Source organism: Streptomyces sp. NPDC041129 (assembly GCF_055592265.1).
On sequence record NZ_JBVIYV010000007.1, the window covers coordinates 281980 to 339650 of the forward strand.

The 57671-nt window shown below is 70.8% G+C and carries 50 protein-coding genes (2 of these 50 only partly in view); 28 read left to right on the forward strand and 22 right to left on the reverse strand.

The features are described from left to right. The 3 genes from ACZ6B1_RS23625 to ACZ6B1_RS23635 form a co-directional block, all read left to right on the forward strand. On the forward strand, positions 1–718 hold the final stretch of the coding sequence (locus ACZ6B1_RS23625; RefSeq protein ID WP_468781336.1) for an alkaline phosphatase PhoX. The gene continues 734 nt to the left of window position 1, outside the view; the window shows 718 of its 1452 coding nt (coding positions 735–1452); the start codon falls outside the window, past its left edge; it ends in the stop codon at positions 716–718. A gap of 74 nt (positions 719–792) precedes the next feature. After that, a complete protein-coding gene (locus ACZ6B1_RS23630; RefSeq protein WP_468781338.1) occupies positions 793–1431 on the forward strand; it encodes a 2'-5' RNA ligase family protein in 639 nt (212 codons plus the stop codon). Between the two features lie 65 nt (positions 1432–1496). Beyond that, positions 1497–2108 carry a TetR/AcrR family transcriptional regulator gene (locus ACZ6B1_RS23635; RefSeq protein ID WP_468781340.1) on the forward strand — a complete coding sequence of 204 codons (612 nt, stop codon included), beginning with the start codon at positions 1497–1499 and terminating at the stop codon, positions 2106–2108. Between the two features lie 19 nt (positions 2109–2127). Here the strand turns inward: ACZ6B1_RS23635 and ACZ6B1_RS23640 are convergent, their stop codons facing one another. From ACZ6B1_RS23640 to ACZ6B1_RS23670, 7 genes are all read right to left on the reverse strand, one after another. After that, complete coding sequence (locus ACZ6B1_RS23640) at positions 2128–3339, reverse strand: TerD family protein (RefSeq protein ID WP_468781567.1); 1212 nt, start codon at positions 3337–3339, stop codon at positions 2128–2130. 83 nt (positions 3340–3422) lie between these two features. Next, a complete protein-coding gene (locus ACZ6B1_RS23645; RefSeq protein WP_468781342.1) occupies positions 3423–4412 on the reverse strand; it encodes a zinc-dependent alcohol dehydrogenase family protein in 990 nt (329 codons plus the stop codon). Next, the gene (locus ACZ6B1_RS23650) at positions 4409–5254 is read right to left on the reverse strand and encodes a carbohydrate ABC transporter permease (RefSeq protein ID WP_468781344.1); all 846 of its coding nucleotides are present in this window, start codon (positions 5252–5254) and stop codon (positions 4409–4411) included. The genes ACZ6B1_RS23645 and ACZ6B1_RS23650 overlap by 4 nt, the downstream gene beginning before the upstream one ends. Further along, on the reverse strand, positions 5251–6189 hold the full coding sequence (locus ACZ6B1_RS23655; protein ID WP_468781346.1) for a carbohydrate ABC transporter permease: 939 nt from the start codon (positions 6187–6189) through the stop codon (positions 5251–5253). Before ACZ6B1_RS23655 ends, ACZ6B1_RS23650 begins: the two co-directional genes overlap by 4 nt. Next, positions 6186–7556: an ABC transporter substrate-binding protein gene (locus ACZ6B1_RS23660; protein WP_468781348.1), complete on the reverse strand. Its 1371-nt coding sequence runs from the start codon at positions 7554–7556 to the stop codon at positions 6186–6188. The genes ACZ6B1_RS23655 and ACZ6B1_RS23660 overlap by 4 nt, the downstream gene beginning before the upstream one ends. Positions 7557–7662: 106 nt before the next feature. Next, on the reverse strand, positions 7663–8433 hold the full coding sequence (locus ACZ6B1_RS23665; protein ID WP_468781568.1) for a DeoR/GlpR family DNA-binding transcription regulator: 771 nt from the start codon (positions 8431–8433) through the stop codon (positions 7663–7665). A 269-nt stretch (positions 8434–8702) separates the two neighbouring features. Further along, the gene (locus tag ACZ6B1_RS23670; protein WP_468781350.1) at positions 8703–9512 is read right to left on the reverse strand and encodes an NAD-dependent epimerase/dehydratase family protein; all 810 of its coding nucleotides are present in this window, start codon (positions 9510–9512) and stop codon (positions 8703–8705) included. Between the two features lie 252 nt (positions 9513–9764). On the opposite strand from ACZ6B1_RS23670, the gene ACZ6B1_RS23675 reads away from it, so the two are divergent. Continuing rightward, a complete protein-coding gene (locus ACZ6B1_RS23675; protein ID WP_468781352.1) occupies positions 9765–10706 on the forward strand; it encodes a 5-dehydro-4-deoxyglucarate dehydratase in 942 nt (313 codons plus the stop codon). Then, a complete protein-coding gene (locus ACZ6B1_RS23680) occupies positions 10703–11866 on the forward strand; it encodes a hypothetical protein (protein WP_468781354.1) in 1164 nt (387 codons plus the stop codon). The genes ACZ6B1_RS23675 and ACZ6B1_RS23680 overlap by 4 nt, the downstream gene beginning before the upstream one ends. Here ACZ6B1_RS23680 and ACZ6B1_RS23685 read toward each other — a convergent pair. Beyond that, positions 11803–13035, reverse strand: coding sequence for an MFS transporter (locus ACZ6B1_RS23685; protein ID WP_468781356.1), 1233 nt, complete (start codon positions 13033–13035; stop codon positions 11803–11805). The genes ACZ6B1_RS23680 and ACZ6B1_RS23685 overlap by 64 nt on opposite strands. A gap of 335 nt (positions 13036–13370) precedes the next feature. Between ACZ6B1_RS23685 and ACZ6B1_RS23690 the strand changes: the two genes are divergently transcribed. The 17 genes from ACZ6B1_RS23690 to ACZ6B1_RS23770 all read left to right on the forward strand — a co-directional run bounded on the left by ACZ6B1_RS23690 (position 13371) and on the right by ACZ6B1_RS23770 (position 36255). Next, entirely contained in the window at positions 13371–13952 is a 582-nt protein-coding gene (locus tag ACZ6B1_RS23690; RefSeq protein ID WP_468781358.1) for a TIGR03086 family metal-binding protein, read from the forward strand. Positions 13953–14236: 284 nt separating this feature from the next. Continuing rightward, complete coding sequence (locus tag ACZ6B1_RS23695; RefSeq protein WP_468781360.1) at positions 14237–14896, forward strand: MBL fold metallo-hydrolase; 660 nt, start codon at positions 14237–14239, stop codon at positions 14894–14896. Between the two features lie 130 nt (positions 14897–15026). After that, positions 15027–15683, forward strand: coding sequence for a GntR family transcriptional regulator (locus tag ACZ6B1_RS23700; protein ID WP_468781362.1), 657 nt, complete (start codon positions 15027–15029; stop codon positions 15681–15683). Beyond that, positions 15680–16591: a dihydrodipicolinate synthase family protein gene (locus tag ACZ6B1_RS23705; RefSeq protein WP_468781363.1), complete on the forward strand. Its 912-nt coding sequence runs from the start codon at positions 15680–15682 to the stop codon at positions 16589–16591. The genes ACZ6B1_RS23700 and ACZ6B1_RS23705 overlap by 4 nt, the downstream gene beginning before the upstream one ends. Further along, positions 16579–18321 carry an L-arabinonate dehydratase gene (gene araD / locus ACZ6B1_RS23710; RefSeq protein ID WP_468781365.1) on the forward strand — a complete coding sequence of 581 codons (1743 nt, stop codon included), beginning with the start codon at positions 16579–16581 and terminating at the stop codon, positions 18319–18321. Before ACZ6B1_RS23705 ends, araD begins: the two co-directional genes overlap by 13 nt. A gap of 102 nt (positions 18322–18423) precedes the next feature. Next, positions 18424–19359, forward strand: a complete 936-nt coding sequence (locus tag ACZ6B1_RS23715; protein WP_468781367.1) for a carbohydrate ABC transporter permease — start codon at positions 18424–18426, stop codon at positions 19357–19359. Then, complete coding sequence (locus tag ACZ6B1_RS23720) at positions 19356–20240, forward strand: carbohydrate ABC transporter permease (protein ID WP_468781368.1); 885 nt, start codon at positions 19356–19358, stop codon at positions 20238–20240. The genes ACZ6B1_RS23715 and ACZ6B1_RS23720 overlap by 4 nt, the downstream gene beginning before the upstream one ends. After that, a complete protein-coding gene (locus tag ACZ6B1_RS23725) occupies positions 20237–21376 on the forward strand; it encodes a Gfo/Idh/MocA family protein (protein ID WP_468781370.1) in 1140 nt (379 codons plus the stop codon). The genes ACZ6B1_RS23720 and ACZ6B1_RS23725 overlap by 4 nt, the downstream gene beginning before the upstream one ends. Beyond that, positions 21376–22218 carry a DUF6807 domain-containing protein gene (locus ACZ6B1_RS23730; RefSeq protein ID WP_468781372.1) on the forward strand — a complete coding sequence of 281 codons (843 nt, stop codon included), beginning with the start codon at positions 21376–21378 and terminating at the stop codon, positions 22216–22218. The genes ACZ6B1_RS23725 and ACZ6B1_RS23730 overlap by 1 nt, the downstream gene beginning before the upstream one ends. Then, positions 22215–23747, forward strand: a complete 1533-nt coding sequence (locus ACZ6B1_RS23735) for a glycoside hydrolase family 43 protein (protein ID WP_468781374.1) — start codon at positions 22215–22217, stop codon at positions 23745–23747. Before ACZ6B1_RS23730 ends, ACZ6B1_RS23735 begins: the two co-directional genes overlap by 4 nt. Before the next feature lie 48 nt (positions 23748–23795). Continuing rightward, positions 23796–25133, forward strand: a complete 1338-nt coding sequence (locus tag ACZ6B1_RS23740) for an ABC transporter substrate-binding protein (RefSeq protein ID WP_468781376.1) — start codon at positions 23796–23798, stop codon at positions 25131–25133. Positions 25134–25351: 218 nt separating this feature from the next. Further along, on the forward strand, positions 25352–26668 hold the full coding sequence (locus tag ACZ6B1_RS23745) for a pectate lyase family protein (protein ID WP_468781378.1): 1317 nt from the start codon (positions 25352–25354) through the stop codon (positions 26666–26668). Between the two features lie 117 nt (positions 26669–26785). After that, entirely contained in the window at positions 26786–27907 is a 1122-nt protein-coding gene (locus ACZ6B1_RS23750) for a pectinesterase family protein (protein ID WP_468781380.1), read from the forward strand. A 114-nt stretch (positions 27908–28021) separates the two neighbouring features. Continuing rightward, positions 28022–28819, forward strand: coding sequence for an HAD family acid phosphatase (locus ACZ6B1_RS23755; protein ID WP_468781382.1), 798 nt, complete (start codon positions 28022–28024; stop codon positions 28817–28819). A gap of 186 nt (positions 28820–29005) precedes the next feature. Next, the gene (locus ACZ6B1_RS23760; RefSeq protein ID WP_468781384.1) at positions 29006–29359 is read left to right on the forward strand and encodes an effector-associated constant component EACC1; all 354 of its coding nucleotides are present in this window, start codon (positions 29006–29008) and stop codon (positions 29357–29359) included. After that, on the forward strand, positions 29356–34572 hold the full coding sequence (locus tag ACZ6B1_RS23765) for a caspase, EACC1-associated type (protein ID WP_468781386.1): 5217 nt from the start codon (positions 29356–29358) through the stop codon (positions 34570–34572). Before ACZ6B1_RS23760 ends, ACZ6B1_RS23765 begins: the two co-directional genes overlap by 4 nt. A gap of 231 nt (positions 34573–34803) precedes the next feature. After that, the gene (locus tag ACZ6B1_RS23770) at positions 34804–36255 is read left to right on the forward strand and encodes an NCS2 family permease (RefSeq protein WP_468781387.1); all 1452 of its coding nucleotides are present in this window, start codon (positions 34804–34806) and stop codon (positions 36253–36255) included. A gap of 42 nt (positions 36256–36297) precedes the next feature. On the opposite strand, the gene ACZ6B1_RS23775 is transcribed toward ACZ6B1_RS23770, so the two are convergent. Both ACZ6B1_RS23775 and ACZ6B1_RS23780 read right to left on the reverse strand, forming a co-directional pair. Further along, positions 36298–37752, reverse strand: a complete 1455-nt coding sequence (locus ACZ6B1_RS23775; protein ID WP_468781389.1) for a peptidoglycan D,D-transpeptidase FtsI family protein — start codon at positions 37750–37752, stop codon at positions 36298–36300. Between the two features lie 98 nt (positions 37753–37850). Beyond that, complete coding sequence (locus tag ACZ6B1_RS23780; protein ID WP_468781391.1) at positions 37851–38621, reverse strand: IclR family transcriptional regulator; 771 nt, start codon at positions 38619–38621, stop codon at positions 37851–37853. Between the two features lie 130 nt (positions 38622–38751). On the opposite strand from ACZ6B1_RS23780, the gene ACZ6B1_RS23785 reads away from it, so the two are divergent. The 4 genes from ACZ6B1_RS23785 to ACZ6B1_RS23800 all read left to right on the forward strand — a co-directional run bounded on the left by ACZ6B1_RS23785 (position 38752) and on the right by ACZ6B1_RS23800 (position 43808). Beyond that, positions 38752–40281 carry an aldehyde dehydrogenase (NADP(+)) gene (locus ACZ6B1_RS23785; protein ID WP_468781393.1) on the forward strand — a complete coding sequence of 510 codons (1530 nt, stop codon included), beginning with the start codon at positions 38752–38754 and terminating at the stop codon, positions 40279–40281. A 45-nt stretch (positions 40282–40326) separates the two neighbouring features. After that, positions 40327–40935 (forward strand): DUF1349 domain-containing protein, encoded by a 609-nt coding sequence (locus ACZ6B1_RS23790; RefSeq protein ID WP_468781394.1) that lies wholly within the window; start codon positions 40327–40329, stop codon positions 40933–40935. Positions 40936–40994: 59 nt separating this feature from the next. After that, positions 40995–41498, forward strand: a complete 504-nt coding sequence (locus ACZ6B1_RS23795; protein ID WP_468781396.1) for a GNAT family N-acetyltransferase — start codon at positions 40995–40997, stop codon at positions 41496–41498. Positions 41499–42596: 1098 nt separating this feature from the next. Further along, positions 42597–43808 carry a helix-turn-helix transcriptional regulator gene (locus ACZ6B1_RS23800; protein ID WP_468781398.1) on the forward strand — a complete coding sequence of 404 codons (1212 nt, stop codon included), beginning with the start codon at positions 42597–42599 and terminating at the stop codon, positions 43806–43808. 591 nt (positions 43809–44399) lie between these two features. Here ACZ6B1_RS23800 and ACZ6B1_RS23805 read toward each other — a convergent pair. From ACZ6B1_RS23805 to ACZ6B1_RS23835, 7 genes are all read right to left on the reverse strand, one after another. Beyond that, entirely contained in the window at positions 44400–44945 is a 546-nt protein-coding gene (locus ACZ6B1_RS23805; protein ID WP_468781400.1) for a transfer protein spdA, read from the reverse strand. Between the two features lie 97 nt (positions 44946–45042). After that, positions 45043–45300: a hypothetical protein gene (locus ACZ6B1_RS23810; protein ID WP_468781402.1), complete on the reverse strand. Its 258-nt coding sequence runs from the start codon at positions 45298–45300 to the stop codon at positions 45043–45045. 16 nt (positions 45301–45316) lie between these two features. After that, entirely contained in the window at positions 45317–45796 is a 480-nt protein-coding gene (locus tag ACZ6B1_RS23815; protein WP_393845549.1) for a phage terminase small subunit P27 family, read from the reverse strand. 550 nt (positions 45797–46346) lie between these two features. After that, complete coding sequence (locus ACZ6B1_RS23820; protein WP_468781405.1) at positions 46347–46667, reverse strand: hypothetical protein; 321 nt, start codon at positions 46665–46667, stop codon at positions 46347–46349. Between the two features lie 666 nt (positions 46668–47333). After that, the gene (locus ACZ6B1_RS23825) at positions 47334–47816 is read right to left on the reverse strand and encodes a hypothetical protein (RefSeq protein ID WP_468781406.1); all 483 of its coding nucleotides are present in this window, start codon (positions 47814–47816) and stop codon (positions 47334–47336) included. Further along, positions 47816–48100: a hypothetical protein gene (locus ACZ6B1_RS23830; protein ID WP_468781408.1), complete on the reverse strand. Its 285-nt coding sequence runs from the start codon at positions 48098–48100 to the stop codon at positions 47816–47818. Before ACZ6B1_RS23830 ends, ACZ6B1_RS23825 begins: the two co-directional genes overlap by 1 nt. A gap of 2162 nt (positions 48101–50262) precedes the next feature. After that, positions 50263–51954: a recombinase family protein gene (locus ACZ6B1_RS23835; RefSeq protein WP_468781410.1), complete on the reverse strand. Its 1692-nt coding sequence runs from the start codon at positions 51952–51954 to the stop codon at positions 50263–50265. A 117-nt stretch (positions 51955–52071) separates the two neighbouring features. Between ACZ6B1_RS23835 and ACZ6B1_RS23840 the strand changes: the two genes are divergently transcribed. Both ACZ6B1_RS23840 and ACZ6B1_RS23845 read left to right on the forward strand, forming a co-directional pair. Next, the gene (locus tag ACZ6B1_RS23840) at positions 52072–52779 is read left to right on the forward strand and encodes a DsbA family oxidoreductase (RefSeq protein WP_468781412.1); all 708 of its coding nucleotides are present in this window, start codon (positions 52072–52074) and stop codon (positions 52777–52779) included. Positions 52780–52876: 97 nt separating this feature from the next. After that, entirely contained in the window at positions 52877–53938 is a 1062-nt protein-coding gene (locus tag ACZ6B1_RS23845; protein WP_468781414.1) for an aminotransferase class V-fold PLP-dependent enzyme, read from the forward strand. Between the two features lie 155 nt (positions 53939–54093). Here the strand turns inward: ACZ6B1_RS23845 and thpD are convergent, their stop codons facing one another. The 5 genes from thpD to ACZ6B1_RS23870 form a co-directional block, all read right to left on the reverse strand. Continuing rightward, positions 54094–54981 (reverse strand): ectoine hydroxylase, encoded by an 888-nt coding sequence (gene thpD, locus ACZ6B1_RS23850; RefSeq protein WP_468781416.1) that lies wholly within the window; start codon positions 54979–54981, stop codon positions 54094–54096. 5 nt (positions 54982–54986) lie between these two features. Beyond that, a complete protein-coding gene (locus ACZ6B1_RS23855) occupies positions 54987–55391 on the reverse strand; it encodes an ectoine synthase (RefSeq protein ID WP_468781418.1) in 405 nt (134 codons plus the stop codon). A 66-nt stretch (positions 55392–55457) separates the two neighbouring features. Further along, on the reverse strand, positions 55458–56729 hold the full coding sequence (ectB, locus tag ACZ6B1_RS23860) for a diaminobutyrate--2-oxoglutarate transaminase (RefSeq protein WP_468781420.1): 1272 nt from the start codon (positions 56727–56729) through the stop codon (positions 55458–55460). Positions 56730–56742: 13 nt separating this feature from the next. Further along, a complete protein-coding gene (gene ectA, locus ACZ6B1_RS23865; RefSeq protein ID WP_468781422.1) occupies positions 56743–57261 on the reverse strand; it encodes a diaminobutyrate acetyltransferase in 519 nt (172 codons plus the stop codon). 311 nt (positions 57262–57572) lie between these two features. Then, positions 57573–57671, reverse strand: partial view of a pyridoxal-phosphate-dependent aminotransferase family protein gene (locus ACZ6B1_RS23870; protein WP_468781423.1) — the 3' end only. It continues 1002 nt past the right edge of the window; only the last 99 of its 1101 coding nucleotides appear in the window; its start codon lies beyond the right edge, outside the window — the gene reads right to left on this strand; its stop codon occupies positions 57573–57575.

Consider the following 57671-nt stretch of genomic DNA (forward strand, 5'->3'; position numbering starts at 1 on the left):
CTCCGGCCCCAACGGCCTGCTCTACCGCTGGACCCCGCCGGAGGGCTTCCGCCACGGCCGGGGCAAGCTGCGCACCCTCGCCGACGACGCCGGTGTCCTGCAGGCCTTCAAGTGCTTCGACTCCGGCGGCAAGTTCGTCGACGACCTCTCCCGCGCCACGAGGACCGGCACGGTCTACGGCGTCGACTGGGTCACCGTCCCGGACCGCGACGCCAAGCAGGTCTCCACCCGCAAGCAGTTCGGCGAAGGCCAGATCACCCGCGCCCGCAAGCTCGAGGGCATGTGGTGGGGCGACGGCGGCGTCTACATCGTCTCCTCCTACGCCCGTGCGGAGAGCCCGGTCCAGCACGACGGCCAGGTCTGGTTCTACGACCCCAAGCGCCGCACCCTGACGCTGAAGGTCCTCATCGGCGTCAACCCGGACCCGTCCGTCGACGGCAACTTCGACGGCCCGGACAACATCACCGTCTCCCCGTACGGCGGCCTGGTCATCGCCGAGGACGGCGAGGGCGTGCAGCACCTGTTCGGCACGACGGAGAGCGGCCGCACCTACCCCATCGCCCGCAACGAGCTGAACCTCGGCACCGCCGAGGAGCCCGAGTACAGCGAGTTCACCGGCGTCACCTTCTCACCCGACGGCAGGACCCTGTACGCCAACATCCAGACGCCCGGCATCATGCTCGCCGTCACGGGCCCGTGGAAGCGGCAGCAGCGCTGAACCGGCCGGCCGCCTCCGGCCGAGCGGTGTCCTGAGGGGCGGCGGCCGGCGGCGGGCGGGGCCATGATGGAGGCGTGCCCCGCCCTCCGACGCCCGGTCCGGCCGCCGTCCCCGGGTGTCTCGCGTCGGCGCCCACGCCCCGGACCGCCGTCGCCTGGCTGCCCCCGGGCTCGCTGTGGCCGGCCGTCCAGCGGATCCGGGCCGAGCACGACCCGCAGATCCGCCGGTGGCCGCCCCATGTGAACCTGCTCTTCGGCTTCGTACCGGAGGAGGACTTCCCGGCGGCACTCCCGCTGCTGGCCGCCGCGGCCGCGGACCGCGAGCCCTTCGACATCCGGCTCGACGGCGTCCACTTCTTCCACCACCGCGCCTTCGCCACCGTGTGGCTCGACCCCGCGGCGGCCGGCCTCACCCCCTGGACGCGGCTGCGGGACGCGCTGGCGGAGCCCTTCCCGACTTGCGTGGACCGCTTTCCGCGCTTCACCCCGCACCTCTCGCTCGGCCGCACCCGTGCCCCGGGTGAGCTGGCGGCCGAGTGCGCCGCCCGGCTCGGTGTGCTGCACGCGCGCGTGGCCGGGATCTGTGTGCTGTCCCGCCGCGGTGACGGCCCCATGCGCATCCGCGCCACGATCGCCCTGGGCACCGGCGCGATCCGCCGCCGCCCCGGCCCGGACCCGGCCGGCGCCGGGTACGAGCCGCCGGACCACCGCTGACCGCCCGACGGGAGACGCTCCCGGTACTGTTCGGGAACGGCTTACGGTTCGCGAGGAGTTCCTGGATGACGCAGGCCAGACCCATGCGCGCGGACGCCCGGCGCAACTACGAGCGGCTGCTGCGGGTGGCGGCGGAGGTCTTCGCCGAGCACGGGGAGAACGCCTCGCTCGACGACATCGCCAAGCGTGCCGGAGTCGGTTCCGGCACGCTGTACCGGCACTTCCCCAACCGCCGGGCGCTGCTGGAGGCCGCCTACACCGACCGGATGGCGGCGCTCGCCGCCCGTGCCGACGAGCTGGCGGAGGACCTGCCGCCGGGAGCGGCGCTGGTCGAGTGGCTGAACGAGCTGTGCGCCGGGACGATCCGGGTGCGCGGACTGAAGGCGCTGCTGGGCTCGGCCGTGCTGGAGGCCGGGGCGGCGCCGGTCCCGGTCTGCTGCACCCCGGTCCGGGACGCGGCGGCGCGGCTGGTGGCGGCGGCCCGGGCCGAGGGCACCCTGCGGGCCGACGTCGAGCCGGTCGAACTGCTGCGCCTCGCGCACGGCGTGGCGACGGCCTCCGAGTTCGCGGACGGGCGGGGCGGGCAGATCCGCCGGTATCTGTCCCTGCTGATGGAAGGGCTCCACGGGCGGCGGGACCGGCCGGCCGGTGGGCGCCCCGCGCGGGGGCGCCCCTGACCGCCGTGGCGGGCGGCGCCTACAGCGCCCGGGCTCCCGGGTCGACCATGTTCCGCACCGTGCGCGCCTTCACGAAGTCACCCATCGCCGTCATCTCCCACTCGCCGGAGTACTGCCGGATGAGCTTGGCCATCATCACGCCGGTCTGCGGCTCGGCGCTGGTCAGGTCGAAGCGGACCAGCTCCTCGCCCGAGGCCGCGTCCACCAGACGGCAGTAGGCCTTGGCGACCTCGGTGAACTTCTGGCCGGAGAAGGAGTTGACCGTGAAGACCAGGCCGGTGACCTCCTGCGGGATCCTGCCGAGGTCGACGACGATCACCTCGTCGTCGCCGCCGCCCTCGCCGGTGAGGTTGTCACCGGAGTGCTTGATCGCGCCGTTCAGGATAGACAGCTTGCCGAAGTAGCAGCTGTCGACCGGGTTGCGCTGCGGGCCGTAGGCGATCACCGAGGCGTCCAGGTCGATGTCCTTGCCGCGGTACGCGGGCTCCCAGCCCAGGCCCATCTGGACCAGGGAGAGCAGCGGGCGGCCGCCCTTGACCAGGGACACGGTCTGGTTCTTCTGGAGGCTGACCCGGCCCTTGTCCAGGTTGATCTTCCCGCTGCCGGGCGCCGGAGCCGCGGGGGCGGCGGGTGCCGGCGGCGGGGCGGTGGGGGCCTGTGCGGCGGGGGCCGGCGGGGCGGCCGGCGGCTGCGGCGGGGCCACGGGTGCCGCGACCGGCGGTGCGGCGGCCGCGGCGGCGGGCTCCTCCACCGTCACGCCGAAGTCCGTGGCGATGCCGGCCAGCCCGTTGGCGTACCCCTGGCCGACGGCGCGGGCCTTCCACTGGCCGTTGCGGCGGTAGATCTCCATGACCACCAGCGCCGTCTCGGAGCCGAGGCGCGGGGGCGTGAAGGTGGCCAGGACGGAGCCGGCGGCGTCCCGGACGGTGGCCGTCGGCTCGATGCCCTGGAAGGTCTGGCCCGCCGCGTCGGGGCTGGCGGTGACCACGATCTTCTCGATCTCCGGCGGCACGGCGGCGGTGTCGACCTCGATCGCGTCGGGCGCGGCACCGCCACCGGACCGGTACGTCACACCGGGGCCGCCGGGCTGGTTGTAGAAGATGAAGTCGTCGTCGGAGCGCACCTTGCCGTCGGCGGTGAGCAGCAGGCCCGATACGTCGAGCCGCACCGGGGCGGCGACGTCCACCGTCACGCGGGCGGCGGAGAGAGGGATGTTCGAGCCGGGGGTCATAGCTGTCATGCCGGGTGAACGAACGGCACCGTTTTACCGTTCCCTTACCGACGGCCGGACCCCCGTTCGGCCCAGGGCACCGCTCAGGGCACCACGACGATCTTCCGGCCGACGCCCGCCGCGAACTGCTCCAGCGCCTCGGGGTAGCGCTCCAGCGGGATCCGGTCGCTGATGAAGACCTCCGGGTCCAGCACACCGTTCGCGAACAGCTCCGCCGCCCGCTCGAAGCTGTGCAGCACCGCCATGGAGCCGGTGATGGTGATCTCCTGGTTGTAGATCCGGTACGGGTCGATGGTCACCCGGGACGCGTAGTCCGCCACCCCGAACTGCAGGAACGTGCCGGCCTTCGCCACCCGGTCCAGACCGTCCTGGATGGCCGCCGCGTTGCCGGTCGCGTCGACCACCACGTCCCAGCCCCGCGGCCGGTCCAGCTCGTCCGCGTTCGCGGCCGACGCCGACACACCGAGGCGCCGGGCCGTCTCCAGCCGGGCCGGGTTGACGTCGACGACGTCCACGCTCGCCGCGCCGGTGCGCTTGGCCAGCTCCAGCATCATCAGGCCCATCGTCCCGGATCCGTAGATCAGCACATGGGCGCCGAGGCGCGAGTTGAGCACGTCGTAGCCGCGCACCGCGCAGGACAGCGGCTCCACCAGGGCCGCGTCCTCGGTGCGCACGTGCTCGGGCAGCCGCACGCAGTTCGCCACCGGGGCCACCGCGTACCGCGCGGCGCCGCCGGCCGTGGTCACGCCGATCGCGGCCCACCGCTCGCACAGGTTGTTGTGTCCGGTGCGGCACTGGCGGCACTCGTAGCAGTACAGGGACGGGTCCACGGCCACCCGGTCGCCGACCGCGACCTCCGTGACCTGGGTGCCGACGCCGACCACCTCGCCCGCGAACTCGTGGCCGGGCACGATGGGCAGCTTGGGCGCGAACTCACCCTGCAGGATGTGCAGATCCGTGCCGCACAGGCCGCACGCGGCCACTTCCACGACGACCTCGCGGGGCCCCGGCGTGGGGTCGGGCACCTCGGTGACGACGGCGCGGCCCACGGACTCGATGACGGCGGCCTTCATTTCACGGCTCCCAACGACAGGCCCTGGACCAGCTTGTCCTGGGCGGCGAACCCCGCGGCGAGCACCGGCAGGGAGATGACGAGCGACGCGGCGCACACCTTGGCCAGGAACAGGCCCTGGCTGGTGATGAAGCCGGTCAGGAAGACGGGGGCGGTCTCGGCGACCACGCCCGTCAGGACCCGGGCGAAAAGCAGTTCGTTCCAGCTGAAGATGAAGCAGATCAGCGCGGTCGCCGCGATGCCGGGGAGCGCGATCGGGGCCACCACGCGCGCGAGGACGGTGGGCAGCCGGGCTCCGTCCACGCGGGCCGCCTCGATCACCGCCACCGGCACCTCGGCGAGGAAGGACTGCATCATCCACACCGCGATCGGCAGGTTCGTGGAGGTGTAGAGGACGACCAGCAGCCAGATGTTGTCGAGCAGCCCGGCGTTCTTCGCGAACAGGTAGACCGGAAGCAGGCCCGCCACGGCCGGCAGCATCTTCGTGGACAGGAAGAAGAACAGGACGTCCGTCCACTTGCGCACCGGCCGGATCGACAGGGCGTACGCCGCCGGCAGGGCGAGCAGCAGCACGCAGACGGTCGAGACCACCGAGGCCACCGTGGAGTTGACCAGCGCGGGCCAGGGACTCGCCCCGCCACCGGTGCCGAAGAACTCGCGGTAGCCGTCCAGGGTGAGGGAGGCGGCGACGGAGGGCGGGTTGGTCGCCGCGTCCGCCTCGGAGTGGAAGGACGTCAGGGCCATCCAGGCGATGGGCAGGAAGAACACGATGCCGGCCAGCCAGGCCACCAGGCCCAGACCGGTTCCCGTGCGCACCCTGCGCTTGACGGCGGTGGCGCTCATGGGCGGGACACCTCCTCGCGGAACAGGGACGACACCACGCGCAGGGCGAAGGTCGCGATGACGATGGAGCCGATGACCACCAGGACGCCGGCGGCCGAGGCGAGGCCGTTCTCGTGGGCCTGGTAGAAGCTCTGGTAGACGGTGTAGGGCAGGTTGGCGGAGCCGAGGCCGCCGGAGGTGATCGTGAACACCGCGTCGAAGTTCTGGACGATGTAGATCGACCCGAGCAGGGCCCCGAGTTCCAGATAGCGGCGCAGGTGGGGCAGGGTCAGATGGCGGAAGATCTGCCAGTCGCTCGCGCCGTCGACCCGCGCGGCCTCGATCTGCTGCTGGTCCCGGCCCTGCAGTCCGGCCAGCAGGATCAGCATCATGAACGGCGTCCACTGCCACACCAGCGATGCCTCGACCGCGAGCAGCGGGGTGTTCGAGATCCAGTCCGGCTGTGGGCCGCCCACATAGTGCAACAACCCATTGAGCAACCCGTATTCAGGGTTGTAGAGCACATGCTTCCAGAGCAGGGCCGCCGCCACGGGCACCACCAGGAAGGGCGCGATGAGCAGGGTGCGCACGACGCCCCGGCCGCGGAAGCGCCGGTCCAGCAGCAGGGCCAGGGCCAGGCCGAGGACCAGGCTGGCCAGCACCACCGCCACCGTGAGCAGCAGGGTCGTCCACACCGAGTGGCGCAGGTCCGCGTCGGTCAGCACCTGGCGGTAGTTGTCGAGGCCGGTGAAGTGGCGGGCCCTGGGGTAGAGGGCGTTCCAGTCGAAGAAGGAGATCACCAGCGTGGCCACGAACGGCAGCTGGGTCACCACGATCATGAAGACGAGGGCCGGCAGCAGCGGGGCCCGGGTGGCCCAGGCGCGCAGCCGGGCCGGGGGGCGGCGCGCCGCCCGTGCGGGTGTGGTCGCGATCGGTGCCGTGGTCGTCGCTGTCATCGTCCCTCGTACTCCTCGGAGATCTTCTCGGCGAGCGCCTGTGACTTCCGCAGGGCCGAGTCGACGGACTGGCGTCCGGCGATGGCCGCGCTGATCTCCTGGGAGACCTTGGTGCCGAGGTCGGTGAACTCGGGGATGCCGACGAACTGGATGCCGGGCGCGGGCCGCGGCTGTACGCCGGGGTCGTTCGGGCGGACCCCCTCGATGGCCCTCCGGGTCATCTCCTGGAAGGCGGCGGCCCACTTGCGGTAGTCGGCGTTCGTGTAGGTCGACGCCCGCTTGCCCGCGGGGACGTTCGGCCAGCCGCTGGTCTCGCCGACCAGCCGCTCGTAGCCCTTGCTGGACGCCCAGGACACGAACTTCCAGGCCTTGTCGGGGTTGCGGGAGGCCTTCTGGATGCCCCAGGCCCAGGTGTAGAGCCAGCCGGAGGAGCCGGTCCGCTCGACGGGGGCGGGAGCGTAGCCGAGCTTTCCCCTGACCGGGGACTTGGCCGCCTCCAGCAGGCCGGCGGCGCTCGTGGCGTCGTACCACATGGCGACCTTGCCCTGGGTCATGCCGTTCAGGCACTCGGCGAAGCCGGACTGGGCGGCGCCGGACTCGCCGTGCTCACGCACCAGATCGACATAGAACTTTGTCGCCTTCTCGAACTCCGGGGAGTCCAGCCGTGCCTTCCAGCCCTTGTCGAACCAGGTGCCGCCGAAGGTGTTCACCACGGTGGTGAGCGGCGCCATCAGCTCGCCCCAGCCGGGCAGTCCGCGCAGGCAGATCCCCTTCATGCCGGGCCGGGCGCCGTCCGTCCTCGCGGCGAGGTCGGCCACCTGGTGCCAGGTGGGGTGGGCGGGCATGGTCAGGCCCTTCGCCGCGAACACGTCCTTGCGGTACATCAGGAAGGACGACTCGCCGTAGAAGGGCTGTCCGTAAAGCTTGCCGTCGTCCGCCGTCAGGGACTGGCGCATCGGCTTCAGCACGTCCTGCTCGTCGTAGGAGGTGTCCTCGGCGACGTAGCCGTCCATGTCGTGCAGCCAGCCGTTGCGGGCGTAGATCGGTATCTCGTAGTTGGACAGGGTGGCCACGTCGTACTGGCCGGCCTGGTTGGCGAAGTCCTGGCTGATCTTGTCGCGGACGTCGTTCTCGGGCAGGACCGTGAAGTTGACCCTGATGCCGGTCTCCTTGGTGAAGTGGGCGGCGGTCAGCTTCTGCAGCTCGGTCATCTGGGGGTTGTTGACCATCAGCACGTTGATGGAGTCGCCGCCGGAACCGGTCCCGCCCGCACCGGCCCAGCAGCCGGAGAGCAGCGGGGCGAGCAGCGTCCCCGCGGCGGCCATGGCGAGCGTGGCTCGCGGCCTCCGTCGGCTCGGGATGCGCATGGATCGCTCCTGGAGATATGGGGAGATAAGGGGTGTTCGAGGGCGCGTGAGTGCCCGTGGGGAAGGTGATGCGGAGTTGCGGGCCCGGATCTCCGGGCCCGGCCGTTCAGACCCGGATGACCTGCGGGCCCAGCAGGGAGTAGCGGTGGGCCTCGGTGGCCGGCAGCAACGTGCTCGTCACGATCGCCTCCAGTGCGCCGATCTCGGCGAACCGGCAGAAGCTGACCGCTCCGAACTTGGTGTGCACGCCCGCGAAGACGGTGCGCCGTGCGGCGCGGACGGCCTGGGTCTTCACCTCGCTGACCGCGGGATCGGGGGTGGTGAGCCCGTGGTCGCGGGAGATGCCGTTGGCCCCGATGTAGGCCAGGTCGATCACGAAGCCGGCCAGCATCCGGGTGGCCCAGTGGTCGACGGTCGCCAGCGTGCCGGCCCGGACCCGCCCGCCGAGGAGCAGGACCGACACGTTGTCGGCCTCGGCCAGGGCGCCCGCGACCGGCAGGGACGCGGTGACCACGGTCAGCGGCCGGCCTGTCGGCAGGGACTCGGCGATGAGCTGCGGGGTGAAGCCCTCGTCCACGAAGACCGTCTCCGCGTCGCCGAGCAGTTCCGCCGCGGCGGCCGCGATCCGGCGCTTCTCGGGGACGTGGCTGGTGGCGCGGACGGCGAGCGTCGTCTCGAAACCGGCGCTCTCGACCGGATAGGCGCCACCGTGCGTCCTGCGGACCAGGCCGTGGTCCTCCAGGGCGCGCAGGTCGCGCCGGACGGTCTCCTTGGCCACGCCCAGTTCGGCGGCGAGCGCGGTGACGTCGACCGAGCCGGTGCTGCGCGCGGCCCGCACGATCTCGCGCCGGCGTTCCTCCGCCGTCCTGGCGCTCATGTCGTCACCCACTTCCCCGCCGAGCTGCCCGTTCGGGCCCATGGGGGAAGTTCTACAGCGGGTGTGCGGCGCTGACCAGGTCTGTTCCGGGCCCGATCCTGCCCGGCTGTGCCCGTTCGGGGTGTGCCGTGCCCGTCGCGGACCTGCGGGGCCGTCCCGCGCGAGGTGGGATCGGGCGGCCCGGATGCCCGGACGCGGCGGCGGGCGGGCCCGTTCGGTGCCCGCCCGCCGTCGTGGGCGACCGTTTCCGGCCTCGGGGGCCGGTCGCGTCAGTACGGCCAGATCGGCGGGTCGTTCACGAAGTGGCCGCCGAGGTGGCTGTGCGCGGGGTTCGCCGGGTCGAGTTCGCCCTGCTCCGCGATCAGCTTCTCCGCGTACGGCTCGGAGTCGTCCTGGGGGTCGTAGCCCAGCGCCCGCGCGGTCGTGAGGTCCCACCACAGGCGGGTGTTGGCCGAGGAGCCGTGGACCACGGTGTGGCCGACCCCCTCCGCGGTCAGGGCCGCGTGGAAGAGGCGGGCGCCGTCCCGCGGGCTCATCCACACCGAGAGCATGCGCACACTGGTCGGCTCCGGGAAGCAGGAGCCGATGCGCACGGAGACGGTCTGCAGGCCGTGCTTGTCCCAGTAGAGCTGGGCGAGGTCCTCGCCGAAGGACTTGGACAGGCCGTAGAAGGTGTCCGGGCGGCGCGGGGTGTGGACGGGGATCAGCGTCTCGCCCGGGCGCGGGGCCGGGGTGAAGCCGACGGCGTGGTTGGAGGAGGCGAAGACGATCCGGGGCACACCTTCGAGGCGGGCGGCCTCGTACAGGTTGTAGGTGCCCTCGATGTTCGACCTCAGGATCTTCTCGAACGGCGCCTCCAGGGAGATGCCCGCGAGATGGATGACCGCGTCCACGCCCCGCACCGCCTCGCGCAGCGCGTCCGGGTCGGTGAGATCCGCGGTGACGGCGTCCGGTTCGCCCTCGACGGGCCGCACGTCGAACAGGCGCAGCGTGTAGCCGTAGTCCGGCAGCAGGGACCGCATCAGGGTGCCGAGCCCGCCGGCGGCGCCGGTGAGCAGAACGGTGCGGGGAGCGGGCATCCTCGGTCTCCTTGATCGCCTCTGACGAGGGGTGAACGGCCGTGCGCGCGGACATCATTCATATGGACGTCATTCACATGCGTGGACACGCTAGAAAGCGGTGGCGGATCCAGTCAAGTGTGCCGTGGAGTGGGTAAATCCGGTGTCGTGTTGCGGGTTCGCACGCTTGACCCGGGCCGAAAGGGGCCCGTAGCGTGCAGGTGTTCAGAAATATAGACGTCGATCAGAAGTATGCACCGACAGGGAGCGCTCGTGACGCCAGCCCCTCTCGCCGCCCGGCTCCGCGATCCGAGCGGGCCGCTGTTCTTCCCCGTCACGGCCTACGGCCCCGACGGCTCCGTCGACCTCGACGTCTACCGCGCCCATGTGCGGGAGGGCGTCGCGGCCGGTGCCGCCGCCGTCTTCGCCTGCTGCGGCACCGGGGAGTTCCACGCGCTGCTGCCCGAGGAGTTCGAGGCCTGCGTCCGGGCGGCCGTCGAGGCGGCCGGAGGCCGGGTGCCCGTCGTCGCCGGGGCCGGTTACGGCACCGCGCTCGCCGTCCGCTACGCGCGCACCGCCGAGGAGGCGGGCGCCGACGGGCTGCTCGCGATGCCCCCGTACCTCGTCCTCGCCGGCCAGGAGGGCCTGCTGCGGCACTACCGGGAGATCGCCGCCGCCACCGCCCTGCCGGTCATCGTCTACCAGCGCGACAACGCGGTCTTCACCCCGCCGACCGTCGTCGGGCTCGCCCGCACCGAGGGCGTCATCGGCCTCAAGGACGGTCTCGGCGACCTGGACCTGATGCAGCGGATCATCAGCGCGGTGCGCACGGAGGCCCCCGGCGGCTTCCTCTACTTCAACGGCCTGCCGACCGCCGAGCAGACCCAGCTCGCCTACCGCGCACTCGGCGTCACCCTGTACTCCTCGGCCGTCTTCTGCTTCGCCCCGGAGATCGCCCTCGCCTTCCACCGGGCGCTGCGCTCGGGCGACGAGGCCACCGTGCGGCGTCTCCTGGACGGGTTCTACCGCCCGTTCGTGGAGCTGCGCGCCGAGGGCCGCGGCTACGCGGTCTCGCTCGTCAAGGCCGGCGTGCGGCTGCGCGGCCTGGACGTGGGCGAGGTCCGCCCGCCGCTGCACGAGCCGGGCGAGGACCACGTCAAGCGGCTCGCCCGGCTGATCGAGCGCGGACACGCGCTCCTGGAGGGGGAGGCGTGAAGGCGTCGGCGTTCCTGTACCCCTGGGACGTGGCCGGGGACCCGCGGGCCCCCGCGCGGATCGCCTCGCTCGGCGCGGAGCAGGTCACCCTGGCCTCCGCCTACCACTCCACCCGCGCCCTGACCCCCCGCCACCCCCGCCACCGCATCGTGACGGCGGAGCACGCGGCCGTCCTCTACCCGCCGGGCGAGCGCTGGGCGGGCCGCGCACTGCACCCGTACCCCGCCGGACGCTGGGCCCCCGGCGACTCCTACGGCGAGGCCGCCGGGGCGCTCGCGGCGGCGGGCCTCGAGGTGCACACCTGGGTCGTCCTCGCCCACAACTCCCGTCTGGGCGCCGAACATCCGGACACCTCGGTGGTCAACGCCTACGGCGACCGCTACCCGTGGGCGCCCTGCATCGCGCAGCCCGCCACGCGCGCGTACCTGGTCGACCTGGCCGCCGAGGCCGCCGTCCGCCCCGGCGCGCACGGTACCGAGCTGGAGTCCCTCGGTTGGTACGGCCTGCAGCACCTGCACGCGCACGACAAGACCGCCGGGGTCGGCCTCGGGGACGCCGGGCAGTACCTGATGTCGCTGTGCTTCTGCCCGCCCTGCCGCGCCGGGTACGGCGAGCAGGGGCTTGACCCCGGCCGGCTGGCGGCCGGCGTACGCGCCGCGCTGGAACCGCTGTGGCGGGGCACCGCGGACGACGGGGGCTGGCCGTCGGTCGGGAAACTCCTCGGGGAGGACACGGCGGCCGCCACGCGCGCGTGGCGCGACACCGTCGCGCGCAGCCTCCAGGAGGAGGCCGTCGCCGCCGTACGGGCCGCGGCGCCCGAGGGCTTCCAGGTGCTGCTGCACGCCGACCCGGTGCCGTACCACTGCGGTGCCAACGCCGGAGTCGACCCCGGCCACGTCCTCGAGGTCGCGGACGGGGTGGTGGTCCCGTGCACGGGCGGTACCGGACTGCTGGCGCCCTTCGCCGGGCGGGCGGGCGGAGGGACGGTCCTGGCGGCCAACTTCACGGTGGTCACCGGGATGGGCGGCAGCCCGGGCACCCTGGCGGAGGACGCGGCCAGGGCCCGTGCCGAGGGCGCGACGGAGCTGCGGCTGTATCACGCCGGGTTGGCGTCGGACGACGACCTGTCCGCGGTGCGGGAGGTGCTCTCGGGGCGGTGAGCCAGGGCGGCCGCCGTCGCGAGCAGCGCGGCCCCGTAGAGCGGCAGCAGCAGCCCCGGGCCGGTCAGTTCGACCAGGCCGGCCCCGAGGGCGAGTCCCAGCACGTTCGGCGTGAGGACCAGCGTGCCGGCGGTGGCCGTCACACGGCCGAGCAGCGGGCCGGGCGTCACCCGCTGGACCGCGGTGAACGCGGCCACCAGCACGCAGGGCAGGCCCAGACCGCTCGCCGCGCCGGCCGTCAGGACCACCGGGTCCGACGGCACGGCCCGCGCGGCGACCGCGATCCCGGTCAGCGCGATCCCCGCCGCCGCGAACCGGCGCGCGCCCAGCCGGCGCAGCGCGGGCCCCGAGACCAGCCCGGCCGCCACCGAGCCGCCGCCCTGGAACGCGTACAGCACACCCGCGTACGCGGGGGAGTGGCCGAGCCGGTCGACGACGGCGTACACCGTGGAGCCCGCGAGTGCGGCCAGCAGCATGGCCGTACCGCCCGCCGCGACCAGGGGGCGCAGCACGGGGTGGCCCCACAGGTGCCGGACGCCCCGCGCGATCTGCCGCCGCGGGCCGCCACCGGCCCGTGCGGGCCGCTCCTCGCGCACCCGCAGCAGGGCGTACAGGCCGGCGGCCAGCACGAAGGTGACGGCGTCCAGGCAGGCCACGGCCGGGCCGCCGTGGAGCGCGTAGAGACCCGCTCCCGTCAGCGGGGCGACGAGCTTCATGCCCTCCGTGACGGTCGTCCGCAGCCCGTTGAAGTCGCCGAGGAGGTCCGGCGCGACGGCGGAGGCGACCAGGGCCGACTCGGCGGCGTCGTGGACGACCCCGACGGTGCCGTACAGGAACAGCACCGCGAACAGCAGCCAGAGGCGGCCGGGGGAGTCGACGGTGAACAGGGTGAGGAGCAGCGCCGCCAGGCCCAGGTTCGACGCGACGAGCAGGGGCTTGCGGCGCGTCCGGTCGGCGAGCGCGCCGAGCACCGGCCCGGCCGGCGTGGGAGCCCACATGGCGAGCGCGCACAGGGCGGCCAGGCCCTCGGACCCCGTGAGGTCCTTCGCCCACACGCCCGCCGCCAGCCACAGGGAGGAGGTGCCGAAGGCGGACACCAGCACGCCGGCGAGGTACAGCACCGCGTTGCGGTCGCGCAGGACGCGGACCAGGGACCAGGAAGTCGTCATGCCTGCTCATCGTGGGCCTAAGGCGGCGGCCTGGCATCGGCAGGATGCCCTAGGGTCTTTCGTTCGGATCAGACCGGATCAGGGAGCGGGGTCCGGTGCCGTGCGTCGCGAGGCGGAGGAGGGCGACGTGGCGGAGCCATGGCAACCGACGTCGACGCGGCGAGGCGCGGTGCCAGGGCCCGCGAGCCCGGCATGACCCGAACGAGAGGCCCTGGTCGCGAGCGCGGGACGGCGGTGGCCGTCCGCCGTCGGAGTGGCCGGCCGGCACCGATGAGTTCCGGTGGGCCGGACGGTCAACCCTTCGTACCGACAGCGCGAACTGGAAGGAACGTCCCATGACCATGGTGGATCTCGGCCCGCAGACCCGGATCGTGGCACGGCTCGCCGAGGCCGTGGCCGACGAGCGGCTCACAGCCGTCACGCCGTGCCCGGACCTGCCGGTGCGGAACCTGCTCGGCCACATCCTGCACCTGTCGGTGGCCTTCCGGGACGCCGCCCGCAAGGACCTCGGCGCGACGACCGACACCAGTCCCGACGCAGCCGTCCCGGACATCGGCCCCGGCTGGCGCGAGGACCTGCCGAAGGCGCTGGACGAACTGGCCGACGCCTGGCGCGACCCGGCCGCCTGGACCGGCTTCACCCGGGCCGGCGGCATCGACCTGCCCGGCGAGGTCGCGGGCGCCGTCGCCGTCGACGAACTGGTGATCCACGGCTGGGACCTGGCCCGCGCGACGGGGCAGCCCTACGACCCCGACCCGGACGCCCTCGACACGGCACACCGCTTCCTCCTCGCCGCCGCCGAGGACGCCGGCCGCGGCGGCGGCATCTTCGGCCCGGTCGTCCCGGTACCGCAGGACGCGTCCCTGCTGGACCGGGCGGTGGGACTGAGCGGCCGGGATCCGGGGTGGCGGCCGTGACGCCCGGCCGCCACCCTCGGAAGCGGTACTGATCGGCAGCGTGCCGCGCGGCAGCCGCCGGCACCGCCGCCGGCCGTGCCGCCTCCGGTGCCGGAGCGCCCCGCTCCGGGAGCCCGGCGGCACGGCCCCGTCCTCGCCCGAACCGGCCGGGGCCCGGCGCCGCACCCCGTACTCTCCGTGCTACGCCGCTCACCCTCACCGTTCTCGGCGCCGCCTCCCCGCACCCCGGTCCCGACCGGCCGTGCTCCGGGTACCTGCTGGCCGGCGGGGGCGCAGAGGTGTGGGTGGACGCGTGGCCCGGGACGTTCGCCGCGTTGCAGCGGCACACGGATCCCGCCCGGCTCACCGCGATCTGGATCTCGCCCCTGCACGCCGACCACAGCGCCGATCTGCTCGCCGCCGCCTACGCCTTCGCGTTCGGCGGGATGACCCCCGCCGCGCCCGTACCGGTGTACGCGCCGCAGGACTGCGCGCGCCGGCTTGCGGGCTTCTTCGGGCGCCCGGACACCGAGTTCCTGAGGGGCGTCTTCGACTTCCGGGCCCTGTACGACGGCCACGACGTCCGGCACTGGAACCTCCGGCTCACCGCCCGCGCCGTCGCCCACGACACCGAGGCGTACGGGCCGCGCGCCGAATGCCAGGGGAGTGTGCTCGCCTACTCGGGGGACAGCGGCCCCTGCGCCGCGCTCGGCGAACTCGCGGCCCGCGCCGACCTCTTCCTGTGCGAGGCGGACATCGACGTGCATCGCGGCGGCGAACACTTCCCGCAGGTCCACCTCACCCCCGAGGACGCCGGCCGCGTCGCCCGGGAGGCACGGGTGCGCGAGCTGCTCGTCACCCACGTCGGACCCACCCTCACCCGGGCCGCGGCCACCACCCGCGCCGCCGAGGTCTCCGGCCGGCCCACCCGCGCCGCCGTGGAGGGCGACACCCACGCCGTCTGAGACGCCTCCCGGCGACCTCCAACTCCCTTTGTCAGAAGCATTGACGAAACACGGCCCCCCTCCTACCTTCAACGCGTCGTACTTCGTACGTCATATATGAGACGCGATACGCGAGATCCGAGAGGGCCGTATGACCTCTGTGCCCACGCCGATCCCGTCCCGCACGCAGTACGTGCTGGACGCGATCAAACACCGCATCCTCACCGGGCAGCTGACGCCCGGTCAGGCCCTGGTCGAGACGGAACTGGCCGCGCAGTTCGGGGTGTCCAAGACCCCGGTGCGGGAGGCCCTGAAGACCCTCGCCGGGACCGGGCTCGTCGTGATGAGCCAGTACAAGGGCGTCACGGTGCGCATGGTGGACGCGGACATGGCGCGCGAGGTCTACGACGTCCGGCTGCTGCTGGAACCCGAGGCCCTGCGCCGGGCCGTGCGGCGCGGGGCGTCCCTCGACGCCGCCCGCGACGCGCTGGCCCGCGCCGACTCCGCCGGCGACACCGCCGAACGCTCCCTGGCCAACCGCCGGTTCCACCGCGCCCTGTACCTGCCCTGCGGCAACCCGCTGCTCGGCCGGATGCTCGACGAGGTCCGCGACCAGGCCGCCCTCGTCGCGGCCGTGGCCTGGGCGGCCGACCCCTCCTGGGAGCGGGAGGCCGCCGAGCACCGGGACATCCTGCGGCTCGCGCTCGAGGGTGACGCGGACGGCGCGGCGAGCGCCCTGCACGCCCACATCGCGTCGTTCGTGCGGCGGGCGATCCCCGAGCCCCACCCAGAGGAAGGCCAGGAATGAGCAGCGTGACGTTCGAGACCCAGCGGGCGGCCCTGGCCGACGTGGTGGCCATCCCGGTGACCCCGTTCGCCGAGGACGGCTCCGTCGAGCGGGAGACCCACCGGGCCCTGCTGCGCCGGCTGCTCGACGGCGGGATCACCACCATCACCTCGAACGGGAACACCGGCGAGTTCTACGCCCTCACCCCCGAGGAGCGCCGTCTCGTCACCGAGCTGACCATGGACGAGGTCGGCGACCGTGCCGTGGTCCTGGTCGGCGTCGGCCACGATCTGCCCACCGCCATCGACTCCGCCCGGCACGCCCGCGACACCGGAGCCGCGATGGTGATGGTCCACCAGCCCGTGCACCCGTACGTCTCGGCCGCCGGCTGGGTCGACTACCACCGCGCGATCGCCGAGTCCGTGCCCGAGCTGGGCGTGGTGCCGTACATCCGCAACGAGCGGCTGGCCGGCGCCCGCCTCACCGAACTCGCCGACCAGTGCCCGAACGTCATGGGCGTCAAGTACGCCGTCCCGGACGCCGCGTGCTTCGCCGGCTTCGCCCGGGACGCGGGGCTCGACCGCTTCGTGTGGGTCGCCGGCCTCGCCGAGCCCTACGCCCCCTCCTACTTCTCGGCCGGCGCCACCGGCTTCACCTCGGGACTGGTGAACGTCGCCCCGGCCGTCTCCCGCGACATGATCGAGGCGCTGCGGTGCGGCGACTTCCCGGCCGCCATGAAGGTCTGGGAGCAGATCCGCCGCTTCGAGGTACTGCGCGCCGCCCACGGCAACGCCAACAACGTCACCGTCGTCAAGGAGGCGCTCGCCGCGCTCGGCCTGTGCCGCCGGGACGTCCGCCCGCCGAGCAAGCCGCTGCCCGCGGACGAGCGCGCCGAGGTCGCCGCCATCGCCGCCGGATGGTCGATATGAACGCGCCCCGCAGAGCCCCGGAGGAGCTCCGGAGCCACCAGTGGTACGGCACCGACGGCCTGCGCTCCTTCAGCCACCGCGCCCGCACCCGCCAGCTCGGCTACCTCCCCGAGGAGCACCTCGGCAAGCCGGTCATAGCGATCCTCAACACCTGGTCCGACATCAACCCCTGCCACGTCCATCTGCGCGACCGCGCCCAGGCCGTCAAGCGCGGGGTGTGGCAGGCGGGCGGCTTCCCGCTGGAGTTCCCGGTCTCCACCCTCAGCGAGACCTTCCAGAAGCCGACCCCGATGCTCTACCGCAACATGCTCGCGATGGAGACGGAGGAGCTGCTGCGCTCCTACCCCGTCGACGGCGCGGTGCTGATGGGCGGCTGCGACAAGTCCACGCCCGCCCTGCTCATGGGCGCGGCCTCGGTGGACCTGCCGGCCGTCTTCGTCCCGGCCGGGCCCATGCTCCCCGGTCACTGGCGCGGCGAGGTCCTCGGCTCCGGCACCGACATGTGGAAGTACTGGGACGACAAGCGGGCCGGGCTCATCGGCGACTGCGAGATGACCGAGCTGGAGAGCGGCCTGGCCCGCTCGCCCGGCCACTGCATGACCATGGGCACGGCGTCCACACTGACCGCCGCCGCCGAGGCGCTCGGGGTGACCGTGCCGGGCGCGTCGAGCATCCCGGCGGTGGACTCCGGGCACGACCGGATGGCGGCCGGGGCGGGCATGACCGCCGTCGAACTGGTCCACCGGGACCGCCGGCTGAGCCGGATCCTCACCCGCGAGGCCTTCGAGGACGCCGTCACGACCGTCCTCGGCCTCGGCGGCTCCACCAACGCCGTGATCCACCTGATCGCCATGGCCGGGCGGGCCGGGGTGCGGCTCACCCTGGACGACTTCGACCGCATCGCCCGCACCGTCCCCGTCCTCGCGAACGTCCGCCCCGGCGGACAGCGGTACCTGATGGAGGACTTCCACTTCGCGGGCGGCCTGCCCGGCTTCCTCTCCCGGATCCCCGACCTGCTCCACCTGGACCGGCCGACGGTGTCGCACGACACCCTGCGCGAGCAGCTCTCCGGAGCCCGGGTGCACGACGAAGACGTGATCCGGCCCCGGGACAACCCGGTCGCGAGCGAGGGTGGGGTCGCGGTGCTGCGCGGCAACCTCTGCCCGGACGGCGCCGTCATCAAGCACATCGCCGCCGAGCCCCACCTGCTCCGGCACACCGGCCCCGCGGTCGTCTTCGACGACTACCGGGCGATGCAGCGCACCATCAACGACCCGTCCCTGGGGATCACCGAGGACAGCGTGCTGGTGCTGCGCAACGCCGGACCCAAGGGCGGCCCGGGCATGCCCGAGTACGGCATGCTCCCCATTCCGGACCACCTGCTCAAGCAGGGCGTGCGGGACATGGTGCGGATCTCCGACGCCCGGATGAGCGGCACGAGTTACGGCGCCTGCGTGCTGCACGTGGCTCCGGAGTCGTACATCGGCGGACCGCTGGCGCTGGTGCGCACCGGTGACCTCATCACCCTGGACGTCGAGGGGCGCACGCTCCGACTCCACGTCGACGACGCCGAACTGGAGCGCAGGCGGGCCGCATGGACGCCGCCGCCCGCACGGTACGAGCGCGGCTACGGCTCCCTCTACAACGAGCAGATCACCCAGGCCGACACCGGCTGCGACTTCGAGTTCCTGGCCCGTCAGGGCACCGTGCCGGACCCCTACGCCGGCTGACCCCGCCCCACCCCCTCCCACGACGGAAGTGCTTCACCCATGCGTGGACAGCAAGCGCTTCCCATGCCCGCCGTACTGCCCCACTGCGAACGGAGAAGAGTCATGGCCCAAGCCGCAGCCGTGGCGAAATCGCCCGCGCCACCCCGGCGGCGCCGTGCCTCCGCGACACCGCGCAGGCTGCCCTACCTGCTGATCGCGCCCGCCGCCCTGCTGATGCTGGGATTCATCGCCTACCCGGTGCTCAGCGTCTTCTACTACAGCCTGCGGAACTACAACCCCACCAAGCCCTGGCGGAACGGCTTCGCGGGCCTGGACAACTTCACCCAGGCCTTCAGCCACGACCCGCAGTTCTGGGACACGCTGACCTTCAGCGCCAAGTGGGTCGTCGTCGAGGTCGGACTGCAACTGCTGTTCGGCCTGGCCCTGGCGCTCATCGTCAACCAGACCTTCGTGGGCCGCTCGCTGGGCCGCGCCCTGGTCTTCTCCCCCTGGGCCGTCTCCGGCGTGCTGACCTCGGTGATCTGGGTCCTGCTCTTCAACTCCCAGACCGGCATCACCCGTTACCTCGCCGACATCGGGATCGGCTCCTACGGCACGAGCTGGCTCTCCGACACCTCGACGGTCTTCCCGGCGGCGGTGGTCGCCGACCTCTGGCGGGGCGTCCCCTTCTTCGCCATCCTCATCCTCGCCGACCTGCAGTCCGTCTCCCGGGACCTGTACGAGGCCGCCGAGGTCGACGGGGCGAGCCGTCTCCAGCAGTTCTGGCACATCACCCTGCCCCACCTGAAGGACGCCATCGTCCTGTCCACGCTGCTGCGCGCGGTGTGGGAGTTCAACAACGTCGACCTGCTCTACACCCTGACGGGCGGCGGACCGGCCGGCGAGACCACCACGCTGCCGCTCTACATCGCCAACACCAGCGTCGACGCCCACAACTTCGGCTACGCCTCCGCCCTGACGACGGTGGCGTTCGTGATCCTGCTCTTCTGCTCGATGGTCTATCTGCGGCTGAGCAAGTTCGGAGGTGAGACCAAGTGATCACCGAGATCGCTCCCGCACCCGAGCGGGCCGTGTCCGAGCCGGCCCGCCCGCGCGGCAGGCGCCGCGCCTGGGACGAGGTGCCCCGCTGGCAGATCTACCTCCCGCTGTCGGTCTACCTGCTGTTCACCCTGGTCCCCTTCTACTGGATCCTGCTCTTCGCCCTCCGCCCGGCCGGCTCCACCTCACTGGTCCCCTGGCCGGTGACGTTCGAGCACTTCGGCAAGGTGTGGACCGACCGCGGCTTCGGCACCTACTTCGCCAACAGCGTCTACGTCGGCCTCGCCACCCTCGTCCTCACCACGGTGGTCGCCCTGGCCGGCGGCTACGCCCTCGCCCGCTTCGACTTCCGCGTCAAGCGCGGCTTCATGCTGGCCCTGCTCTGCTCCCAGTTCGTGCCCGGCGCGCTGCTGCTGGTGCCGCTCTTCCAGATCTTCGCCAAGCTGTCGATGATCAACTCGCTGGGCAGCGTGATCATCGCCGAGACCGTCTTCCAGCTTCCGCTGTCGATGATCCTCATCAGCGGGTTCATCCGGAACGTGCCGTACTCCCTGGAGGAGGCCGCCTGGGTGGACGGCTGCGACCGGCTCACCGCCTTCCGGATCGTCGTCCTGCCGCTGCTGCGGCCCGGGCTGATCGCCGTCGGCTCGTTCGCCTTCGTGCACGCCTGGAACCACTTCCTGTTCGCCCTGATGTTCCTCTCCGACCAGGGAAAGCAGACCATCCCGGTCGGTCTCAACACCCTGATGAGCGCCGACAGCGTCGACCTCGGCGCGCTGGCCGCGGGCGGCATCATCGCGGCCGTACCGGTGGTCGTCGTGTTCGCCTTCATCCAGAAGTGGCTGATCACCGGCTTCAGCGCGGGGGCGGTGAAGGGATGACCGTCCCCATCGTGCTGGCGGGCGCGCGCGGTCACGGCCGCTGGCATCTGGACAACATCCGCCGGCTCCAGGCGAAGGGCACCGTCCGGCTGGCGGGGATCTGCGAACTGACCCCGCTGGGCGAGGACGAGATCCCGAACGGCCTCGGCACGCCCGAGCAGTCCGCCGACTTCGGGGCGCTCCTCGACTCCACCGGAGCCAGGGCCGCCGTCGTCTGCACACCGATCCCCACCCACACCGATCTGGCGCTGACGGCCGCCGGACGGGGCGTGCACCTGCTGCTGGAGAAGCCGCCCGCGCCGTCCTACGCCGAGTACCGCCGGATGGCCGACGGGATCGCCGCGGCCGGGGTCGCCTGCCAGATCGGTTTCCAGTCGCTCGGCTCGCACGCCGTGCCCGCCATCCGGCGGCTGCTCGCCGAGGGCGCGATCGGAGAGGTCACCGGGGTCGGCGGTGCCGGGGCGTGGGCCCGGGACGAGGCCTACTACCGGCGGGCGCCCTGGGCCGGACGGCGGCGGCTGAACGGCGCCGACGTGGTCGACGGGGTGCTCACCAACCCGCTCGCGCACACGGTCGCCACCTCCCTCGCCCTGCTCGGCACCACCCGGGCCGAGGACGTCACCGGCATCGAGGCCGAGCTGCTGCGGGCGAACGACATCGAGTCCGACGACACCTCCTGCGTCCGGGTGAGCACCACGCGCGGCCCGGTCACGGTCGCCGCGACCCTGTGCGCCGAGCAGCCGGGGGAGCCGTACGTCCTGGTCCACGGCAGCAGGGGCCGGATCACCTTCTGGTACAAGCAGGACCGGATGCTGCTCCAGCGGTCCGGACACGGCCCGCGGGAGATCTCGTACGGCCGTGACGACCTGCTGGAGAACCTGGTCGACCACCTCACCGACGGCACTGCGCTGCTGGTCGCCCCGGAGGAGACCGGCGCCTTCATGAAGGTCGTCGAGGCCGTCCGCACCGCCCCCGACCCGCTCCCGCTGCCCCGGAGCGCCTGGTGCCCGCTGCCCGGCGCGGACCGCCGGGTCGTGACCGGCGTCGACGGCCTGGTCGCGGCCTCGGCCGACACCCTCGCCCTCTACTCCGAGCTGGGCGCCTCCTGGGCCCTCCCGAAAGAGGTGAGCACCTGATGTCCCACGACACGCCCGTTCTGCGGGTGGCGGGCCGGCCGGTCGGCCGGTACGTCGTCCGGCCCGAGCTGCCGGCCCGCCTCGCCCCCCGCCCCTATCTGCACCCCGTCACCACCCTGGCCGGCACGGCGGTCACCGAACTGGGCCCCGCCGACCACGCACACCACCTCGGCGTCGGTGTCGCCGTTCCCGACGTCGAGGGGCACAACTTCTGGGGCGGGCGCACCTTCGTCCGCGACCGGGGCCCCACCGAGCTGGAGAACCACGGCGCCCAGCGGCACACCGCCTTCCAGCTCCTGGACCCCGGCGGCTTCGTGGAGGAGCTGCGCTGGGTCGCCGCCGGGAGCGAGCTGCTGCGCGAGCGCCGTACCGTCGCCGCCACCGGACTCGGCCACCGGGCCTGGGCGCTGGACCTCACCTTCTCGCTGACCAACGTCACCGGGAACCCGCTCTCCCTCGGCAGCCCCGCCACCAACGGGCGCCCCGGCGCGGCCTACGGGGGCTTCTTCTGGCGGGCCCGCAAGGAGCCGCGGGCACCGGAGGTCTTCACCGCCGACCGCGAGGGCGAGGCCGAGGTGCACGGCGGGCGCGCCGACTGGGTCGCGCTGGCATCGGACGGCTGGACGCTGGTCTTCGCCGGGGCCACCGAGGAGACCCGGCGGGACCCGTGGTTCGTGCGGGCCGCCGAGTACCCCGGGGTGGGCTCGTCGCTGGCCTCCGCCGAACGGCTGCCGGTGCCGCCCGGCGAGAGCGTCGTACGCCGCGTCGTCACCGTGGTCGCCGACGGACGGCTCGACCGGGCCGAGGCGTCCGCGCTGGTCCGCGGGGCGGTGAGCCGGTGACGGCCGGCACGTACGAGAACCCGGTGCTGGACGCCGACTGGTCCGATCCGGACGTGGTCCGCGTCGGCGACGACTTCTACCTCACCGCCTCCAGCTTCGGCCGCGTCCCCGGCCTGCCGCTGCTGCACTCGCGCGACCTGGTCCACTGGACCCTGGTCGGCCACGCCCTCGAACGCCTGGAGCCGGAGGAGGAGTTCGCCGTCCCCCGGCACGACCGGGGGGTCTGGGCGCCCTCGATCCGCCACCACGACGACCGCTTCTGGATCTTCTGGGGCGACCCCGACCAGGGTGTCTTCCAGGTCAACGCCCCCGGGATCCGCGGCCCCTGGACCCGCCCGCACCTGCTCAAGGCGGGCCGCGGCCTGATCGACCCGTGCCCGCTGTGGGACGAGGAGACCGGCGAGGCCTACCTGGTGCACGCCTGGGCCGCATCCCGCTCCGGCGTCAAGAACCGGCTCACCGGCCACCGCATGCACCCCGACGGCACCTCGCTGCTGGACGAGGGCGAGGTGATCGTCGACGGGGACCGCATCCCCGGCTGGTTCACCCTGGAGGGGCCGAAGCTCTACCGGCACGACGGCTGGTTCTGGATCCTCGCGCCCGCGGGCGGCGTGGAGACCGGCTGGCAGGGCGCCTTCCGCTCGCGCGGCTTCTTCGGGCCGTACGAGGAACGGACCGTCCTGGAGCAGAAGGACACCGAGGTCAACGGGCCGCACCAGGGCGGCTGGGTGCGCACGGCGGCCGGCGAGGACTGGTTCCTGCACTTCCAGCGGCGCGGGGCCTACGGCCGGGTGGTCCACCTCCAGCCGATGCGCTGGGGCTCCGACGGCTGGCCTGTACTGGGCGACGACGGCGCGCCCGTCGCCGTGCACCGCCGGCCGGACCTCCCGCCGCAGCAGCCCGCCGCGCCCGCCACCGACGACGACTTCCCCGGCGGACGGTACGGCCGCCAGTGGCAGTGGACCGCCAATCCGGGCGAGGGCTGGGCCACCCAGCACTCCGCGGACGGGCTGCGGCTGGCCTGTGTCCGCTCGGCCGACGCCCACGACCTGCGGCGGCTGCCGAACGTGCTCACCCAGCGGCTGCCCGGCTCCCCCTGCGCGGTGGAGGTCGAACTGCGCCTCGACGGCGGCGAGCCGGGGGCGCGGGCGGGACTCGCGGTGCTCGGTGACGCCTTCGGCTGGATCGGGCTGGAGCGGGGGACCGACGGGACGGCCCGGCTCGTGCACCGGTTCGCCGAGGCCGTGGCCGGGGCCGAGCGGGACGCCGGGGTGCCGTGCCCGGTGCCCGCCGGACGGGCCCGGCTGCGCGTCGAGATCGGATCCGGGGCGCGCTGCCGGTTCCACTGCGACGCCGGGGACGGCCCGCGCTCCTCCGGGCCGGTGTTCGCGGCCACCCCCTGGCGCTGGGTGGGCGCCCTGCTCGGCCTGTTCGCCGTCGCCCCCGGGGGACCGGGGCCCACCGGGACGGCGACGTTCACCCGGTTCCGGATCACTCCTTCCGGTCCGCGGGCGCGGACCGGTCACTGACCCCACAGCTCCACCCCACCATTGGATCCAGCAGAAGAGAGCCGACCGATGAAGAGCAGCATCCGCAGAAGCAGGCGCGCCGCCACGGCGGTCGCCCTGGGCTCCGTCCTCGCGCTGACCGCCACCGCCTGCGGCGACGACGGCAGCGGCGGCGCGGGGGACAAGGGGGGCGAGGGTTCCGGCAAGGGAACGATCACCTTCTGGGACAACAACGGCGGTGTCCGCACCGACATCTGGAAGCAGATCATCGCCGACTTCGAGAAGAAGTACCCGGACATCGAGGTCGAGTACGTCGGCATCCCGGCCGCGAGCGCCCAGTCCAAGTACGACACGGCCATCCAGGGCGGCGGGCTGCCCGACGTGGGCGGAGTGGGCACCGCGATGCTCGCCGAGGTCGCCGTGCAGGGTGCCCTGGAGCCGCTGGACGGGCGGCTGAAGAAGAGCCCGCTGAACGGCAGGCTGAGCCGGAACCTGCTCGACGTCAGCAAGTCGGCCGGCGGCGGGGACACGCTGTACCAGGTGCCGACCTCCGCCAACAACGGCACCCTGTGGTACCGGACGGACCTGTTCGAGAAGGCCGGCCTCGACGCACCGGCCACCTGGGCGAAGTTCTACGAGGCGGCCGGCAGGCTCACGGACAAGGGCCGCAACGAGTTCGGCTTCACCATCCGCGGGGGCGAGGGCGCCATCGCCCCGGCCCTCGACGCGGTCTACGGCCAGACCGGCATCACCTCGTTCTGGAACGGCGACAGGACCACCGTCAACGACCCGAAGAACGTCGCCGCGCTCGAGAAGTACATCGCGCTCTACAAGAAGGACACCCCGTCCGCCGACGTCAACAACGACTTCACCAAGATGGTCGCCCAGTGGGACAGCGGCACCATCGGCATGCTGAGCCACAACCTGGGCTCGTACCAGGACCATCTGAAGGCGCTGGGCGAGGAGAAGTTCCGGGGCATCCCCAACCCCACGCTGGAGGACGGCACCCGGGTGCAGGTGTCCAACCCGGTGGACGGGCTGAGCCTGTTCAAGTCGAGCAAGAACAAGGCGGCCGCCTGGAAGTTCATCGAGTTCGCCCTCTCCGCCGCGGAGAACTCCAAGTTCAACGAGTCGGCGGGACAGGTGCCGGCCAACACCGAGGCGGCCAAGGACGCGTGGATCCAGCGGGCCGAGCCGACGAAGCTGGCGGCCGAGGCGCTGAACGGGGGCGACACGAAGATCGTCCAGTTGCCGTACTACCTGCCCGACTGGAACACCATCTCCAAGGCGGACAACGAGCCGAACTTCCAGAAGCTGCTGCTCGGGAAGATGAGCGCGAAGGAGTTCCTGGACACGCTGGCCGACCAGCTCAACGCGGCGCAGGCGGACTGGAAGAAGAACCACTGAGCCCGGGTGGCCGCTTCGTGTGGGCGCGCCCCGGTCCGGTACCGCCGGCCGCGCCCACGCGGCGGAGCCGCGCATCGACTCGTGGCGCGGGAGTCGTCGCGCACCCGCGTCCTGGGCCGGCCCGACGTGGTCCGGCCGGGCGAGGACGTCCCCACGTCCCGGATCACTTGGCCGCCCGCGACGTCATCGTCAGCTTCGTGACAGAGGAGAGCCGCACAGTGCGTACATCGAAGTGTCATGGACGTGTCATAGGGATCCTGGTGGGCTGCACGGCTCTCGTGCTCGCCGTCACCGGGACCGCGCCCGCGCAGGGCGCGCACCGGGCCGGGACCGACCGGCAGGTGCTGCCCGCCGGGGACGGCTGGGCCGCCTACGGCACCGGAACGACCGGCGGGGCGGCCGCCGACCGGTCGCACGTCTACACCGTGACCACCTGGGAGCAGTTCAAGGCCGCCCTCGCCGACGGCGGCAGCGCCCCGAGGATCATCAGAGTGAAGGGCGTCATCGACGCGGACGGGCCGGGCTGCGACTCGTTCGCCGTGCCCGGCTACGACTTCGGCGCCTATCTGGCCAAGTACGCCCCGGAGAGCTGGGGGCGCACCACCACCCTGGACGGCGAGCCCGCCGACAGCCCCGAGGGCCTGCGCCGCGCCTCCGCCGCCGCCCAGGACGCCTACATCAAGGCGAACGTCCCGGCCGACACCACGATCATCGGCGTCGGGAGGAACGCCGGCTTCAACGGCGCCGGCCTCCAGATCAAGGACGTCGACAACGTCATCGTCCGCAACCTGCGCTTCGAGAGCCCCCTCGACTGCTTCCCGCAGTGGGACCCGACCGACACCGCCGACGGCAACTGGAACTCCGAGTACGACAGCGCGGTGGTCCACGGCTCCACCCACGTCTGGATGGACCACAACACCTTCACCGACGGCGACCACCCGGACAGCACCCTGCCGTACTACTTCGGCCGTATCTACGAGCGGCACGACGGCGAGCTCGACATCGTCAAGGGCGCCGACTACGTCACCGCCTCCTGGAACGTCTTCGAGGACCACGACAAGACGATCCTCGTCGGCAACAGCGACAGCGCCGCCACGGCCGCCGTGGACCGCGGCCACCTCAAGGTCACCTTCCACCACAACCTGTTCCGGAACCTGGTGGAGCGCGCGCCGCGGGTCCGCTTCGGCCAGGTCGACTCGTACGACAACCACTTCGTCGCGGGCGACGGCTACTCCTACAGCTACGGCATCGGCATGGAGTCCCAGCTCGTCGCCGAGCACAACGCGTTCACGCTGCCCGCCGGGACGAAGGCCGGTTCGATCCTGAAGAAGTGGAAGGACGCCCCGGTCACCGCCGCCGGCAACTACGTCAACGGCCGGCTCACCGACCTGATCGCCGTCCACAACGCCGAGATCCCCGGCGAGACCCTGCGGTCCGGGGCCGGCTGGACCCCGGGCCTGCGCACCAGGGTCGACCCGGCCAGGGCCGTGCCGGGCCTCGTCGGCCACCGCGCGGGCGCCGGCCGCATCGGCTGACCCACCCGGGGCCGGGGCCCCGGCCCCCGGCCCCCCTCCTCCCACCGGCCCCGCACCAGAACTCCTGCGAGCCGGCACCACGAACTCCCACGAGCCGCACCGCGAAGGAGCACGCCCATGCCCTCGCCCCAACCGCCCCCGTCCAGACGGAGTCTGCTCGTCGCGGGCGCCACGGCCGCCGCCGCGCTCGGCCTCGCCTCCGCGCCCGCCCGGGCCGCCGCCCGGCCCGGCCCGTTCGGCCGTCACGGGTCGCCTGCCCGCCGCGGCACCCCGGGGACCCTGTACGTCGACCCCAACGGCCGGGGCGACTTCACCTCCGTCCAGGCAGCCGTGACCGCGGCCACCGGCACCGGCCGCACCCTGGTCATCGCCCCGGGCACCTACCGGGAGACGGTTCTCGTCGACGCCGGCCGTACCGGCATGACCTGGATCGGCGCCTCCGGGGACCCCCGGGACGTCGTGATCGTGTACGACAACGCGGCCGGCACCCCCAAGCCCGGCGGCGGCACCTACGGCACCACCGGCTCGGCCACCACCACCGTGCAGGCCGACGGCTTCACCGCCCGCTCGATCACCTTCGCCAACGACTGGCTGCGCGCCGAACACCCGGACATCACCGGCACCCAGGCCGTCGCCCTCAAGGCGCAGGGCGACCGCGGCGCCTTTCTGCACTGCCGCTTCCTCGGCCACCAGGACACCCTGTACGCCGACACCATGGCCCTCGGCACCTTCGCCCGGCAGTACTACGCGCACTGCTACGCCGAGGGCGACGTCGACTTCGTCTTCGGTCGGGCCACCGCCGTCTGGGAGCACTGCCACTTCCGCGCCCTCGACCGGACGGACCTGGCCGCCGCCCCCTACGGCTTCGTCTTCGCGCCCTCCACGGCCGTCGCCAACCCGTACGGCTACCTGGTACTCCACGGCCGCGTCAGCAGTGAGGCCCCGGACACCTACTACAAGCTGGCCCGCCCCTGGGTGCCCAGCTCGGACCCCACCGCCCGCCCGATGCTGACCGTCCGCGACACCTGGCTCGGCCCCGGCGTCGACGCGGTCGCCCCCTACACGAACATGTCGGCCTCCCACCCCTGGCAGGCCCAGCGGTTCGCCGAGTACCGCGACACCGGTCCCGGCGCCGTCGTCACCGTCCCGGCGAACCGGCCGCAACTCACCGCCGGGCAGGCGGCATCGGCGACCCGCCAGGCCCATCTCGGGGACTGGGCGCCCTGGGAGGAGTGCTGACGGCACGTCCGGCCGATCCGGCCGGGGACGCGCGGGCCTTTTCGCCCGATGGCTTGATATCGATCGGGCAAAGGTCCTCGCGCTACCCCTGGTGACGCGCGTAGAAAACCTGTCATGCGTAAATCACTGCGGATCGCGGCGGCCACCGCCGCCTGTGCCCTCGCCGGCGGCGCCCTGTACGGCGCCGGTGCGGCCACCGCCGGTCAGTCGACGGCGAACTCCACCCACGAGCCCTACAACATCGGGCTCCTGGTGAAGGACATCGACACTTACTACGGCACCACCGCCGACAGCAACGGCGTCTACCAGGCGTCCCCGGTCAGCCCCTACGCCAAGGACCTGGCGCGGATCGACGCCGGTGCCAGGAGCTACATCGACAAGGCGGCCCGCAAGGCCCACCACCACGGCGAGAAGCCGGCCGTCGTCTTCGACATCGACGACACCCTGCTGCTCAGCCTCGACTACGAGAAGCGCTACAACTACACGTACAACCCCACCACGTGGAACGACTACGTGAACCGCGCCGACCGCCCGGCCGTCTTCGGCAGCCCCGAGCTGGTGCGCTACGCCGAGTCCAAGGGCGTGGAGGTCTTCTACAACTCCGGCCTCAGCGAGGCGCAGCGCGCCGGCGCCGTGGAGAACCTGAAGAAGGTCGGCGCCGACGTCAACCTCGACGCCGGCCACATGTTCCTCAAGGACAAGGCCAACCCCCCGGCCTACCTGAGCGACTGCGCCACCCCGGGCACCTGGAACTGCACGACCGTGCAGTACAAGGCCGGTACCCGCGCGCACATCGAGGACGACCTCGGGTACGACATCATCGCCAACTTCGGCGACCAGTACTCGGACCTGGACGGCGGCCACGCCGACCGTACCTACAAGCTGCCCAACCCGACGTACTTCGTGTCCTGACCCGTTCCGGACAGCTTTCACGCCTCGCGGCGGTTCCACCCGGCCCCCGTCCCGGCAGCACCCTGCCGCGGCGGGGGCCGGCTGGTGGAGGGCGGTTTCCGGCCACCGATGCCCGCCGCTTCCCGGGGGGTTGAATTCCGTTACCATCGGCTTTGCTTGCGGCACATGCACCGGGGGAGGCGACGAATGCGGATCCGCGTTCAAGGGAACGGCGACGAACAGGCCCTGACGGACCTGCGGAAGTGGCTCGCCGGTGACCCCGGGGCCGGCCGGCTCTCCGTCACCCCCGTCAGCACCCCGGGTCCGACGATGTCGGTGCTCGACGCCCTCGACATCGTCCTCGGCAATGTGACGGACATCGCCAACTTCGCCGTGGCATACGCCAGTTGGCGACTCGCCAAGGGCTCGGGCGGTGGCGCGGGCGGACGTACCCTGACCCACGGCGGCACGACCGTCGACATCGGCCACCTGAACCCCGAGGAACTCGCGGACCTGCTGCGCCGCCTGGAGAACACGGACGCCGGCACGCACGGGTCATGACCGCACCGCGGCCGAGCGGCTCCCGTGCGGTGCTCTTCGGAGCCCATGAATTCGACGGCTTCCCGGCGCTCGAGGGCGTCGAGCTGAACATCCCCGCACTGCTCGCCCTGCTGACCGCCCCCGACGTGGGCGGCCTGGCCGAGGGCGAGGTCAGCGTCCTGCGGGCGGACAGCAGGATGACCGACGTGCTCGACGCCGTGTGCAAGGCCGCCAAGGAGGCCTCCGACCTCCTGCTCGTCTACTACGCGGGGCACGGTCACCGCGACGGGGACGAACTGCTGCTCGCCACCAAGGAGGCCGGTCTCGACCGGACCTACCACTTCGTTCCCTACGCGGCCATCCGTCACCAGGTGGCCGGGTCCCAGGCCCGGCACAAGGTCGTGATCGTGGATTGCTGTTACGCCGGTGGCGCCCTCCACATGGGGGACGAGGCGCCGCTCATCCCGGAGCGGGCCCTCGCCTTCGACGGCGGCTGCGTGCTCGCCTCGGCGGCCGCCACCGAGCGCTCCCTGTGCCGCCCCACCGGCAGCGTGTTCACGATGGAGCTGGTCCGCCTGCTGCGCGACGGCCTCACCGGGCCGCTGCGCGGCGGCCGGCGCGGCGAGGAGCAGCGCCACGTCCTCGCGGCCGACCTGTTCGACGCGCTCAAGCAGGGGCTGACGGGCCTGAAGGTGGACGGCTGGCCCGTCCCCCAGCCCCGGATGGCCACCCTCGACGGCGGCCACGACATCCCGCTCGCCCTCAACCGGGCCTTCAAGGAGGAGGCCGGTCCGGCCGCCGCCGCCCCGCGGCGGCAGCCGCAGCCCGCCCCCGATCCACTGGCCGCCGTGGTCGGACAGCAGACCTTCGTCGACGGGCTCGGCGGGTTCCGCCGCAACCTCACCCCCGAGCAACTGCCCTTCGTCTCCCCGGGCAGCGCCCATCCGGCCGCGCCCGAGACGCTGTTCCGGCGGCTGCGCGACACCGACGAGCGGGGTGTGCTGCTCGTCGGCGCGGCCGGCACCGGCAAGACACGCACCGGACTCGAAGTGGGCCGGATCGCCCTCGGCGAGGGCTGGCGGGTGCTGCACGTCCGCCCCGGCCGGGAGTCGTCCATCACCGGGCAGATCAGCCACCGGGTCCTGGCCGAGGACAGCCCCGTCCTCGTGGTGATCGACTACCTCAACGAGTACCTCAAGGACGACGACGACAACGACGCCCAGCTCGACCTGACCGCCCTGCGTCACCGGCTGCTGCCGGAGGCCCGCCGCAAGGACATCAAGGTCGCCTTCCTCGCCTCGGTGCGCCCGGGCTGGCTCCAGAAGGCGGGCCACATCCCGCTGCACGACCTGTTCGACGAGGTCGAGCTGCGTCAGGACGAGGAGTTCCAGCGGGTCGTCGCCGAGCACGCCCTGGCCAGTCTCGCCCCCACGGCCATCGGCAGCCTCGGCATGGACCGGATGCGGGCCATCTGCGGCCACCGCCCCATCATCGCCCTGCTGCTCGCCCGGGAGCTGGAACGCCGGGCCGCGGCCGGCCTGCTCGACTCCGGGAACGCCGGACTGCGGGCCGGCGGCGACCTCGCGCGCTGGCTGCGCGACCGGCTCATGGAGGACGACCTCGCCGTCCGGCGCCTGCCCGACGAGCGCCGGCGCACCGCCTTCGACCAGGTCACCGCCTCCGACGACCTGGTGGCGGCGGCCGCAGCCGCTGCCGCCTGCCCCCAGGAGCACGCCGAGGTGATCGCGGCGGCGGCCGCAGCGCTGTCCGGCACCCCGAGCGGCAGCCTGCACGCCGAGGTCGTCGTGGAGACCCTGATCGACCTCGGCTGGCTGGAACGCGACGGGGACGGCGACGTCCTGTCCACCGCCCACGACATCGTCTGCGACCAGCTCGTCGAGTCCGTGATCCTGCCCGCCCACAGCCGCAAACCCGACCGCGCCCGCACCCGGGTCCTCCTCGACGGCAGCCTCACCAGCCCCCGCACCATCGGCCGCTACGCCACCAACCTCGCCCGGCTGATGAACGACCTGGCGCTCACCCACCGCGCGGAGGCGGTGTCCGCGGTCCTCGACGCCTGGTTCGCCGACAACGCGGCGGCCATCGGCGAGGTCATGCGCGCCGACGCCGACATCGGCGGCTACGCCCTCGGCGCGCTCTGCTCCGGACAGCCCTGGGCCCACTCCGTGGTCCGGAACTGGCAGCGGCTCGTCGGTCCCTGGCTGGAGGAGTTCGGGGACGGCGTCAACGCCCGGCACGTGCTCTACCGCGGCCTGTGGAACCTGCCCCCCGACGGCGGCGCCCTGCTGCTCGTCCCGGCGGCGCTGCGCTGGCTGGAGTCCCACGGCCGGAGGCGCGAGGCCAGCTTCGTGCTCGGCCCCCTGCTCAGCCGCACGGACATTCCCGCCGAGGAGCAGAAGCCGGCCCTGCGCGACGCGATCACCTGGCTGCGCCGGCACGGCGACGTGCTGGAGGCGCACTTCGTGCTGCGCGCGCTGGTCGGCCGCACCGACCTCACGCCCCAGCAGGTCCGGCAGATCGTGGCCGTGGCGCTGCGGTGGTCGGAACGCGACACCACGCTGCGCCAGGTCGCCCAGATCGTCACCCCGCTCCTCGCCCGCACCGACCTCACCGACGACGAGCTGCGGCGGATCGTCCTGCTCGCCCTGGAATGGCTGCGGCACCACAGCGGCCTGTGGGAGCCGCACAACGTGCTGCGCTCCCTGCTGACCCGCAAGGACCTCACCGAGAACGAGGCCCGGCAGGCCGCCTCGTTCAGCTTCCGCTGGCTCAAGCAGCACGCCGCCGCGCCGCCCGCCACCTTCGTGCTGCGTCCGCTGCTCGCCCGGACCGAGCTGGCCAGGAGCCAGGTGCGGCGGGCCGTGGACTTCGCCGCCCAGTGGCTGGAGGAGCACGCCGTCCGGCCCGAGGCCGACTTCCTCGTCCGGCAGATGCTGGGGCGCACCGACCTCACCGAGGAGGAGAGCCGGCGGGCGGCCGGGTTCGCCGTGCGGTGGCTGGAGCAGCACGCCACCACCCCCGAGGCCGACTTCCTCATCCGGCAGATGCTCGCCCGCCCCGACCTCACCGCGGACGAGAGCCGGCGCGCGGCCGGCTTCGCCGTGCAGTGGCTGGCCCTGCACGCCGGCGCCCCCGGCGCCAGCTTCGCGCTGGGCGCGCTGCTCGCCCGCACCGACCTCACCGACGAGCAGGCCGAACAGGCCGTCACAGCGGCGATGACCTGGCTGGACCGCCATGCCGGCACCGACGCCGCGGGGTACGTCCTCAGCGGAGTGCTGGGCCGCGGCGACCTGCCGGAGTACGAGGCGGACGGGGTCCACTCCCTCGCCTGCGCCTGGCTGGCCCCGCGCACCGGCTCCCTCGAGGCCAACTTCACCCTCAACAAGCTGCTGTGCCGCACCGACCTCGCCGAGGAGCGGGCCCGGCAGGCCATCGACTCGGCGGAGCGGTGGCTGAGCCGGCACGGCGACAGCGACGCGGCGGAGTACGTCCTGCGCGCGCTGCTCTCCCGCCCCGACCTCACCGCCGGCCAGGCCGGTGACGCCGTCACCCGCGCCGTCCACTGGCTGCGGCGGTACGGCACCGCCCGGAACGCCGGGTACGTCCTCGGCCCGCTGCTCGGCCACGGCACCCTCACCGCCGCACAGACCCGGGAGGCGGTCAGCGCGGCGCTGACCTGGCTCGCCCACCACGGTCATGTGCCCGAGGCGGAACTCGTGCTGACCTCCCTGCTCGGCCGCGGCGACCTGTCCCACCGCGAACGCGAGCAGGCCACCGCCTTCGCCACCCAGCGGGGGCAGCAGAACGGCACCACGTACCGCGAGGCGAAGGCCCTCTCGCGCCGGCTGGCCGCCCGGCACGGACCCGGCGACGAACAGGGACGGGAGGACCTCGCCTCGGCCCTGGCCTGGCTCGAGCGGCACCCCGGCCTCCCCGAGGCGGCACAGGTGTTCCGGGCGGCCTTCGTCCACCACGAGCTGACCGGGGACGAGCTGCGCCGGACCGTCACCGCCGCGACGACCTGGCTGGGGCACCACGCCACCCGGCCGGCCGCCTCCTACCTCCTGCAGCCGCTGCTGGAGCTGCGCGCACTCCCCGACGACGACACCGGCCCGGTGGCCGCCCACGCCCTGGAGTGGCTGGCGCACCACCGGGAGAGCGCCCAGGCCAGCTACACCCTGGGAGCGCTGATCGCCAACAGGAGGATCACGGCGGAGACGCTGGACCGGGGGATCTCCCTCGCCGCGGACTGGCTCCAGCACAGCGTCACCTCGCCCGGCGCGAGCTTCGTGCTGGACAAGCTGCTTGCGCGCGGGGAGATCACGGGGGACCGGGCCCGGGCGGCGGTGGCCTTCACCCAGGTCTGGCTCGACCGCCATGTGACCATGCGCGCGGCCCGCTTCGTGCTCGAGCCGCTGCTCGCCCGCTCCGACCTCACCCCCGACGAGACCCGGCTCGCCGTGACCCACGCGTCGCGCTGGCTGCGGGAGTTCGGCTCCCTGCACGAGGCACGCCACGTGCTGGTGGCGGTGAACGCGCACGACGGGCTCGGCCCCGAGGAGATCGACCTGGCCTTCGGCGACACCGTCACCTGGCTGGAACGCTACGACGGCCCGGCCAACGCGCAGACCGTGCTGGCACCGCTCCTCGCCCGCGCCGACCTCGGCCCCGAACAGCTCCGCACCTTCACCGACTTCACCCTCGGGCGGCTGTCGGACTACGCGGCCCCGGACTCCTGGCGGGTGCTGGGACTGCTCGTGGAGCGCACCGACCTGCCGCCGGACCAGGCCCGCGAGGTCGTCTCCCGGGTCGTCTCCGGGCTCCAGCCGGACCCCGCCGCCTACGACGCCAGCTTCCTCCTGGCCCCGTTCCTCGGCCGCCCCGACCTGACGGCGGCCCGGCGCGCGACGGCGGTCTCTTGGGCGATCTCCTGGCTGGAGCAGTACATGCCGGTATGGCGCTCCCGCTTCGTCCTGGCGGCTCTGCTGTCCCTGCCCGGCCTGCCCCAGGCCGAGGTCCGCCGGGTCGTCGCGTGGACGCTGAACTGGCTGGACCAGCACACCGACGGCACCGCCGACGGCTTCGTCACCGCGGGCGCCGAGGCGGTCCTGGAGCCGCTGCTCGCGCGCCCGGACCTCGACGAGGACGAGACCCGGCAGGCCCGGGCCCACCTCCCCGTGCGGGCCCTGCCGGAGGTTCCCGGCGGAGCCTGACGTCACCGCCGCGACGCTGTGTCGGTGAACGACGCGCGACGTCCGGCGCGGCCCCGTACGGAGAGCCGGAAGTGCAACTGCGATCGTTTCGGTCCTTGTACGGGGAGCCGGACGGCGTATGACGGGCCGAACCTCGATTCCGTAACACGAGGAAAACCTGAAACGGGTTCGACAGGGGAACAATCCAGCCAGCATCCGCGCACCCTTGATCAGTCGACGAGGAGTACGACCATGTCCGATACGCAGAAGGTGGACCAACGGCCCGGCGCCGCACCGCCCATGGGGGGCGGCGTCGACCGGTACTTCAGAATCTCCGAACGGGGATCCACTTTCGGCCGGGAGATACGCGGCGGCTTCGCCACGTTCTTCACCATGGCCTACATCCTCGTCCTGAATCCCATCATCCTGGGCAGCGCCAAGGACAAGTTCGGCCACACCCTTGACACCGGCCAGCTCGTCACCGCCACCGCGCTGGTGGCCTGTGTGATGACGATCGTCATGGGCGTCGGGGGCAACCTCCCGCTCGCCATCGCCGCGGGCCTCGGCCTCAACGCGGTCGTCGCCTTCCAGCTGGCCCCGCTGATGAGCTGGGCGGACGCGATGGGCCTGGTCGTCCTCGAAGGTGCCGTCATCTGCCTGCTGGTGCTCACCGGGCTGCGTGAAGCGATCATGAACGCGATCCCGCAGCAGCTCAAGCAGGCCATCGGCGTCGGCCTCGGCCTGTTCATCGCCTTCATCGGCTTCGTGGACGCCGGATTCGTCAGCCGCATCCCCGACGCCGCGCACAGCACCGTGCCCGTCCAGCTCGGCGCGGTCGGCCGGCTGACCGGCTGGCCCGTGCTGGTCTTCTGTCTCGGCGTGCTGCTGACCATCGCGCTGCTCGCCCGGAAGGTGAAAGGCGCGATCCTCATCAGCATCGTCACGATGACGGTCGTCGCGATCGTCATCGACGCGGTCGCCGACATCAGGAGCTGGGGCCTGACCACACCGAAGGTCCCGGACGACATCGTCGCCGCCCCGGACTTCGCGCTGGTCGGTCACTTCAGCCTGTTCGGCGGCTTCGCCGAGGCGGGCGTGCTCACCGCCGTGCTGCTGGTCTTCACCCTCATCCTGTCCGACTTCTTCGACGCCATGGGCACCATCGTCGGCATCAGCGCCGAGGCCGGACTGCTCGACGACCAGGGACAGGTGCCCGGCATCGGCCGGGTGCTGTTCATCGACGGTGCCGCGGCCGTCGCCGGCGGGGTCGGCTCAGCCTCCTCCAACACCGCCTACATCGAGTCCGCGGCCGGCGTCGGTGAGGGCGCCCGCACCGGCTTCGCCAACCTCGTCACCGGCGGCCTGTTCGGGCTGGCGCTCTTCCTCACCCCGCTGCTGACCATCGTCCCGCTGCAGGCCGCGGCGCCCGCGCTGATCGCGGTGGGCTTCCTGATGATGACCCACGTCAAGCACATCGACTGGGACCGGTACGAGATCGCCATCCCGGCGTTCCTCACCATCGCCGCGATGCCGTTCACCTACTCCATCACCGACGGCATCGGCGCGGGCTTCCTGTCCTACGTGCTCATCAAGACCGTCCTGGGCAAAGCGCGGGAGGTCAACTGGCTGCTCTGGGGCGTCTCGGCGCTGTTCCTGGTGTACTTCGCCATCGACCCGGTGGAGCAGGCCCTGGCCGTCAAGTGAGACGTGAGGGGGCGGTCCGACCGGACCGCCCCCTCACCCCGCCTACTTGAGCGCCGCCTGCATCATCGCCCTGGCCACCGGCGCCGCGAGCCCGTTGCCGCTGACCTCCGAGCGGGCCGCGTCCGACTGCTCGACCATCACCGCGACGGCGACCTCCTTGCCGGTGCTGTCGGACTTGCCGTACGAGGTGAACCAGGCGTACGGCGTCTTGCTGTTGTTCTCACCGTGCTGGGCGGTGCCCGTCTTGCCGCCGACCGTCACCCCGTCGATCCGCGCGTTCGTGCCCGTACCGTCCTGGACCACCGTCTCCATCGCCGAGCGCAACTGGGCGGCGGTGTCCGAACCGACGATCTGCTCGCTGTCCGCGTCGTCGTCGTAGTCCCGCAGCACATCGCCGTCGCCGTCGGTGATCCGCGACACCATGTGCGGGGAGACCAGCTTGCCGCCGTTCGCCATCACCGCGGACACCATGGCCATCTGCAGCGGGGTGGCGGTGACGTCGAACTGGCCGATGCCGGACAGGCCGGTCTGCGCCTTGTCCATGCCGGAGGGGTAGACGCTGGAGTACGCCCGCACCGGGACGTCCTGCTCCTCGTCGTTGAAGCCGAACTTCTCCGCCATGGCCCGCACCTTGTCCTGGCCGAGGTCGACGGCCATCTTGCCGAAGACGTTGTTGCAGGAGTAGCGGAGCGCGACCCGGATCGAGGCGTTCTCGCAGGGGGCCGACCTGTTCTCGTTGGCCAGGACCCGGTCGGTGCCTTGCAGGGTGTACGGATCGGGGCTGTCGGTCGGGTCGTCCACGTTCTTGTACAGCCCGTTCTCCAGCGCGGCGGCCGCCACGACCAGTTTGAACGTCGAGCCCGGCGGCAGCGGCTGGCGCAGCGCGCGGTTGGTGAGCGGCTTGTCCTTGTCCGTGGTGAGCGACTTCCAGGCGACCCCGGCGGTGTTCGCGTCGGTGAGCCGCGTGGGGTCGTACGACGGGGTCGACACCACGGCCAGGATCTTCCCGGTCTTCGGGTCGAGGGCGACCGCGGCGCCCTTGTTGCCGCCGAGCGCCCGGTACGCCGCCTTCTGCACGGCGGGGTCGATCGTCGTCAGCACGTCGCCGGGGTCGGCGCGCTTGCCGGTCACCGTGTCCAGCACGGTCTTCAGCTTGCTGTCCGTGCCGTTCAGCAGGTCCTGGTAGATGCCCTCCAACTGGGTCGGGGCGTACGCCTGCGAGGCGTAGCCCGTCACCGCCGCGTACAGCTCTCCGTCCTTGTAGGTCCGCTTGTACGCGAGGTCGCCGCCCTTCGTCCGCGCCGAGCCGGTGACGGGGCTGCCCGCCACGATGATGTTCCCCAGCGGCTGCGCGTACGTCTCGATGGCGTTGCGCCGGTTCGCCTGGTCGTCCGCGAGGGCCGTGCCGTCGTAGTACTGCACCCAGGTCGCCCTGACCAGCAGGGCGAGCACGAGCAGCAGTGTGAAGACGGACGCCCGCCTGATCGTCTTGTTCATCCCGTCCGTGATGACGACCGGGGCGGGGCAATCGTTCCCGTACGCCCGTTTTTCTCATCCCGCGTTCAGAAAGCCGGCGCGCGACTTCCCGCGCCGGACTACAGCCGCCGCGTCGCCAGCGTCAGCCGGTCCCGGGCGTCGAAGAGCGCGTCCTTGATCATCTGCTCGTGGGCGGGGGTCAGCCGGGCCACCGGCACCGAGCAGCTGATGGCGTCCCGGGCGGGTGTGCGGTACGGGATCGCCACGCCGAAGCAGCGCAGCCCCAGCGTGTTCTCCTCGCGGTCGACGGCGAAGCCCTGCTCGCGGACCTGGTGCAGCTCCTCGATCAGCTTCTCGCGGTCGGTGATGGTGTGCTCGGTGAGCGCGGGCAGGGTCTCCGGCAGCAGCTTGCGCACCTGCTCGTCGGTGTGGGTGGCGAGCAGCGCCTTGCCGAGGGAGGTGGAGTGGGCGGGCAGCCGTCGGCCGACCCGGGTGAACGGGCGCAAATAGTGCTGCGACTGCCGGGTGGCCAGGTACACCACGTTCGTGCCGTCGAGCCGCGCCAGGTGGATGGTCTCCGTGGTGTCGTCGGAGAGGCGGTCCAGGGTCGGCCGGGCGGACGCCACCACCTCGTCGCCGTCGATGTAGGACGTGCCGACCAGCAGCGCCCGCACCCCGATGCCGTACCGCGTCCCCGTGGCGTCCGTCTCCACCCAGCCCAGCTCCACGAGGGTGCGCAGCAGCATGTACAGGCTGGACTTGGGGTACCCCACGGCCTCCTGCACGGCCGCGAGGGAGTGCATGCCGGGTCTGCCGGCGAAGTACTCGAGCAATTCAACGGTCCGCACCGCGGACTTGACCTGGGCCCCGCCCGTCTCGCCTGCCGACATCGCCCTTGACCCCTTCGTTCGACGGGAAATAGTCTCCGAGCAGCATATTCATCATCAGAGACAGCGTTCAGTATATCGAACGCGGCTGATGGTTACCCAGCGAATGCGGCCTTATCTGGAGGGACCCGCGGTGGCAGCAGCACCAGTCTGGAGTGTCGACCCGCGCACCGGGAAGCAGCGTGAACAGGTTGCGGTGGAGGCCACAGCCCAGGAGGTGGACGCGGCCGTCCGGGCGGCCCGGGCCGCGCGCGGTGCCCTCGCCGACCGTGCCGTGCGCTCGGCCTTCCTCCGCTCGGCCGCCGCCGGCCTGGACGCGGCCGCGGACGGCCTGATCCAGGCCGCCGACGCCGAGACCGCCCTCGGGCCGGTCCGCCTCACCGGGGAACTCGCCCGCACGGTGTACCAGTTGCGGGCCTTCGCCGACATCGTCGACGAGGGCGCCTTCCTGGACGTGATCATCAACCACCCCGACGACACCGCCACCCCGCCGGTCCCGGACCTGCGCCGGTACAAGGTGCCACTGGGTGTGGTGGCCGTCTACTCCGCCTCCAACTTCCCCTTCGCCTTCTCCGTGGCCGGCGGCGACACCGCGAGCGCCCTGGCCGCGGGCTGCCCGGTGGTCGTCAAGGCCCACCCCGACCACCCGGCCCTGTCCGAGCTGGTCGCCGGGGTGCTGCGCCGGGCCGCCGCCGAACACGGCGTCCCCGAGGGCGTCGTCGGTCTCGTGCACGGCTTCGAGGCGGGCGTCGAGCTGATCGGGCACCCGCTGGTCGCCGCCGCGGGCTTCACCGGTTCGGTACGCGGCGGGCGCGCCCTGTTCGACGCGGCGGCCGCGCGTCCGGTGCCGATCCCCTTCCACGGTGAGCTGGGCTCGCTGAACCCGGTCCTGGTCACCGAGGAGGCGGCGGCCGAGCGGGCCGAGGCGATCGGCTCCGGGCTCGCCGGGTCCATGACCCTCGGCGTCGGCCAGTTCTGCGTCAAGCCGGGCCTGGTGCTGGTGCCGGCCGGCGACGCCGGCGACCGGCTGCTGAAGTCCCTGGCCGACGCCGTCGGTGACACCGCCGCCGGAGTGCTGCTCGACCACCGGATGCGGGACAACTTCATCGCGGGCGTGGCCGAGCGCGCCCAACTGCCGGGAGTGCAGGCGCCGGTCGCGCCGGGCGCGGGCGACGAGCACACGGTGAGCGCGGGTTTCCTGACGGTCCCGGCGAGCGGCCTGACCGCCGAGGGGGCGTACGACCTGCTGCTGGAGGAGTGCTTCGGACCGGTGACCGTGGTGGCCCGCTACGCCGACGACGACGAGGCCACGGCGGTGCTGTCGCGGCTGCCGGGCAACCTCACGGCCACGGTCCACCTGTCGGCCGGGGAGGCCGCCGGCGAGGGGCGGGGCACGGAGATCCTGGCCGAGCTGACCCCGCTGGCCGGGCGCGTGCTGGTCGACGCGTGGCCGACCGGGGTGGCGGTGGCGCCGGCCCAGCACCACGGCGGGCCGTACCCCGCGACCACCTCCACGTCCACCTCGGTGGGCGGCACCGCCATCGAGCGGTGGCTGCGGCCGGTCGCCTACCAGAACGCGCCCGAGGCCCTGCTGCCCCGGGAGCTGCGCGACGACAACCCGCTCGGGCTGCCCCGCCGGTACAACGGCCTGCTGGAGCGCTGAACGGATCGGCGGGACGCCGGACGAGGAAGCTGGGACACTCGCGCGATGGATGTGGAACTCCCCGAACTGCCCTTCTCCCTGCGGACGTACGGGCCCGACGGCAACTGGTCCTACGAGGGCGGTGTGCTCACCGGCTGGGCCGGACCCCGGCAGGACCGGTTCGTACCGCCCACCGGCGAGGCCCTCGACCCCGCCGCCGACGCGCCCCGGCTGCTCGGGGCGCCCGAGGGGGACTTCCAGCTCATAGCCAGGGTCACCGTCGGGTTCGGCGCCTCCTTCGACGCCGGGGTCCTCTACGTCCACGTCGGCGACCGTGCCTGGGCCAAGCTCTGTCTCGAGTACTCCCCGGACGTGCCCACCGTCTGCACGGTGGTCACCCGGGGTCACTCCGACGACGCCAACTCCTTCACCGTCGAGGGAAGTTCGGTGTGGCTGAGGGTCAGCCGGACCGGCCGCGCCTTCGCCTTCCACGCCTCGCGGGACGGCGGGCACTGGACCTTCGTCCGGCTCTTCACCCTGGGCGAGGAGAAGGAGTCCGGCGCGGCACTGGTCGGCTTCATGACCCAGTCGCCGCTGGGGGAGGGCTGTGTGGTGACCTACGACCACCTCGAGTTCCGGGCCGGCTGGCCGGACGACCTGCGCGACGGCCGCTGAGCGCGACGGCGGGGCGCGTCCGGGGAACCGGAGCCGCGCCCCGGTACGTCTTCCCGGGCATGATCGATGCGCGCCGGACCCCCCAGTCCCTGATGATCAGGACCGCCCTGCCCGCGGAGGCCGAGGCCGTCGCCGACGTGATGGTGCGGGCCCGGTCCACGTACTACCCGGACGGCCTCCCGGACCCGGAGGTCGACTGGACCGAACGGTGGCGGAAGGCCATCGAACGGCCCGACGGCCAGGTGCTGTGCGCGGTGCGCGACACCCGCCTGGTGGGGCTGGCCTCCTTCCGCACCCCGGAGGGCTCGCCCGCCCAGGCGGTGAAACTGTTCCAGTTCCACGTCGACCCCGGTCACTGGCGCGCGGGCATCGGCACCGCCCTGCACGCCGCCTGCGTGGAGCAGTGGCGGGCCGAAGGCACCCGGACGGCCGCGCTCGAGGTGCACGTCGACAACCTCCGCGCCCAAGCCTTCTACGCCCGTCAGGGCTGGGTCCCGGACCCGGAACGCCCGGACGACGGCCATCTCCACCTCAACCTGGTGTTCACGGTGCCCGGGGAATGAACGCCGCTGCTTGAACGTTCACGTACGCGCGCGGAGACCGCCTCCGCCGCCGTACGAGCCGGAGAAGAGCCGAGAGCATGCGCGTGGAAATCTGGAGCGACATCGCCTGCCCGTGGACCAACAGAGCCATAGGTTAGCGCACGGCCCCTGACCTGCATAGATGCGCGAAAGGCCCCGCCCATCTGCCGGGGGAGACAGACGGACGGGGCCGAGGAACCCGCGCCGGTCGGCGTCGGCCACGGGTGGTCAGCGGACGGCCGCGAGGAAGTACCCGAGGAACCCCGCCAGCAGGAACGCAGCGAGCCGCCAGCGAGCCCCCGCCAATGTCTTCACGCCGACTGTTCGGCAGGCTCGGGATTCCTCACCCGGTTTTGGTGCCCGAATTCCCGGTGAACCCTCATCGCTGACAGCGTGGCCAGCGCCAACAGCGGGTCATTCATGCGGGCACTCGCGCTGACATTGCCTCGCAGCGCTGCGCACACAACGCAAGAATCCGGGTCCACCGGTCCGGGCCGAGGTTCCCGCAGCCATCGGTCAACGTCTTTCAACTCTGTCTCCCCTTGGCTTGGCACAGCGCGCATGGGAACGGGCACGGGGGAGGTGTGGCGGTCGGTGGGAGGTAGACCACTCCGGAACGTACATCCATCCCACCGCCGTACTCGGTCCACCAACCGTCAGGAGAGCCCCTGTAGGGCCCGTCAGGGTCCTCAACGAGGCTTATCAGCTCAGGAGCCGGTAAGGCGCTCACGCGGACGCTCAGACGCTTTGCGGGGGACGTCACCGCCTCGCCCGCCGCTTGAGTTCCCTCGGGTCGTCACAGTCCACGTGCCGGTAAACGACGACCGGCGAGCCCGATTGGCGTTCCAGCTCACCCCGTCGGCAGCGCTCAAGGGACTTGATCGGCTTCATGCACGCCGGGCACGTCTCCCCCGACGGGGCAAACGTCGTGTACTCCCACTGTCGGGCGTCCGTGTCCGCTGTGCTTTGGCTCGCCATGGTCGCTGTCCCCTCGGTCGGCATTCGTCGTCCAGGGTCCGGCCGGAATGGATCTCCGACTAGCGGCCACGTGTCGGCCAACTGTCGGCCAGAATTGAAGACATGAGCGGAATCGGGGCCAACATCCGGCGACAGCGGGAACGGCTCGGCTGGAGTCAGGCACGGCTAGCGCGGGAGGTTTGCCGGGCCGCTGGTGTCACTGGTGATCCGGTCGGCCGCCAGGAAGTGAGCCGGTGGGAGACGGGAAAGCGCACGCCTCGCGAGTGGTTGCCGTTCCTCGCTGCCGCTCTTGGGGTTTCCGTGGACACCCTCGCAGCGCCACAGACGGCCGCTGAGCCGCCTTTGCCGACGCTGGCCGACTTCCTCCCCGCCGAGGACCCGCTAGAGCCGCTACAGGGCCGCACAGGGGGCCGTATCGGCATGGGGCAGGTGAACGATCTGCAACAGCGGGTGCATGGCCTACGGCTTGCCGACGATTTCCTAGCCGGTGGGGATCTCATGCGGCCCGCACTGCGCGAACTTCGTAAGGCTGTTCGATTGTTCCGCGAGCATTCATATTCTGATCTGACGGGCCATCAGCTCCTCGTTCAAATCGGGGAGCTGGCACAGATCGCCGGATGGATTGCCAGTGATGCGGGCCAGCACGAGGAAGCCGAACGCATTTACCGGCTCGGCCTCAGCGCGGCAACGCAAGCCGAGGACCGGACACTAGCCGGAAACCTTGCCGGTTCCCTCGCATACCAACTCAGCAATATCGGCCGGGAAGTTGAGGGGCTAGACCTTTCCCGCGCTGCACTGGACGGGGCCGGTCCGACCGCTCCCCCGAAAGCCCGCGCGCTCTACCTCGATCGGGTGGCATGGGCGGCCACGAAAGCGGGCGGTACCGAGAACGCACAGCACGCAATGCGGGCCCTCGGAGAGGCAAGCCAAGCGCTCAGCGAGGACAGCGACGGAATCGAGTCACCGTCCTACCTCTATTGGGTGGATGCAGGAGAATTGCGCGTCATGGAATCCCGCGTCTACACAGAACTGCGCCGCCCCCTCCGCGCTGTCCCCTTGCTGCGGGAAGTGCTCAGCGAATACGACGCAACGCATACGCGCGAATTGGCGCTCTACCTCTCGTGGCTTGCTATTGCCTACGCCGACGCGAACGAGCCCGAGGAAGCGGCGGCCACGGCGGAACGCATGCTCACGCTGTCGGCCGACATTGCCAGCGAGAGGACAGCGGAAAGGGGGCGCGTTGTGCTGGCCCGGCTCGCTGAATACGCCGACGTTCCCGAGGTTCGGGCGGTACTCGACAGCGCGGCTGCGTGAGCACCTAGGAACGTTCCTAGGTGCAGAGCATTACGACGGATCGACGGAGGAATAGTCAGCATGGGACGCACGTTGGGTGACATCGAACACGTGGGAGCTTGCCGGTTCGAGTGGATCGAGCAGCGGCCGACCGGGGAACTTTGCGGGTGGTTCTTCATGGACTACCCGGACAGTGAGCCGGACGTAACCCACCGGCTTTGGATCATTGCAGGCACGATGCCGGATGGGGAGCCCAGCTACTTTGTCCAGCCGGGACCCGGAGAGAATCCCGGTTGGCCTCTCCCTTCGCTGGAAATGGCGGTCGGGTACCTCATTGGATGGTTCACCGGTCGCGACGAGTGGTGAGCGAGAGGACAGTGGAACGGGGGCGCGTTCTGCCCTCCCAGGTTCGGGCGGTACTCGACAGCGAGGCGGCCTAGATACCTGCGATCCGAAGGTAGCGAAATCCCTTGGGAATGCTGGGAAGTGACCGCGCTGGAAGCGACAGCCGGCTGGAACCCGCCCTTTCTTTCTAAGGTGGTCCGAAACGTGAAAACCCCCTACGCCTTCCCTCGCGGTGAGGGTGTGACGTAGGGGGTTCGTCATGCGCACCTAGGAACGTTCCGAGGTGGTCACGCGTCCGTATCCGATCCGGTCAAGGTAACGGCGTCCAGTGCGAGCGGACACGCCGAAATGGTCGGCCACAACCTGACCGGTCAGCGGTCGCCCGTGGCGGGATTCGAGGACGGTCACAGCGGCGCGGATATCGTCATCACTCGGCGGGCCGTCCGGTGCATTGTCCTCGCTGTCCGGCTCGCTGTCCGCGTTGAAGTCCTGCCATAGGGAAGTGTCCGGCCATACGCCATTCTGCGGGGCCACCGCTGGCCGGTCAGTCTCCTCGGTTGGCCGAATGTCCGTGACGCTCTTAGCGGGCCGCTCAGCGCGGTGAATTCGCCACACGGTCAGCGGGAACACGGCGTGCAATCCAGCGGACACCCATGTATCGACAGCGGACAGGGATTCCGTCGTGAGGACACCGGCCACATTCGCGGCCACGGCAACGGCCACGGCTAGGGCGACGTCACGGCCCGTCCTGACAGCCCAAATCATGAATAGATCAACGGCCACGGGAACGGCCGGTGCAACGGTCTCGGGCACGCCATGAGACAGCGCTAGGTCACGCTCCACAGCGAAGCTAATAACCATGGCCGCAGCGAGCGCGGCATAGCGGACAGCGTCCGTAAACGATATGAGCCTAAGCACTCGCTGCCTCCCGCTTGCGCCGTGTCTCCTGGTATTCGCGCACGAGGTGGGCAGGCATTCTGGCATAGCGGATGTTGTCAAAAGCCTGCATCCGAGTCACGCGCTTACGGTTCTCGATTGCTTCGCGCTTCTCCTCGATTGCTTCGCGCTCCCGGTACTTACGCCGTGCCGCTGTCATCCGCTCGGCCCACCGAGGTATCTCAAGCTCGGCCCATCGTGCTAGCTCGGCGCGGTACTCATCGGCAATCATTTCTGCACTCCAATTCTCAGTCCCAAATCCCGTCCGGGTCGTCGTCCTCGTCCGGCGCTGTCACAGTGATTCGGGCAGCAGCGGACGGCGACAGCCCTAGCTCAACTCGGGCAGCGCGCAGGATTCCCGAGTAAGTGTTGATCACCGTCGTGGCTGGATTCTTGACGAGAGTTCCATTTGCGCCGACGACGAGTAGGCCGTCCCGGCTGATAATCCGCTCGGCCTGCCATACACGAGCCTGCGCCGTGCAGAACGAAATGACGACCTCTCGCTGAGCATCCGTGATTCGAGTTGCGGCAGACAGCGCAGGAACGATGCGCCGCCAGATATCCGACGCGTCCGCCTTGACCTTTCCAGCGTCCGGGCCGTCACCAATCACCGTGGACCAATCCGGCTCAGTGAGATCACTCGGCGAAAGAGATAGTCGGTCGGCGTGACGGTCGGGCCGGTACGTTCCCTCTCGCCGGTGCTGATCGATTGGCTTAGCCAGGGTCATTGGGGTTCCTCCAGGGGAATAAATAGGCGCAGGTCACGCCACAGAAAAGGCTTTTAACTGACATCACGTTTCTTTGCCTCCCTGCCGCGCCGGATTTGGCCTAGGGGGGAGCCCCTGCCCAGGGGGGTGGGGTCAGAATGGCGGCACATCATCGAACCGACCACGCTGCACGCGCTGTTCCGCCTCGCGCTGGCTTCGCCTCTCAGCAAGGAATCCGCCCGGCTCGCGCTTAGGTCGCTCCTTGGCATCGCAAGGGCGACACAATGGCCGAAGGTGCGTCACGGCATCGGGATTGCGCTCACCCCTCGCGACCAAGTCACGTCGACTGATCGGCCAATGGTCAGCGACCTGCGCCCGTTGCCCGCAGAGAACACACCACGGATTGCGGTAGATAAACCGTGGCTGCACGCGCTCACGCCAGTCACGACCGTAATACGACCCGCCTCGGTTTACCCGCTGCGCTGCTCGCTGTCTCGTGTGCTCGGGGCATGTGCTGTCTTTACCGCGTACCGACTCGGGGCATCCCGGCTGTGCACACGGGCGGGGTGGCTTACTCGGCATGGGGGCCGTCCTCATCCGGGACTAGGGATATCTCGTACGCGTGGGGGTGTTCCTCGCAGCCGGTCAGGTTCTCGACTTCCACACACACAGCGCGGCATCCGACAAAAGGAACGTGCAACATGAGTTGCGAACCCGTAAGACAAGCGCGCGCCAATAGGTCTCCGCTTTCGCTGTATGCGGCCACGTCGTAACCGTGCTCGCAGCGAATGACCGGCTGCACCATGAGGATTCCAGCGGGAATATCGCCGACCGGTTCGAATTCGGTTCGGTAGGTAGCTCCGGCCGCTAGGGCTGCAACGTCGTTCAGCATGGGTTTCCTTCCCACCAGCACACGTGCCAGTGAAGCTACGTACAGGCATCGCCGCAGGTCAGAAAACCTGAGGGAAACGGCCGGCTGGGGGTGTGATCTTGCGTCAGCAAAGGGGCCGTGCCGCTGGCATCCTTCACCAATGGCACGGCCACAGCGCTAAGCGGGCGGGATAACCGGCGGATCAATCGCCTTTCCCGCAGCGTCGCGCGGCGTAATGTCGAACGCCACCAAATCGCCGTGCCGGTTACCGCCCCACACGCGCACGTGCTCTACGCCTCGGCGCATTACGGGACCGGCATAACCAGGGGCACCACATCGGCCCACGCGGGGTAACCATCGGGGAGCCGAGGAAACCAGGGAAACGAGCCGTCCGGGCCGGGGTCGAGCGCGTCGCGGTTCACGATTCCCGCCACGTACGGACAGCGGCAGGATCTCCCCAATTGGGAAGCGGCAGCCGAGGGATTGCGATTGGAGCCCGCCCGTGATCCAGCGGATAGGCCCCCGCCGGGTGAATGGCATACAGCTCGCCGGTCATTCCTCGCGCATATCGGACCGGGTTGCCTCCCCCGTCCGTCGGCTGCACGGGCCGACCGCCACCGTCGCGATTCCAGTTCGGGTAAGAGCCGTCGAGGCCGGGGTCGAGCAGGTTGTCAGCAGTCGTCGCCATTACGCGTCACCGCCGCTCACGTAAGCCTCACGCTTAGCATCCAGCTCATCGGCGAAATCAGCGGCGATCTCCCCGGCTCGCTGCTCGGCCGCATTGATTACGTCGTCCATGATCGTCGCGTCGTAGATCCGGTTCTCAGGAACGGCTCCCGTCTCGCCCAAGCGATTCTGAGCGTCCCCTAGGGCATTCAGGATGTGTCCGCGCTTGAAACGGTGTGCCCTGTACTCGGCGAATGCTTCGAACCAAGGCTCCTTAGAGACAAGCTCATAGAACCGTGCTCGCGCTGCCTTTTCCGCCTCGCGGTTTGCCTCATCCTCAGCGCGCCAAGTTTCCTTGACCCGGCGGGCGTACTCGATCTCTCGTGCGTCCCGCTCAGCGGCGATCTGAGCGGCCTTAGCAGCCTCCTCGGCCTCCAGGGCCGCGAGTTCCTGCGCCGCTTTTTCAGCGGCAGCACGGGCCTTCTCTAGCTTCGCGTCAGTCATCAGGCGTTGCCTCCGAGGTTCTTGTAAGCGGCTGCAATTCGATCCCCACCCGTCGAGTCGGCAGGGCCGGAAACGTCACGGCCGGAAGTGGCAGCAGCCTTCTTGCCGTCCTGGTAGTAACCCAGCGCCATACGCGACTCAGGGCTAAGAGATCCGCCATTGGCCACAACTGCGGCGGCATTCTCCATTGCAGTGCTGTAACGCCAGGACTCCGCACGAGCGCGCAGAACACTTGCAATGGTCGCGTCGGTCATCCCGCTGTCAATGTGATCGCGAGTAGTCATGAATCCTCCTTGATCGCTAGACCAGCGAAGTACTTTCGCCGGTCACTTCGAAAGTGTCGGTATCCAGCGCTGCGCACGAGCCGCGTAAACGAACCCAGCGGGACCGGGCCCACACCGTTTCGCGCGGCCCACCTATTCACAGCGCCGAACAGTTCGTTTTGGTCAACGACTGCGGGGGCGTCAGCCGTGACCGCACGCAGGGCAGCGAACACGACAGCCCGGTACGCGGCATCGTCATGCATCGCGGGAAACCTCCAGGGAAAACAAAAAGACCCCCTCGCTCGGCCTCGGCATAGGCCAAACAAGGGGGTCTTACCGGCGAGGACTACGCCGCTTTGCGCGCACGTAGATCTACCCACCGAAGAATGGGGAAGGGTTGCGGATGCCGCCGCAGAGAGAGCACCTAGGAACGTTCCTAGGTGGTGGCGACCGGTCAGGGGGCATGTGGCGCACCAGCCTGACCAGTCATCACCTATGGACACAGTTTCCGGCTGTCCGGAGTCCAGAGAGTGAGTTGGCTAAGTGCTAGAGCCTGAATTGCCGGAATATCCGACGGCAGTGCGCGCATTGATATCCGACCGTTACGAGCCGGCACTGACCCTCAGCGCCTTTCTACGGGCCTCCGGGGAATGCGTTGACGCGAGGGGCAGCGGGACGGGGAAAGGCGCTCACAGAGCCGCACAGAGGCTTTCAGCTAGGCCGCGTGCTTCCGCTGTCGGTAAGCCTTTTGCTTGTGAGCGTTCGAGCAGTAGCGGCGGGCACGCGTAGCACCGTCCCAACCGGCGCTGTTCTCGCACCCGTCCAGTTCACAAACGGCCTCCCAGCGGGATTCCTCCGCGTCAGCCTTTGCCTGCTCGGCGCACTCCTCGGAACAGAACCGCTGACGGTTGTTCTTCGGCTCGTACGCCTCTCCACAGCGCTCGCAGTCCCGTCCCAAGAGCTTTGCCGCGTACTCAGCGGCCGTCAGCTTGCGTGCGCGCTTCCGGGCCTGCCGACACGCATTTGAGCAGACGGCCCGCTGTCGGCCGGTTAGGACGGTGTCGCATACCTCGCACCGAGGATCACCGATAATCAAGGGCGGGGCACTCCTTCCAGAGGGGTGTTACGTTGCGGCATGTAGTTGTACCTAGTTCCGGTATTGCTAGTAGGACTCCTATAGATGTTGTTGAATGTAGGTACAGAACTACATAAGTACATATAGAGAGTTTCTTGATTAGCTCTCTCCCGCTCCTCGCTGTGCCCGCTGCTTCCTAGCGAGGTAGGCCGCCCGATCCTTGCAACGAGCCGAGCAATAGAGCGCCGGTCGCCCAACACCCTTGTCAGGCACGGGGTTTGAGCAATCCGGACCGGCGCAGCCATCGGCAGGGAATAGAACGGCTTCAACGATTTTCAGCGCGTGGCGTACGTGTGCGTGAGCGTCTTCCGCTATAGGGCCTGCCTCCCATGCCGCTTCTTCCGCTCGCTGGAGCGCTCCGCGTATCTCCTCGAAACGTCGATCTGTCATTGTGGTGTCTCCTCTAAATCCTCAGAAGGGGTCCATGCGTTCCGCTTAATTCGCCGTAACGCCTGACCGGTTCCGCGTTATCCGCGAAAGTAGGTCAAAGAAAACCCCCGCCATCACTGACGGGGGGGCTGTATGTGAAGCGGGCCCCTTAGGCAGCTTCCGCGATAAGCAGCGCGAGCCGTGCCGCCTGTAGATCGGGGGAGTTCCCGAGGTTCTTTCGGAACGCTCGCACGAGTCGGCCGCGCTTGCTGTCCCTCTCGCTGGCCCACGCGTCCATACGCGCGCTCAGCGTCTCCAGGTCAAGCGTGTTCGTGATGGGCACCGCGCAACCTCCCTGTCGTCTCTCCTGCTGCGGGTTCGGGGTCCAGAGAGCGTGTGGGTTAAGTGGCACTTCCTGACGCACCATCAGATAACTTGGCGAAAGCTCTGTGCGGCCGTCTGCGGGCCGTCTGCGGCTCTCTCGGCGTGCCGGGCGGCGAGGCAACGGGAATGGCTCAGACGGCCGTCTGTGGCTTCCCTCGGGGCTGTTGTCGGCAAGCGCGGCGAACCCCTCGGCGCTGGCCGGTCGTTGAGAGCCCATGTACGGCTGTCTGCGGGCGCGAGAAAGCCCCGGCGGGGAAATCCCTCACCGGGGCTCTCGGAGTGCCTTACGGGCCGTCTAGAGGTTCTGCTCTCGCGTCCTCTCGACGTGCTTCACGCCCGCTTCAAAGGCTGCTCCCCATGCCGGGTCGCTCGCCTCCCGCCAGCGGAACTCCAGCCGGTCATACGCGGGCACTCGGTACCCCCGACCCTGAGACGCCTTGAGGACGATTCCCTTGTTTGTCAGCGCGGCCCGCAGCAATGCCCGCTGTCCGGCGATACCGGCCCCGTTCCACAGCGCAGCCAGTGCTTCCGGGTCCATCAGCGGGGTGAGGTCGGCTTCCCGTGTCAGTTCGGTCAACTCAGCCTTTAGCGCGGTGATCTGCTCGGCCACCTGCACGCGCATGCTGTCGAACATGTCCTCGGTCATGCGGCCGAGAACAAAGAACTCCTTGTTGAGCTTTATCTCTCGGCCTACCGCTGATTCAAGGGCGGCCGTTACCTGCATCTTGCGCGCCTCCTTTTCCGGGTCCTTGTAAGCCAGCCACTCACGGGCGATTTCTTGCAGTGTGGCCGACTCGGGGGACAGGCTCAGAATGTGCCCGAACCACGCTTGCGTAACGGCGTCGTCGGCGCGCTCCCGTCCGATGGAAACTCCCTCGCAGACGTGCGCCCCCTCGTTGGTCCGGGCGTAGCACCGGTAAGCGGGCCCGCTGCTGACTTCCTTCACGCCACAGCGACCACAGTGCATGATCCCCGAAAGAAGGTTGGAGATCTCACGCTTACCACGCGCTCGGTTTCCTACGGGGCCGTGCTTCTGCGCGCGACTCGCGAGAATTTCGTTGATCTTGATGTGTTCCGCGAACGTGATGACGCCCTCGCCGCAGGAAACGGGGTTCCCTTTCTTGTCGAACAGCGGAGTACCGCCCCGGTGATATTTCCCCGTCCAGCGTCCGTTCTTGTCGAGCATTCTTTCCCGCTGTGCGACGAGACCGGCCCAAGTCACAGCGTGTACCAGGGCGATGATTCCCGTTGCCTGCCAGTTCCGGCCGTGACGCGTCTTCAAGCCTTCCTCGTTGAGCGTGGCAGCGATCCATGCGGGGGTCTTTCGATCCAACAGGTACTCGGCGATTCGCCGGGCCGTCGGGTACTCCTCGGGGTTGGGCTCTAGGCGTCCCTCACCCTTCACAGCGCGCAAGCCGTAGGGCGTTACGCCGCCGGTCCATTTGCCGTCCGCCTTATGCGCGTCCATGCCCAGCTTGACGAAATCGCCAAGGTCTTTCACTTGGTCGCGCGCCTGTTCGCTCAGGAAGGCAAGCACTGTGCGGGAAGTGCGAGAGTCCAACCCCTCGGACACTACGAATATGTACGCGCCCTGTTCCTCGAACGTGTCGAGCAAGAGGCCGACTTGTCCCATGCCTCGGCGGGAGAGTCGAGAGGTCTTGTAGACGTAGAGCGCTTTCGAGAGTCCAGCTTCCGTGACGGCCGCTGTTGCTTTCTCGAATTCCTCGCGTCGGATGTAGCTCTTGCTTGCGCTTTTTTGCTCGAACCAGACGTGGCGCACTTTCTTGTTTTCCTTGACGCCCTGCGCGCACATGCGGCGGACCTGTTCGCGAAGCGCGCTTAGGGAGTCCTTTTTCTTGGAACGGCGGACGTACATTTCCGCGAGTTCAGCGGGGGCACCTACGGCCGGGGTCCAGAGCCCAAGTTCTTTGAGTTCGTCGTCCTCGAACCCGAGGGCCCGCAGTGCGGGGTAGTCGTCGCGGTGCATCTGTCTCGGTCCTGTCTCCAGAGTCGGACCGCCCCGGCACTGCGGTGCTCTCCCGGCTCGGCGGAATCCTTCGAGGTTTCCGAGCGTGCCGGTTAAGAACCGCAGGTCAGAGCAGTTATGGCTCTGTTGGTCCAAGCCTGTCCGTGGTGTTATGTCGGAAAGGCCCGCTTCGAGAGGGCGCTCGCGGCGTTCCCGCACCGCGACGACGTCGAGGTGGTGCACCGCTCCTTCGAGCTGGACCCCGGCCGCGCCAAGGGCGACGTCCAGCCGGTGCTCACCATGCTCACCCGGAAGTACGGCATGAGCGAGGCGCAGGCCCAGGCCGGCGAGGACAACCTGGGCGCCCAGGCCGCCGCGGAGGGCTTGGACTACCGCACCCGGGACCGCGACCACGGCAGCACCTTCGACATGCACCGCCTGCTGCACTTCGCCAAGGGCCGGGGAAGGCAGGACGAGCTGCTGCAGATCCTCTACCGGGCCAACTTCGCCGAGGAGCGGTCCGTGTACACCGAGGGCGACGAGCGACTGGTGGAGCTGGCCGTGGAGGCCGGCCTGGACGCCGAGGAGGCCCGGGCGGTCCTCGCCGACCCCGCCGCGCACGCCGACGAGGTCCGCGCCGACGAGCGCGAGGCGGCCGAGCTCGGCGCCACCGGCGTGCCCTTCTTCGTCCTCGACCGCACGTACGGCGTCTCCGGCGCCCAGCCCGCCGAGGTCTTCACCCAGGCGCTGACCCAGGCCTGGGGCGAGCGCTCTCCGCTGAAGCCGGTCGGCCAGGGCGCCGCCGAGGCCTGTGGCCCGGACGGGTGCGCGGTGCCCCAGCACTGAGAACCCGCAGGTCGGCGCGGACGTATAAGGGCCGCTGAGGGGATCCACGCAAAATTACGCAATGGACTGCGACTTCATCGGGCCGCAGAGTGGACCCATGGAGACCACGGAGACGTTCGAGAGCCTCGTCCGCGCCGAGTTCGCCCCCAGGACCAGCTACCTCAACACCGCCAGCAACGGCCTGCTGCCCGCCCGTACCGTCAGGGCCCTGCACGAGGCGGCGCTGCTGCGGGCCGAGGGCCTGCCGCTGCTGCCGCTCTACGAGGACGTCGAGGCCTGCCGGGCCGCCTACGCCCGGCTCGCCGGCGTTCCGGCCGCCCGGGTCGCGGCCGGCGCCTCGGTCGCCGCGCACACCGGTGTCATCGCCGCGTCACTCCCCGCCGGCGCCGAAGTCCTCACCGTCGAGGACGACTTCACCTCCGTGGTGAACCCCTTCCACGTCCGCGGCGACCTCAAGGTCCGCACGGTCCCGCTGGAGCGGATCGCCGAGTCCGTCCGGCCGGGCACCGCGCTCGTCGCGCTCAGCGCCGTACAGTCCGCCGACGGGCGGATCGCCGACCTGGCCGCCGTGCGCGAGGCCGCCCGGGAGCACGGCGCGCGCACCTACGTCGACTACTCCCAGTCCGCCGGCTGGCTCCCGATGGACGCGGCCGCCTTCGACTTCAGCGCCGCGGTCTCCTTCAAGTGGCTGCTCGGCCCGCACGGCGCGGCGTTCCTGGTGGTCCCGGAGGACTTCGGCGGACTGAGCCCGGTGCTGGCGGGCTGGGTCGCCGGGGAGCGGCCGTGGGACAGCTGCTACGGCCCGGTCGAGGAACTCGCGCATTCGGCGCGGCAGTTCGACCTCAGCCATGCCCTGTTCACCTACGCCGGACTGCGCCGCTCCCTGGAGCTGATCGAGGAGGTCGGGCTGCCGGCCCTGCACGCGCACGCCGTGGCGCTCGCCGACCGGTTCCGGGCCGGGCTCGCCGGCCTCGGCCACGAGCCGGTGCCCGCGCCCGGCTCGGCCATCGTCTCGGTGCCGGGGCTCGGCGACCGCCAGCCCGGGCTGGGCGAGGCGGGCGTCGTGGTGTCCGACCGCGCGGGCAATCTGCGGGCGGCCTTCCACCTCTACAACACGCCGGCGGACGTGGACCGTCTGCTGGACGCGCTGTCCCGCTGACGGCACGACCGGGCCGGGGCCTCCCGTCCCACACGAGGAGGCCCCGGCCCGGTGGTCGAGGGGTGCTGCCGACGCCTACTTCACAGGAGTGAAGTCCCGCGCCCCGATGCTGTGTCGTCCGGGGGGCGCCCCCCGGACCCCCGGCCGAAGGCGGTTCACCGGACGGGGGTGAAGTCCCGCGCCCCGATGAACTCCGGCCTGCGCACCGGTGCCGCGAACGGCTCAACCGCCTTGTTCTCCACGCTGTTGAAGACGATGAAGACGTTGCTGCGCGGGAACGGCGTGATGTTGTCGCCGGAGCCGTGCATGCAGTTGCAGTCGAACCAGGTCGCCGAGCCGGCCTTGCCGGTGAACAGCCGGATGCCGTGCTCGCCGGCCAGCTTCGTCAGCGCCTCGTCGGACGGGGTGCCCGCGTCCTGCATCTGCAGCGACTTCTTGTAGTTGTCCTCCGGCGTGGCCCCCGCGCAGCCCAGGAACGTGCGGTGCGAGCCCGGCATGATCATGAGCCCGCCGTTGGTGTCGTGGTTCTCGGTCAGCGCGATCGAGACGGACACCGTGCGCATGTTGGGCAGGCCGTCCTCGGCGTGCCAGGTCTCGAAGTCCGAGTGCCAGTAGAAGCCGCTCGCGCCGAAGCCCGGTTTCACGTTGATCCGCGACTGGTGGACGTACACGTCCGAACCGAGGATCTGCCGGGCCCGGCCGACCACCCGCTCGTCGCGCACCAGCTTCGCGAACACCTCGCTGATCCGGTGCACTTCGAAGACCGAGCGGATCTCCTTCGACTTCGGCTCGACGATCGAGCGCTCGTCGGCCCGGATCGCCGGGTCGGCCACCAGCCGGTCCAGCTCGGCCCGGTAGACCTCGACCTCGTCCGGGGTGATCAGCTGGTCGACGGCGAGGAAGCCGTCGCGCTCGTACGCCTGCAGGTCGGCCGTCGGGATCGGGCCGGGCGTGTCGGGGGAGCCCCAGACCACCGGGTCCTGACGGGGCACGGCCACCTCACTGGTGCCGCGGCTGGGGTACAGGTCGGTGACAGCGGTCATGGGTGTCACACCTCCTCGGGCTCGGTGAGCAGCGGGTAGACGCCGTTCTCGTCGTGGTCCTCCCGTCCGGTGACGGGCGGGTTGAACACACAGATGCAGTGGAAGTCCTCCTTGACGCGCAGCGTGTGCCGCTCGTGCCCGTTCAGGAGGTACATGGTGCCGGGCGTGATGGTGTACGTCTTGCCGGTCTCGCGGTCGGTGAGCTCGGCCTCGCCCCGGGTGCAGACGACGGCCTCGATGTGGTTGGCGTACCACATGTGCGTCTCGGTGCCGGCGTACAGGATGGTCTCGTGCACGGAGAAGCCGACCCGCTCCTTGGCGAGGACGATCCGCTTGCTCTCCCACGTGCCGGACGCGGACTTGACGTGCCGGTCGGTGCCTTCGATGTCCTTGAACGATCGGACGATCACGGTGCTGAACTTCCTCCTGGTCGTACGGTGTGCTGTGCGTGCGGCCGGTGGGCCGTACGGAGCGGGTCAGACGGTCTCGCGGACCGAGCGGGAGAGGATGCTGAGACCCTCGTCCAGCTCCTCGGGGGTGATCGTGAGCGCGGGCAGCAGCTTGACGACCTCGCCCTCCGGACCCGACGTCTCGATGAGCAGCCCCAGTTCGAAGGCGCGCCGGGCGACCCGCGAGGCACGGTCCTTGTCGCGGAACTCCAGGCCCCAGACCAGTCCCCGGCCGCGGTACTCCTTCACGTCGGCGAGGTTCTCCTCGGTGATGGAGATCAGTGCCTGCTCGACCTGCTCGCCCCGGGTGCGGGTCTGCTTCTCCATGGCGGAGCCGTCGGTCCAGTACGTCTCGAGGGCCGCGGTGGCGGTGACGAACGCGGGGTTGTTGCCGCGGAAGGTGCCGTTGTGCTCACCCGGCTCCCAGACGTCCAGCTCGGGCTTGAACAGGCACAGCGACATCGGCAGGCCGTAGCCGCTGATCGACTTCGACACGGTGACGATGTCGGGCGTGACCCCCGCCTCCTCGAAGGAGAAGAAGGCGCCCGTACGGCCGCAGCCCATCTGGATGTCGTCGACTATGAGCAGCATGTCCTGGCGCTCGCAGAGTTCGGCCAGCGCCCGCAGCCACTCGGGCCGCGCGACGTTGATGCCGCCCTCGCCCTGCACGGTCTCCACGATCACGGCGGCCGGCTTGTTCAGGCCGGACCCCTGGTCCTCGAGCAGCCGCTCGAACCACAGGAAGTCGGGGACCTGGCCGTCGAAGTAGTTGTCGAACGGCATGGGGGTGCCGTGCACCAGCGGGATGCCCGCGCCGGCCCGCTTGAAGGCGTTGCCGGTGACCGCGAGGGACCCCAGCGACATGCCGTGGAAGGCGTTCGTGAACGACACGATCGCCTCCCGTCCCTTCACCTTACGGGCGAGCTTCAGCGCCGACTCGACGGCGTTGGTGCCCGTCGGGCCCGGGAACATGACCTTGTACGGCAGGTCGCGGGGGCGCAGCACCAGGTTCTCGAAGGTCTGCAGGAAGCTCCGCTTGGCCGTGGTCGACATGTCCAGGCCGTGGGTGACGCCGTCCCGGGACAGGTAGTCGATGAGCGCCCGTTTGAGCACCGGGTTGTTGTGCCCGTAGTTGAGTGAGCCGGCCCCGGCGAAGAAGTCGAGGTACGCGTGGCCGTCCTCGTCGTACATCCGGCTGCCCTGCGCACGGTCGAACACGGTGGGCCAGCCGCGGCAGTAGCTGCGAACCTCGGACTCGAGGGTTTCGAAGACGCTCAGGTCGGGCTGGGTGATCGTCACGGTGAATCGCTCCTCAGTGCGCGGTGGTGGGGGCCAGAGGGCCGATGCGGTACAGGACTTCGGGGTCGTGCGGGCCGTCCGGGAAGAGGCCGGACTGGAACAGCACCTCGCGGGTCAGGTCCGCGCCGTGCCGGGCGGCGAACGAGGTGAACAGCCGCTCGGATGCGGCGTTCCCCGGGGTGATGGTGGTCTCGATGCCGGTGATCCCGCGCTCTTCGGCGAGCCGGGCGGTCAGCCCGTCGAGCAGCGCGGCGGCGATGCCGTGACCGCGGTAGGCGGAGTCCACGGCCACCTGCCAGACGAGCAGGGTGCGGGGGTCGTCGGGCCGCACGTACCCGGTGACGAAACCGACGGGCTCGCCGTCCGCGTCGCGGGCCACCGCCGAGGTGGCCGCGAAGTCCCGGCACCACAGCAGATAGCTGTACGAGGAGTTCAGGTCGAGGGTTTTCGATTCTTTGGCGAGCCGCCAGAGCGAGGCTCCGTCGGTCACCGCCGGTCGGTCTATCAGCAGGTCTGCTGGTGCGGCAGTCATGCGGAAAGAATTTAGCGAGACAATTTGCAGAATGCACGGGCAGGACTGACGGGGCTCATGCTCACGGTGGTGGAATGTCTGGTTTGACCCGCATCAAACTAGGACAAAAGGGCTCGCTTGTGGAGTGTGTCACACGCGTGAAACTTGCCGGAAAACCGGCCCGTTTAGCTTCGCAAAAAGCGGGCAGAAGAATGTGGGAAGCTATCGGCGGGTAAATTCGCGGAAATTGTGAAAGTGATTTGAATTCTCGCTCGGGCAATGAAAACGGCCCGCACGGTGCGTGCGGGCCGTCGTTTCGCGGACTTCTGTGGTCACCGCCAGGCTTCGTCGGCCGCCCGGCGGGCCGCCGCCACGTCGACGGTCGGTCCCCGCTCGGCGAGCGCCGCGCCCAGGGCCGCCAGACAGGCGTG

Bases quoted from the DNA above. Each gene is read 5' to 3' on its own strand.
- ACZ6B1_RS23800 (WP_468781398.1), top strand. From the start codon at position 42,597: ATGAGCGGAATCGGGGCCAACATCCGGCGACAGCGGGAACGGCTCGGC.
- ACZ6B1_RS23645 (WP_468781342.1), bottom strand. From the start codon at position 4,412: ATGAAGGCCGCCGTCATCGAGTCCGTGGGCCGCGCCGTCGTCACCGAG.
- ACZ6B1_RS23685 (WP_468781356.1), bottom strand. From the start codon at position 13,035: ATGACGACTTCCTGGTCCCTGGTCCGCGTCCTGCGCGACCGCAACGCG.
- ACZ6B1_RS23775 (WP_468781389.1), bottom strand. From the start codon at position 37,752: ATGAACAAGACGATCAGGCGGGCGTCCGTCTTCACACTGCTGCTCGTG.
- thpD (WP_468781416.1), bottom strand. From the start codon at position 54,981: ATGACCGCTGTCACCGACCTGTACCCCAGCCGCGGCACCAGTGAGGTG.
- ACZ6B1_RS23730 (WP_468781372.1), top strand. From the start codon at position 21,376: ATGTCCCACGACACGCCCGTTCTGCGGGTGGCGGGCCGGCCGGTCGGC.
- ACZ6B1_RS23740 (WP_468781376.1), top strand. From the start codon at position 23,796: ATGAAGAGCAGCATCCGCAGAAGCAGGCGCGCCGCCACGGCGGTCGCC.
- ACZ6B1_RS23670 (WP_468781350.1), bottom strand. From the start codon at position 9,512: ATGCCCGCTCCCCGCACCGTTCTGCTCACCGGCGCCGCCGGCGGGCTC.
- ACZ6B1_RS23760 (WP_468781384.1), top strand. From the start codon at position 29,006: ATGCGGATCCGCGTTCAAGGGAACGGCGACGAACAGGCCCTGACGGAC.
- araD (WP_468781365.1), top strand. From the start codon at position 16,579: ATGGTCGATATGAACGCGCCCCGCAGAGCCCCGGAGGAGCTCCGGAGC.
- ACZ6B1_RS23640 (WP_468781567.1), bottom strand. From the start codon at position 3,339: ATGACCCCCGGCTCGAACATCCCTCTCTCCGCCGCCCGCGTGACGGTG.
- ACZ6B1_RS23705 (WP_468781363.1), top strand. From the start codon at position 15,680: ATGAGCAGCGTGACGTTCGAGACCCAGCGGGCGGCCCTGGCCGACGTG.
- ACZ6B1_RS23650 (WP_468781344.1), bottom strand. From the start codon at position 5,254: ATGAGCGCCACCGCCGTCAAGCGCAGGGTGCGCACGGGAACCGGTCTG.
- ectA (WP_468781422.1), bottom strand. From the start codon at position 57,261: ATGACTGCCGCACCAGCAGACCTGCTGATAGACCGACCGGCGGTGACC.
- ACZ6B1_RS23725 (WP_468781370.1), top strand. From the start codon at position 20,237: ATGACCGTCCCCATCGTGCTGGCGGGCGCGCGCGGTCACGGCCGCTGG.
- ACZ6B1_RS23655 (WP_468781346.1), bottom strand. From the start codon at position 6,189: ATGACAGCGACGACCACGGCACCGATCGCGACCACACCCGCACGGGCG.
- ACZ6B1_RS23795 (WP_468781396.1), top strand. From the start codon at position 40,995: ATGATCGATGCGCGCCGGACCCCCCAGTCCCTGATGATCAGGACCGCC.
- ACZ6B1_RS23755 (WP_468781382.1), top strand. From the start codon at position 28,022: ATGCGTAAATCACTGCGGATCGCGGCGGCCACCGCCGCCTGTGCCCTC.
- ACZ6B1_RS23780 (WP_468781391.1), bottom strand. From the start codon at position 38,621: ATGTCGGCAGGCGAGACGGGCGGGGCCCAGGTCAAGTCCGCGGTGCGG.
- ACZ6B1_RS23770 (WP_468781387.1), top strand. From the start codon at position 34,804: ATGTCCGATACGCAGAAGGTGGACCAACGGCCCGGCGCCGCACCGCCC.
- ACZ6B1_RS23815 (WP_393845549.1), bottom strand. From the start codon at position 45,796: ATGACCCTGGCTAAGCCAATCGATCAGCACCGGCGAGAGGGAACGTAC.
- ACZ6B1_RS23825 (WP_468781406.1), bottom strand. From the start codon at position 47,816: ATGACTGACGCGAAGCTAGAGAAGGCCCGTGCTGCCGCTGAAAAAGCG.
- ACZ6B1_RS23820 (WP_468781405.1), bottom strand. From the start codon at position 46,667: ATGCTGAACGACGTTGCAGCCCTAGCGGCCGGAGCTACCTACCGAACC.
- ACZ6B1_RS23660 (WP_468781348.1), bottom strand. From the start codon at position 7,556: ATGCGCATCCCGAGCCGACGGAGGCCGCGAGCCACGCTCGCCATGGCC.
- ACZ6B1_RS23635 (WP_468781340.1), top strand. From the start codon at position 1,497: ATGACGCAGGCCAGACCCATGCGCGCGGACGCCCGGCGCAACTACGAG.
- ACZ6B1_RS23790 (WP_468781394.1), top strand. From the start codon at position 40,327: ATGGATGTGGAACTCCCCGAACTGCCCTTCTCCCTGCGGACGTACGGG.
- ACZ6B1_RS23750 (WP_468781380.1), top strand. From the start codon at position 26,786: ATGCCCTCGCCCCAACCGCCCCCGTCCAGACGGAGTCTGCTCGTCGCG.
- ACZ6B1_RS23700 (WP_468781362.1), top strand. From the start codon at position 15,027: ATGACCTCTGTGCCCACGCCGATCCCGTCCCGCACGCAGTACGTGCTG.
- ACZ6B1_RS23810 (WP_468781402.1), bottom strand. From the start codon at position 45,300: ATGATTGCCGATGAGTACCGCGCCGAGCTAGCACGATGGGCCGAGCTT.
- ACZ6B1_RS23845 (WP_468781414.1), top strand. From the start codon at position 52,877: ATGGAGACCACGGAGACGTTCGAGAGCCTCGTCCGCGCCGAGTTCGCC.
- ACZ6B1_RS23840 (WP_468781412.1), top strand. From the start codon at position 52,072: ATGGCTCTGTTGGTCCAAGCCTGTCCGTGGTGTTATGTCGGAAAGGCC.
- ACZ6B1_RS23665 (WP_468781568.1), bottom strand. From the start codon at position 8,433: ATGAGCGCCAGGACGGCGGAGGAACGCCGGCGCGAGATCGTGCGGGCC.
- ACZ6B1_RS23830 (WP_468781408.1), bottom strand. From the start codon at position 48,100: ATGACTACTCGCGATCACATTGACAGCGGGATGACCGACGCGACCATT.
- ACZ6B1_RS23690 (WP_468781358.1), top strand. From the start codon at position 13,371: ATGACCATGGTGGATCTCGGCCCGCAGACCCGGATCGTGGCACGGCTC.
- ACZ6B1_RS23835 (WP_468781410.1), bottom strand. From the start codon at position 51,954: ATGCACCGCGACGACTACCCCGCACTGCGGGCCCTCGGGTTCGAGGAC.
- ACZ6B1_RS23715 (WP_468781367.1), top strand. From the start codon at position 18,424: ATGGCCCAAGCCGCAGCCGTGGCGAAATCGCCCGCGCCACCCCGGCGG.
- ACZ6B1_RS23765 (WP_468781386.1), top strand. From the start codon at position 29,356: ATGACCGCACCGCGGCCGAGCGGCTCCCGTGCGGTGCTCTTCGGAGCC.